The sequence below is a fragment of the Natranaeroarchaeum sulfidigenes genome, from assembly GCF_017094485.1.
Classification (GTDB): Archaea; Halobacteriota; Halobacteria; order Halobacteriales; family Natronoarchaeaceae; genus Natranaeroarchaeum; species Natranaeroarchaeum sulfidigenes.
In genome coordinates this window covers 843,826-897,224 of record NZ_CP064786.1, presented here as the reverse complement: position 1 = coordinate 897,224, position 53,399 = coordinate 843,826, and the positions used below count along the sequence as shown (strand labels likewise).

64 protein-coding genes, 1 tRNA gene and 1 pseudogene (2 of these 66 only partly in view) are annotated in these 53,399 nt (G+C 62.4%); 31 read left to right on the top strand and 35 right to left on the bottom strand.

Going from position 1 to position 53,399, the window contains the following annotated elements:
* Nucleotides 1–876 carry the 5' end (the start) of an N-6 DNA methylase gene (locus AArcS_RS04670; RefSeq protein WP_238479291.1) on the bottom strand. The gene continues 1,326 nt to the left of window position 1, outside the view, so only the first 876 of its 2,202 coding nucleotides appear in the window; it begins with the start codon at nt 874–876; its stop codon lies beyond the left edge, outside the window.
* A gap of 103 nt (nt 877–979) precedes the next feature.
* Between AArcS_RS04670 and AArcS_RS04665 the strand changes: the two genes are divergently transcribed.
* Complete coding sequence (locus AArcS_RS04665) at nt 980–1,126, top strand: DUF8555 family protein (RefSeq protein ID WP_238479290.1); 147 nt, start codon at nt 980–982, stop codon at nt 1,124–1,126.
* Nucleotides 1,127–1,348: 222 nt separating this feature from the next.
* Here AArcS_RS04665 and AArcS_RS04660 read toward each other — a convergent pair whose 3' ends face one another.
* A complete protein-coding gene (locus AArcS_RS04660) occupies nt 1,349–1,657 on the bottom strand; it encodes an urease accessory protein UreF (protein WP_238479289.1) in 309 nt (102 codons plus the stop codon).
* Between AArcS_RS04660 and AArcS_RS04655 the strand changes: the two are divergent.
* From AArcS_RS04655 to AArcS_RS04645, 3 genes and pseudogenes are all read left to right on the top strand, one after another.
* Nucleotides 1,607–1,945 (top strand): annotated as a pseudogene (locus AArcS_RS04655) (ATP-binding cassette domain-containing protein); the annotation flags it as partial. The gene AArcS_RS04660 and the pseudogene AArcS_RS04655 overlap by 51 nt on opposite strands.
* 52 nt (nt 1,946–1,997) lie before the next feature.
* Nucleotides 1,998–2,417, top strand: a complete 420-nt coding sequence (locus tag AArcS_RS04650) for a universal stress protein (protein WP_238479288.1) — start codon at nt 1,998–2,000, stop codon at nt 2,415–2,417.
* A 50-nt stretch (nt 2,418–2,467) separates the two neighbouring features.
* Complete coding sequence (locus tag AArcS_RS04645) at nt 2,468–2,725, top strand: glutaredoxin family protein (protein ID WP_238479287.1); 258 nt, start codon at nt 2,468–2,470, stop codon at nt 2,723–2,725.
* 26 nt (nt 2,726–2,751) lie between these two features.
* On the opposite strand, the gene AArcS_RS04640 is transcribed toward AArcS_RS04645, so the two are convergent.
* Genes AArcS_RS04640 through proC form a run of 3 tightly spaced genes read right to left on the bottom strand, consistent with a single transcriptional unit; the run spans nt 2,752 to nt 5,693 of the window.
* Nucleotides 2,752–4,080 carry a glutamate-5-semialdehyde dehydrogenase gene (locus AArcS_RS04640; protein WP_238479286.1) on the bottom strand — a complete coding sequence of 443 codons (1,329 nt, stop codon included), beginning with the start codon at nt 4,078–4,080 and terminating at the stop codon, nt 2,752–2,754.
* Complete coding sequence (gene proB, locus AArcS_RS04635) at nt 4,073–4,921, bottom strand: glutamate 5-kinase (RefSeq protein WP_238479285.1); 849 nt, start codon at nt 4,919–4,921, stop codon at nt 4,073–4,075. Before proB ends, AArcS_RS04640 begins: the two co-directional genes overlap by 8 nt.
* Nucleotides 4,914–5,693 carry a pyrroline-5-carboxylate reductase gene (proC, locus tag AArcS_RS04630; RefSeq protein WP_238479284.1) on the bottom strand — a complete coding sequence of 260 codons (780 nt, stop codon included), beginning with the start codon at nt 5,691–5,693 and terminating at the stop codon, nt 4,914–4,916. Before proC ends, proB begins: the two co-directional genes overlap by 8 nt.
* Nucleotides 5,694–5,864: 171 nt before the next feature.
* Between proC and purL the strand changes: the two genes are divergently transcribed.
* Nucleotides 5,865–8,039, top strand: a complete 2,175-nt coding sequence (gene purL, locus AArcS_RS04625; protein ID WP_238479283.1) for a phosphoribosylformylglycinamidine synthase subunit PurL — start codon at nt 5,865–5,867, stop codon at nt 8,037–8,039.
* Between the two features lie 108 nt (nt 8,040–8,147).
* A complete protein-coding gene (locus tag AArcS_RS04620) occupies nt 8,148–8,720 on the top strand; it encodes a HalX domain-containing protein (RefSeq protein WP_238479282.1) in 573 nt (190 codons plus the stop codon).
* A gap of 17 nt (nt 8,721–8,737) precedes the next feature.
* Here AArcS_RS04620 and AArcS_RS04615 read toward each other — a convergent pair whose 3' ends face one another.
* The 4 genes from AArcS_RS04615 to AArcS_RS04600 form a co-directional block, all read right to left on the bottom strand.
* Nucleotides 8,738–9,667, bottom strand: coding sequence for a thiamine-phosphate synthase family protein (locus AArcS_RS04615; protein WP_238479280.1), 930 nt, complete (start codon nt 9,665–9,667; stop codon nt 8,738–8,740).
* A gap of 163 nt (nt 9,668–9,830) precedes the next feature.
* Nucleotides 9,831–10,619 (bottom strand): SDR family oxidoreductase, encoded by a 789-nt coding sequence (locus tag AArcS_RS04610; RefSeq protein ID WP_238479279.1) that lies wholly within the window; start codon nt 10,617–10,619, stop codon nt 9,831–9,833.
* A 59-nt stretch (nt 10,620–10,678) separates the two neighbouring features.
* A complete protein-coding gene (locus AArcS_RS04605; RefSeq protein ID WP_238479278.1) occupies nt 10,679–11,815 on the bottom strand; it encodes a pyridoxal phosphate-dependent aminotransferase in 1,137 nt (378 codons plus the stop codon).
* Nucleotides 11,812–12,297, bottom strand: coding sequence for an Lrp/AsnC family transcriptional regulator (locus tag AArcS_RS04600; protein WP_238479277.1), 486 nt, complete (start codon nt 12,295–12,297; stop codon nt 11,812–11,814). The genes AArcS_RS04605 and AArcS_RS04600 overlap by 4 nt, the downstream gene beginning before the upstream one ends.
* Before the next feature lie 387 nt (nt 12,298–12,684).
* Between AArcS_RS04600 and AArcS_RS04595 the strand changes: the two genes are divergently transcribed.
* The 4 genes from AArcS_RS04595 to acs all read left to right on the top strand — a co-directional run bounded on the left by AArcS_RS04595 (nt 12,685) and on the right by acs (nt 17,278).
* Complete coding sequence (locus AArcS_RS04595; protein ID WP_238479276.1) at nt 12,685–13,227, top strand: tRNA (cytidine(56)-2'-O)-methyltransferase; 543 nt, start codon at nt 12,685–12,687, stop codon at nt 13,225–13,227.
* A gap of 31 nt (nt 13,228–13,258) precedes the next feature.
* Entirely contained in the window at nt 13,259–13,474 is a 216-nt protein-coding gene (locus AArcS_RS04590) for a hypothetical protein (RefSeq protein WP_238479275.1), read from the top strand.
* A 60-nt stretch (nt 13,475–13,534) separates the two neighbouring features.
* A complete protein-coding gene (locus AArcS_RS04585; protein ID WP_238479274.1) occupies nt 13,535–15,235 on the top strand; it encodes a methylmalonyl-CoA mutase family protein in 1,701 nt (566 codons plus the stop codon).
* Nucleotides 15,236–15,301: 66 nt separating this feature from the next.
* Nucleotides 15,302–17,278, top strand: coding sequence for an acetate--CoA ligase (gene acs / locus AArcS_RS04580; protein ID WP_238479273.1), 1,977 nt, complete (start codon nt 15,302–15,304; stop codon nt 17,276–17,278).
* A 5-nt stretch (nt 17,279–17,283) separates the two neighbouring features.
* On the opposite strand, the gene AArcS_RS04575 is transcribed toward acs, so the two are convergent.
* The 4 genes from AArcS_RS04575 to AArcS_RS04560 form a co-directional block, all read right to left on the bottom strand.
* On the bottom strand, nt 17,284–17,571 hold the full coding sequence (locus tag AArcS_RS04575) for a DUF7520 family protein (RefSeq protein WP_238479271.1): 288 nt from the start codon (nt 17,569–17,571) through the stop codon (nt 17,284–17,286).
* 218 nt (nt 17,572–17,789) lie between these two features.
* Complete coding sequence (locus tag AArcS_RS04570) at nt 17,790–19,631, bottom strand: cytochrome c oxidase subunit I (RefSeq protein ID WP_375139646.1); 1,842 nt, start codon at nt 19,629–19,631, stop codon at nt 17,790–17,792.
* Between the two features lie 122 nt (nt 19,632–19,753).
* Nucleotides 19,754–19,999, bottom strand: a complete 246-nt coding sequence (locus AArcS_RS04565; RefSeq protein ID WP_238479266.1) for a DUF6684 family protein — start codon at nt 19,997–19,999, stop codon at nt 19,754–19,756.
* Between the two features lie 57 nt (nt 20,000–20,056).
* Nucleotides 20,057–20,461 carry a DUF7541 family protein gene (locus AArcS_RS04560; protein WP_238479265.1) on the bottom strand — a complete coding sequence of 135 codons (405 nt, stop codon included), beginning with the start codon at nt 20,459–20,461 and terminating at the stop codon, nt 20,057–20,059.
* A 107-nt stretch (nt 20,462–20,568) separates the two neighbouring features.
* Here AArcS_RS04560 and AArcS_RS04555 point away from each other — a divergent pair, with 107 nt between their 5' ends.
* Both AArcS_RS04555 and AArcS_RS04550 read left to right on the top strand, forming a co-directional pair.
* Nucleotides 20,569–21,735 carry a thiolase domain-containing protein gene (locus tag AArcS_RS04555; protein WP_238479262.1) on the top strand — a complete coding sequence of 389 codons (1,167 nt, stop codon included), beginning with the start codon at nt 20,569–20,571 and terminating at the stop codon, nt 21,733–21,735.
* A complete protein-coding gene (locus tag AArcS_RS04550) occupies nt 21,732–22,127 on the top strand; it encodes a Zn-ribbon domain-containing OB-fold protein (protein ID WP_238479261.1) in 396 nt (131 codons plus the stop codon). Before AArcS_RS04555 ends, AArcS_RS04550 begins: the two co-directional genes overlap by 4 nt.
* Here AArcS_RS04550 and AArcS_RS04545 read toward each other — a convergent pair.
* From AArcS_RS04545 to AArcS_RS04535, 3 genes are read right to left on the bottom strand one after another with little or no spacing between them, the layout of a single operon-like run.
* Nucleotides 22,104–23,048: an alpha/beta fold hydrolase gene (locus AArcS_RS04545; protein WP_238479259.1), complete on the bottom strand. Its 945-nt coding sequence runs from the start codon at nt 23,046–23,048 to the stop codon at nt 22,104–22,106. The genes AArcS_RS04550 and AArcS_RS04545 overlap by 24 nt on opposite strands.
* Before the next feature lie 51 nt (nt 23,049–23,099).
* On the bottom strand, nt 23,100–24,164 hold the full coding sequence (gene meaB / locus AArcS_RS04540) for a methylmalonyl Co-A mutase-associated GTPase MeaB (protein WP_238479257.1): 1,065 nt from the start codon (nt 24,162–24,164) through the stop codon (nt 23,100–23,102).
* Nucleotides 24,161–24,574 (bottom strand): cobalamin B12-binding domain-containing protein, encoded by a 414-nt coding sequence (locus AArcS_RS04535; RefSeq protein WP_238479255.1) that lies wholly within the window; start codon nt 24,572–24,574, stop codon nt 24,161–24,163. The genes meaB and AArcS_RS04535 overlap by 4 nt, the downstream gene beginning before the upstream one ends.
* Nucleotides 24,575–24,685: 111 nt before the next feature.
* Here AArcS_RS04535 and AArcS_RS04530 point away from each other — a divergent pair, with 111 nt between their 5' ends.
* The 5 genes from AArcS_RS04530 (at nt 24,686) to AArcS_RS04510 (ending at nt 28,417) form a co-directional block, all read left to right on the top strand.
* Complete coding sequence (locus AArcS_RS04530; RefSeq protein ID WP_238479253.1) at nt 24,686–25,291, top strand: DUF420 domain-containing protein; 606 nt, start codon at nt 24,686–24,688, stop codon at nt 25,289–25,291.
* Between the two features lie 55 nt (nt 25,292–25,346).
* Entirely contained in the window at nt 25,347–26,030 is a 684-nt protein-coding gene (locus AArcS_RS04525; protein WP_238479251.1) for a PHP domain-containing protein, read from the top strand.
* A gap of 2 nt (nt 26,031–26,032) precedes the next feature.
* On the top strand, nt 26,033–27,130 hold the full coding sequence (locus AArcS_RS04520; protein ID WP_238479249.1) for an asparagine synthase C-terminal domain-containing protein: 1,098 nt from the start codon (nt 26,033–26,035) through the stop codon (nt 27,128–27,130).
* Nucleotides 27,131–27,628: a small multi-drug export protein gene (locus tag AArcS_RS04515; RefSeq protein WP_238479247.1), complete on the top strand. Its 498-nt coding sequence runs from the start codon at nt 27,131–27,133 to the stop codon at nt 27,626–27,628. It begins immediately after the preceding gene.
* 354 nt (nt 27,629–27,982) lie between these two features.
* On the top strand, nt 27,983–28,417 hold the full coding sequence (locus AArcS_RS04510) for a DUF7475 family protein (protein WP_445668772.1): 435 nt from the start codon (nt 27,983–27,985) through the stop codon (nt 28,415–28,417).
* A gap of 64 nt (nt 28,418–28,481) precedes the next feature.
* Here AArcS_RS04510 and AArcS_RS04505 read toward each other — a convergent pair whose 3' ends face one another.
* The gene (locus AArcS_RS04505; protein ID WP_238479244.1) at nt 28,482–29,702 is read right to left on the bottom strand and encodes an acyl-CoA dehydrogenase family protein; all 1,221 of its coding nucleotides are present in this window, start codon (nt 29,700–29,702) and stop codon (nt 28,482–28,484) included.
* Nucleotides 29,703–29,782: 80 nt separating this feature from the next.
* Nucleotides 29,783–30,325, bottom strand: coding sequence for a GNAT family N-acetyltransferase (locus AArcS_RS04500; RefSeq protein WP_238479243.1), 543 nt, complete (start codon nt 30,323–30,325; stop codon nt 29,783–29,785).
* 84 nt (nt 30,326–30,409) lie between these two features.
* Here AArcS_RS04500 and AArcS_RS04495 point away from each other — a divergent pair, with 84 nt between their 5' ends.
* Complete coding sequence (locus AArcS_RS04495) at nt 30,410–31,513, top strand: phosphotransferase family protein (protein WP_238479242.1); 1,104 nt, start codon at nt 30,410–30,412, stop codon at nt 31,511–31,513.
* Nucleotides 31,514–31,539: 26 nt separating this feature from the next.
* On the opposite strand, the gene AArcS_RS04490 is transcribed toward AArcS_RS04495, so the two are convergent.
* Nucleotides 31,540–32,010, bottom strand: a complete 471-nt coding sequence (locus AArcS_RS04490) for an NUDIX domain-containing protein (protein WP_238479241.1) — start codon at nt 32,008–32,010, stop codon at nt 31,540–31,542.
* A 66-nt stretch (nt 32,011–32,076) separates the two neighbouring features.
* Nucleotides 32,077–33,063: a transcription initiation factor IIB gene (locus AArcS_RS04485; RefSeq protein WP_238479240.1), complete on the bottom strand. Its 987-nt coding sequence runs from the start codon at nt 33,061–33,063 to the stop codon at nt 32,077–32,079.
* Nucleotides 33,064–33,228: 165 nt separating this feature from the next.
* Between AArcS_RS04485 and gatC the strand changes: the two genes are divergently transcribed.
* Complete coding sequence (gene gatC / locus AArcS_RS04480; RefSeq protein WP_238479239.1) at nt 33,229–33,507, top strand: Asp-tRNA(Asn)/Glu-tRNA(Gln) amidotransferase subunit GatC; 279 nt, start codon at nt 33,229–33,231, stop codon at nt 33,505–33,507.
* Entirely contained in the window at nt 33,504–34,769 is a 1,266-nt protein-coding gene (gene gatA / locus AArcS_RS04475) for an Asp-tRNA(Asn)/Glu-tRNA(Gln) amidotransferase subunit GatA (protein ID WP_238479238.1), read from the top strand. The genes gatC and gatA overlap by 4 nt, the downstream gene beginning before the upstream one ends.
* 2 nt (nt 34,770–34,771) lie before the next feature.
* Here gatA and AArcS_RS04470 read toward each other — a convergent pair whose 3' ends face one another.
* Nucleotides 34,772–34,978 (bottom strand): hypothetical protein, encoded by a 207-nt coding sequence (locus AArcS_RS04470; protein WP_238479237.1) that lies wholly within the window; start codon nt 34,976–34,978, stop codon nt 34,772–34,774.
* 106 nt (nt 34,979–35,084) lie between these two features.
* Here AArcS_RS04470 and AArcS_RS04465 point away from each other — a divergent pair, with 106 nt between their 5' ends.
* A complete protein-coding gene (locus AArcS_RS04465) occupies nt 35,085–35,987 on the top strand; it encodes an alpha/beta fold hydrolase (RefSeq protein WP_238479236.1) in 903 nt (300 codons plus the stop codon).
* 17 nt (nt 35,988–36,004) lie between these two features.
* On the opposite strand, the gene AArcS_RS04460 is transcribed toward AArcS_RS04465, so the two are convergent.
* The 4 genes from AArcS_RS04460 to AArcS_RS04445 all read right to left on the bottom strand — a co-directional run bounded on the left by AArcS_RS04460 (nt 36,005) and on the right by AArcS_RS04445 (nt 38,479).
* Nucleotides 36,005–36,214 carry a hypothetical protein gene (locus tag AArcS_RS04460; RefSeq protein ID WP_238479234.1) on the bottom strand — a complete coding sequence of 70 codons (210 nt, stop codon included), beginning with the start codon at nt 36,212–36,214 and terminating at the stop codon, nt 36,005–36,007.
* Nucleotides 36,215–36,257: 43 nt separating this feature from the next.
* Nucleotides 36,258–36,608 carry a helix-turn-helix transcriptional regulator gene (locus tag AArcS_RS04455; RefSeq protein WP_238479233.1) on the bottom strand — a complete coding sequence of 117 codons (351 nt, stop codon included), beginning with the start codon at nt 36,606–36,608 and terminating at the stop codon, nt 36,258–36,260.
* A 94-nt stretch (nt 36,609–36,702) separates the two neighbouring features.
* Nucleotides 36,703–37,998: a hypothetical protein gene (locus AArcS_RS04450; protein WP_238479232.1), complete on the bottom strand. Its 1,296-nt coding sequence runs from the start codon at nt 37,996–37,998 to the stop codon at nt 36,703–36,705.
* A gap of 46 nt (nt 37,999–38,044) precedes the next feature.
* Complete coding sequence (locus AArcS_RS04445) at nt 38,045–38,479, bottom strand: acyl-CoA thioesterase (RefSeq protein ID WP_238479231.1); 435 nt, start codon at nt 38,477–38,479, stop codon at nt 38,045–38,047.
* Nucleotides 38,480–38,571: 92 nt separating this feature from the next.
* Here AArcS_RS04445 and AArcS_RS04440 point away from each other — a divergent pair, with 92 nt between their 5' ends.
* The 4 genes from AArcS_RS04440 to AArcS_RS04425 all read left to right on the top strand — a co-directional run bounded on the left by AArcS_RS04440 (nt 38,572) and on the right by AArcS_RS04425 (nt 42,160).
* A complete protein-coding gene (locus tag AArcS_RS04440; RefSeq protein WP_238479230.1) occupies nt 38,572–39,147 on the top strand; it encodes a class I SAM-dependent methyltransferase in 576 nt (191 codons plus the stop codon).
* A 74-nt stretch (nt 39,148–39,221) separates the two neighbouring features.
* Nucleotides 39,222–40,616 (top strand): serine hydrolase domain-containing protein, encoded by a 1,395-nt coding sequence (locus AArcS_RS04435; protein ID WP_238479229.1) that lies wholly within the window; start codon nt 39,222–39,224, stop codon nt 40,614–40,616.
* Between the two features lie 69 nt (nt 40,617–40,685).
* Nucleotides 40,686–41,111, top strand: a complete 426-nt coding sequence (locus tag AArcS_RS04430) for a DUF3054 domain-containing protein (RefSeq protein WP_238479228.1) — start codon at nt 40,686–40,688, stop codon at nt 41,109–41,111.
* 50 nt (nt 41,112–41,161) lie between these two features.
* Complete coding sequence (locus AArcS_RS04425) at nt 41,162–42,160, top strand: ornithine cyclodeaminase family protein (RefSeq protein ID WP_238479227.1); 999 nt, start codon at nt 41,162–41,164, stop codon at nt 42,158–42,160.
* A 138-nt stretch (nt 42,161–42,298) separates the two neighbouring features.
* On the opposite strand, the gene AArcS_RS04420 is transcribed toward AArcS_RS04425, so the two are convergent.
* Nucleotides 42,299–42,373, bottom strand: a tRNA-Glu gene (locus AArcS_RS04420).
* A 180-nt stretch (nt 42,374–42,553) separates the two neighbouring features.
* On the opposite strand from AArcS_RS04420, the gene AArcS_RS04415 reads away from it, so the two are divergent.
* The 3 genes from AArcS_RS04415 to AArcS_RS04405 all read left to right on the top strand — a co-directional run bounded on the left by AArcS_RS04415 (nt 42,554) and on the right by AArcS_RS04405 (nt 44,386).
* Nucleotides 42,554–43,117, top strand: a complete 564-nt coding sequence (locus tag AArcS_RS04415; protein ID WP_238479226.1) for a YeeE/YedE family protein — start codon at nt 42,554–42,556, stop codon at nt 43,115–43,117.
* A gap of 1 nt (nt 43,118) precedes the next feature.
* Nucleotides 43,119–43,583: a DUF6691 family protein gene (locus AArcS_RS04410; RefSeq protein ID WP_238479224.1), complete on the top strand. Its 465-nt coding sequence runs from the start codon at nt 43,119–43,121 to the stop codon at nt 43,581–43,583.
* A gap of 68 nt (nt 43,584–43,651) precedes the next feature.
* Complete coding sequence (locus AArcS_RS04405; RefSeq protein ID WP_238479223.1) at nt 43,652–44,386, top strand: fumarylacetoacetate hydrolase family protein; 735 nt, start codon at nt 43,652–43,654, stop codon at nt 44,384–44,386.
* 21 nt (nt 44,387–44,407) lie between these two features.
* Here the strand turns inward: AArcS_RS04405 and AArcS_RS04400 are convergent, their stop codons facing one another.
* Both AArcS_RS04400 and AArcS_RS04395 read right to left on the bottom strand, forming a co-directional pair.
* Complete coding sequence (locus AArcS_RS04400; protein WP_238479221.1) at nt 44,408–45,160, bottom strand: ribonuclease H-like domain-containing protein; 753 nt, start codon at nt 45,158–45,160, stop codon at nt 44,408–44,410.
* A gap of 39 nt (nt 45,161–45,199) precedes the next feature.
* Complete coding sequence (locus AArcS_RS04395; protein WP_238479220.1) at nt 45,200–45,925, bottom strand: hypothetical protein; 726 nt, start codon at nt 45,923–45,925, stop codon at nt 45,200–45,202.
* A 119-nt stretch (nt 45,926–46,044) separates the two neighbouring features.
* On the opposite strand from AArcS_RS04395, the gene AArcS_RS04390 reads away from it, so the two are divergent.
* On the top strand, nt 46,045–46,311 hold the full coding sequence (locus AArcS_RS04390; protein WP_238479218.1) for a hypothetical protein: 267 nt from the start codon (nt 46,045–46,047) through the stop codon (nt 46,309–46,311).
* Here AArcS_RS04390 and AArcS_RS04385 read toward each other — a convergent pair.
* The gene (locus AArcS_RS04385) at nt 46,305–46,679 is read right to left on the bottom strand and encodes a thioredoxin family protein (protein ID WP_238479216.1); all 375 of its coding nucleotides are present in this window, start codon (nt 46,677–46,679) and stop codon (nt 46,305–46,307) included. The two genes, AArcS_RS04390 and AArcS_RS04385, sit on opposite strands and share 7 nt — an antisense overlap.
* A 94-nt stretch (nt 46,680–46,773) precedes the next feature.
* Here AArcS_RS04385 and AArcS_RS04380 point away from each other — a divergent pair, with 94 nt between their 5' ends.
* Nucleotides 46,774–47,676: a PLP-dependent cysteine synthase family protein gene (locus tag AArcS_RS04380; RefSeq protein ID WP_238479214.1), complete on the top strand. Its 903-nt coding sequence runs from the start codon at nt 46,774–46,776 to the stop codon at nt 47,674–47,676.
* Nucleotides 47,677–47,695: 19 nt separating this feature from the next.
* Here AArcS_RS04380 and AArcS_RS04375 read toward each other — a convergent pair whose 3' ends face one another.
* The 5 genes from AArcS_RS04375 to cyaB form a co-directional block, all read right to left on the bottom strand.
* Nucleotides 47,696–48,910, bottom strand: a complete 1,215-nt coding sequence (locus tag AArcS_RS04375; protein ID WP_238479213.1) for a PQQ-dependent sugar dehydrogenase — start codon at nt 48,908–48,910, stop codon at nt 47,696–47,698.
* 71 nt (nt 48,911–48,981) lie between these two features.
* Nucleotides 48,982–49,857: an alpha/beta fold hydrolase gene (locus AArcS_RS04370; RefSeq protein WP_238479211.1), complete on the bottom strand. Its 876-nt coding sequence runs from the start codon at nt 49,855–49,857 to the stop codon at nt 48,982–48,984.
* A 28-nt stretch (nt 49,858–49,885) separates the two neighbouring features.
* Nucleotides 49,886–50,401, bottom strand: a complete 516-nt coding sequence (locus tag AArcS_RS04365; RefSeq protein WP_238479209.1) for a DUF5804 family protein — start codon at nt 50,399–50,401, stop codon at nt 49,886–49,888.
* 39 nt (nt 50,402–50,440) lie between these two features.
* On the bottom strand, nt 50,441–51,646 hold the full coding sequence (locus AArcS_RS04360) for a methionine adenosyltransferase (RefSeq protein ID WP_238479207.1): 1,206 nt from the start codon (nt 51,644–51,646) through the stop codon (nt 50,441–50,443).
* Nucleotides 51,647–51,728: 82 nt separating this feature from the next.
* Nucleotides 51,729–52,274, bottom strand: coding sequence for a class IV adenylate cyclase (cyaB, locus tag AArcS_RS04355; RefSeq protein WP_238479976.1), 546 nt, complete (start codon nt 52,272–52,274; stop codon nt 51,729–51,731).
* Nucleotides 52,275–52,397: 123 nt separating this feature from the next.
* Between cyaB and AArcS_RS04350 the strand changes: the two genes are divergently transcribed.
* Nucleotides 52,398–53,330 carry an FKBP-type peptidyl-prolyl cis-trans isomerase gene (locus AArcS_RS04350; protein WP_238479205.1) on the top strand — a complete coding sequence of 311 codons (933 nt, stop codon included), beginning with the start codon at nt 52,398–52,400 and terminating at the stop codon, nt 53,328–53,330.
* 54 nt (nt 53,331–53,384) lie between these two features.
* Here the strand turns inward: AArcS_RS04350 and AArcS_RS04345 are convergent, their stop codons facing one another.
* Nucleotides 53,385–53,399 carry the 3' end of an RAD55 family ATPase gene (locus tag AArcS_RS04345; RefSeq protein ID WP_238479203.1) on the bottom strand. 612 nt of this gene lie beyond the right edge of the window, so only the last 15 of its 627 coding nucleotides appear in the window; its start codon lies off the right edge, out of view; it ends in the stop codon at nt 53,385–53,387.

Below are 53,399 nucleotides of genomic sequence, written 5' to 3'. Positions count from 1 at the left end.
ATGGTCGACGGTTGATGCTACCCTGGTACCGCCGTACTGGAGACTGTCCGAGCGCGTGAGCCCGAGTGCGTCGGTAAGGAACACCGGGATCTCGACGGCATCGATCGCTGCATCGTCGAGTAGAGGGGAAAGCGCGAGCAGATAGGCGAGCCGTGCGCTCCGGACCGCAATCGGGTTGAGGTCGATACCGAACACGGAGTTCGTGATTGCCTCGACCTGCTGGGCGGGCGCCGGGGCGTCCTCGGCCGCCGCGTAGCTCGCCCGCTTGTGTTCGATAACTGCCGCGCAAAAGACGCCGGAGCCACAGCCCGGATCCAGAACCGTCTCCGCCGCGAAGTCGTCGACAGACAGGGTTTCGACCGCCAGATCGGCGATGCCCCGCGGCGTGTAGTACTCGCCGAGCGAGAGCCTGACCTGCTGGCTGACGACCGACTCGAACAGGTTATGGAGGATGCTCTCATCGAGCGCCGTGATGTCGAGAGATTCGATCGTATCATCGACGCGTCGGAGGTCGGCTCCGACAATCGTGTTGTGAACGGCGGCGAGGTCGACATCGAACGCCCCTGTATTCGAGCCTGGTTCGCGGTTCATCACGGTAACGCCGACCGTCGCCTCGACATGAGCGAGTAGTCGCTCGACGAGAAAATCGTAGTAGAGGGCGTCCGCAAACGCCGACTCCACCGAGATGCCGTCTGGGAGGTCACCGAAGACGTCGCCGTGACTCTCCCTGAGGAACGACTGCCACATCTCGAACGCAGTGGTTACGGTCGGATCGTTGTCGAGCGCTTCTCTGGTGCGCCCTGTGTACTGTCGATAGGCTGTGCTACCGCGCTCGAATCGGTCGGAAAGCCGGTCAGCGTGAGTCTGGTTCCGCACGAGTTTTTCGTCCGTCTGATCGCTCCTTTAGCTACCAGCGGCTTAATCGCTGGGATCGCTGACCGTCACCGGATTCTTGGCGCTGCCGCCAGTACCGAACTGTATGCGTGAGGAATCCGAAATCCGGGAGCAGTACGAGTACCTTCAGGAACAGCTTGACAGCGAGGAGATGCGTCACGAAGGAGTCAGACAGCTATTCAGCCACTACAAGCGCGCGCTGGGCTGGGTACTCGAAGAGGAACATATGTGAAGATTGGTTGCGGGACCCGGGCGATTGGTAGCGGCTGGTTTGCCCCGTGTCGGTACATTTATGTTGCGTCAGCGATTTCGTCTACGTGACGCTTCGCTTTGGAGGGCCGAAGCGTCAGCGGGGACCAATTCAGGGCGGCAAGCGGCACGCCGCGCTTTTTACGCGCGTGCCGCTTTCCTGTTTCAAACTGCTGTGAGCGACAGCCACGTCTCTGGATAGTTGCTATGACATGAACAGCCGTCTGTCCGCGCGTTCGTGACCCATCCCCATCAGCTCGGTAGTCGGTGCAAAGGACCACATGGCATCGAGCGGCTGGTCCCGGTACTCCTCGACGACCTCACCTATTATCGGCCGTAATTCGTCGAGGACGCGCTGGATTTCGGTGTGGCTGAGCCGCCCGAGCCGCTGGGCAGCGCCGAGCAGATCCGTGATGAAGGAGTAGCCGTGAACGAGACACGCTTGTTCGTGTGTGAGCCCCTCGTGCTGGGCGACCGCGGCGATCAGGACGCTGGAACGATGAGCGGGGGCCAACAGCAGATGCTGGCGATCGGTCGCGCGCTGGTCGGCGATCCCGATCTCCTGCTCGTCGACGAACCGTCAGAGGGTGTCCAGCCCTCGATCGTACAGTCGATCACCGAGGACCTCGGACGGATCAATGAGGATCTGGGAACGACGATCCTCTTTGTCGAACAGATCCTCTCGGTCGTCCAGAATCTTGCCGAGCGGTGTTACGCGATGGACAAAGGGCAGATTGTAGACGAACTGGACGGGTCCGAACTCGACGACAGGGAGCATCTGGCGGACCATCTCGCAGTCTGATACGTTCGGAACCACCAGTACACTTTTTGGCGTATCACGTCGGAGTACCAGTATGGCATCACGCGTCCTCGTCGCGGTCGACGGCTCCGAACAATCCACGGCAGCGCTCGAACACGCAATCGTCGAGCATCCGGAGGCCGAGTTGATCGCAGTCCACGTCATCGACATCCTCGCGGGGATGTACGGCGAACACTACATCGACTACCAGGAGATCAGAACAGGGCAGGAACAGCGAGCGGAGGGCCTTCTGAACAACGCCGAAGAGGTTGCGGCAGAACACGACCGCGAGCTCACGACTGAGACGATTATCGGGAAACCGGCAACGGGAATCGTCGACGCCGCCGAGGAACACGATGTCGACCTGATCGTGATCGGCAGCCGGGGACGCTCGGGCGTCTCGCGTGTCCTGCTCGGCAGCGTCGCCGAAACTGTCGTGCGGCGCTCGCCCGTGCCAGTGACGGTCGTTCGATAGGAAGGCACACGAACCACAACCTATTGTTTCACGCAGTGAGTACGCCAGGTATGGCTAATCCCGTCCCGATCACCGTCTACACCCGCGAGGACTGTCATCTCTGTGACGAGGCCCTCGATACGCTCGAACGGATCGCCGACTCGGAAGGCGTCGAGATCGAGATCGACCTCGTCGACGTCGACGACGATCCGGAACTTCACGAGGAGTATAGCGACCGCGTCCCGTACGTGCTCGTCGACGGGACGCCGAAATTCAAGTATCGCGTCGATCCTGCAAAGGCTCGAATGGAGCTGAAACGGTACGCCTGAGAGGCCCTGTTTCTGGCGTCTGTGACCTACCGCGAGCGCCGGCCAGGTGACCACTCGCCGTCGAACTCCTCGTGGGTGAACGGAACGGCGTCCTCCCCGGCGTACGTCGCGACGAGGTGGCCGTCACCTTCGAGATGGTACTTGTAGGTCGTCAGCCCCTCCAGACCGACGGGACCGCGCGCGTGGATCTTGCCAGTGCTGATTCCGACCTCCGCGCCGAGGCCGTACCGGAAGCCATCGGCAAAGCGCGTCGAGGCGTTGTGGAAGACGCTCGCCGCGTCGAGGCTCCGCATGAACCGGCCCGCGCGGTCGGCGTCCTCGGTGACGATCGACTCGGTGTGTTTCGAGCCGTGGGCCGTGATGTGCTCGATGGCGTCGGCAAGGGAGTCGACGACCTTGATCGAGAGTTCGAGGTCACCGTACTCCGTGTCCCAGTCCTCGGCTGTCGTGGCGTCGACGTCGACGACCTCGCGGACGCGCTCGTCGCCGCGGAGTTCGACGTCGGCGTTCTCGTACTTGGCGACCATTCCCGGCAGGAACTCTGCGGCGACTGCTTCGTGGACCAGCAGCGTCTCGACGGCGTTACAGACCGCGGGGTACTGCACCTTGGCGTCGAAGGCGATCTCCTCCGCCATCTCCAGATCGGCCTCGGAATCGACGAAGACGTGGCAGATCCCCTCGGTGTGACCCAGAACAGGGATCTGTGTGTTGTCCTGAATGTAGCTCACGAACTCCGAGCTCCCGCGTGGCATCAGCAGGTCGATCTCGTCGTCCATCGCCAGCATTGTGTCGACCTCCTCGTGGGCCTCGATCTGCTGGGCCCATCCGGTAGGGATCTCCTCAGTTGCCTCGACGATCGTCTCGTAGAGGATGCGGTTCGAATGACTCGCCTCGCTCCCGCCTTTCAGGATGACGGCGTTGCCGGATTTGAGGCTCAGTGCGGCGATCTGAACCAGCGCGTCGGGGCGGGACTCAAAGACCGTTCCGATGACGCCGATCGGCACTGCGACCCGGTAGAGTTCGAGATCTTCATCGAGCTCGCGCGCCGAGAGCGTCTTTCCGAGGGGATCTTCCTGCTCTGCAACGCTGCGGACCATCTCGGCGATACTTTCGAGTTTCGACTCGGAGAGTTTCAGTCGATCGACCAGTGCCTGCGTGTACTCGCCCGCTTCGAGCATCTCCTCGCCCGCTCGGACGTCGTTCTCGTTCGCTTCGAGGATCGCCTCGCTATTTGCCTCGATAGCGTCCGCGATCGAGCGCAGCGCGTCGTTTCGCTGCTCCTCGGAGACGTTCGCCAGTTCGAGCGCGGCGGACTGTGCCTCGTGTACTTTTTCCGTGGCTTCCGTGTTACTCATCGTCGACACCGTTGATGGGCGTAAATATCGTGCCAACGCTCTTGGTTGCAGCGATCCCTTCGAGCACGTCCGGCTCGGTTGATTCGGCGATCACGGCGGGGATGCCGTGCTCGCTGACCCGCCGTGCACCCTCGACTTTCGTCATGATCCCGCCGAAGCCGTCGGTCGAGCTCTCCTCGACGAGCTGATGGACGTAGTCGTAGTTCTCGCCGACCGCCTCGATGCGCTCGGCGTCGTCGTCGTGCTTGGGGTTGCCGGTGTAGACGCCGGGAACGTCCGTGAGCGTGACCAGCAACTCGGCATCGACCGCAATGGCGATCGACGCAGAGAGCATGTCGTTGTCGCCGATCCGGATCTCTTCGGTGGCGACCGCATCGTTCTCGTTGACGATGGGGACGACGCCCCACTCCAGCAGCGTCTCGACAGTGTTCCGGAAGTTGGTGTACCGCTCGGGGTTGTCAAGATCTTTCTGTGTCAGGAGCAGCTGGGCGGTCTTCAGCCCGTACCGCTCGAAGCTCTCCGTATAGCGACGCATCAGGTGGCTCTGGCCGATCGTCGACAGTGCCTGTGACTCCTCGACGGTGTCACCGGTGTAGTCGATCCTGCCGATCCCGGCCCCGACCGCGCCCGAGGAGACCAGCAAGACGTCCTTGCCCCGCTCGCGAAGCCCCGCGATGTCGTCGACGAGCTTATCCAGTTTCGCATCGTCGAGGTTCGACTCCTCGTCGGTCAGCGAGTTCGTCCCCGCCTTGACGACGACCCGACCAGCCTCGGCTGCGAGTTCTCTCGTCCGTTCGATCGCCTCGCTATCGACCGAGTCGCCGTCGACGCTGTTATGCATTCTCGGTCGCCTCCTCGGAGAGTTCGGCGGACCGTTCTTCTGCCGCGGCGACGGCCCCGCCGAGTTCTCTGTGAACGTCGCTGTCCCAGAGCACCTCCATTCCCTCGATGGTCGTTCCGTTCGGTGAGCAGACGGCGTCGATCATCTCGTCGAGCGAGTCCTCGGACCGGAGTGCGGTTTCGGCCGCACCTTTGAACGTCTGTGCCGCGAGCGTCTCGGCCTGTTCCGGGTCGAGTCCGCCCTCGATACCGGCCTGTTTCATCCCCTGAATGAGATAGTAGACGAAGGCGGGGCCGCTGCCGTTGACCGCAGTGGCGATGTCCATCTGTGCCTCGTCGATTTCGGCGAACTCGCCGACCGTTCCGAGTATCTCGCGGACCTCGTCGGTGACGGTATCCCCGGTGACCGCGGCAGCCATATTCCGGGTCGCCGCGGCGAGGTTAGGCATCACACGAACGACGGTCGCGGGGGTTCGTCCCGCGACGAAATCCGTCGAGACGCCCGCGGCGAAGGTGACGAGCGTGTGATCCGGAGAGAGTTCGAGTTCGTCGAGAATCGCTCCCACGACGTCTGGCTTGACCGCGATGATTACGACGTCCGACTCGGCCGCCACGTCGATATCGTCGGTCGTCCAGTCACTGTACGCCTCGACCGCCGCCAGCGCGTCGGGGTCGACGTCGATGGCCGTCACGCGGTGGGCGTCGGAGTCGGCGAGCCCCTCAATGAGGGCGCTCCCCATGTTTCCACAGCCGATAATACTCACGTCAGTCATGCTACCTCCCCGTATCGTCCTGGTGGATTTACCAACTTTGATTCGAGCCGATGCGTGGACTGCGTGCGTGACGCTTCACCGGCGTCCATCCATCCTGATCGGTTACCACAGACCCTTCACGTTCGTGTACATGGAAAGCCATTTATCCGCTCTGAGTCAACACGGGGATGAATGAGTCTCTCCGATTCGGACAGGGAGGTCGTCGTCGACGAGCTGGGACGGGAGCCGACCCCGGCCGAGGCGGCGCTGTTCGAGAACCTCTGGAGCGAACACTGCGCGTATCGTTCGTCACGACCGCTACTGGGTGCGTTCGAAAGTGAAGGTGAGCAAGTCATCATCGGTCCCGGGGACGACGCTGCCGTCATTGCACTCCCCGAGCCGTCGGGCGAGGGAAACAGCGAGACCTACATCACGATGGGAATCGAGAGCCACAACCATCCCTCCTACGTCGATCCGTTCGACGGCGCGGCGACCGGCGTCGGCGGGATCGTTCGTGATACACTCTCGATGGGTGCATACCCGATCGCACTGCTGGACTCGCTGTACTTCGGCGACTTCGAGCGCGAGCACTCCAGGTACCTGTTGGAGGGCGTCGTCGAGGGGATCAGCCACTACGGTAACTGTATCGGCGTCCCGACGGTCGGTGGGAGCGTCGACTTCCACGAGCGCTACGAGGGCAATCCCCTCGTCAACGTGGCCTGTGTCGGCCTGACGAACGAGGACCGAATGATCACAGCGATCGCCCAGAAGCCGGGTAACAAACTCGTGCTCGTGGGGAATGCGACGGGCCGGGATGGACTCGGCGGAGCCTCCTTCGCCAGCGAGGACCTGAGCGAGGATGCAGAAACCGAGGACCGGCCGGCAGTGCAGGTCGGCGACCCCTACAGCGAGAAGCTGTTGATCGAGGCCAACGAACAATTGATCGAGGAGGAGCTGATCGAGTCCGCACGGGACCTCGGCGCGGCGGGCCTCGGCGGAGCGTCGAGCGAACTCGTCGCCAAGGGCGGGCTTGGCGCGGATATCGACCTCGAAGCAGTCCACCAGCGCGAGCCAAACATGAACGCCCTGGAGATCCTGCTCGCCGAATCACAGGAACGGATGTGCTACGAGGTCACGCCCGGAAACGTCGACCGCGTCGCCGAGATTGCCGACAGATTCGATCTGGGGTGTTCGGTCATCGGCGAGGTGACGGATACGGGTTGGTACGTCTGCCGATTCGACGGCGAGGTCGCGGTCGATGCACCCGCGGAGTTCCTCGGTGAGGGTGCGCCGATGAACGATCTCGATCACGTCGAGCCCGAGCAGCCAGAGACCGACCTGCCCGATGTCCCACTCGACGAAGCGTTCGAGACCATTATCGGTGCCCCATCGACCGCCAGCAAGCGCTGGGTCTACCGGCAGTACGACCACGAGGTCGGCGTCCGCACGAGCGTCCCGCCGGGCGATGACGCGGCGGTGCTGGCGATTCGTGAGACCGAGGGAGAGGACGGTGCTGGGACCGGACTGGCCCTCTCGTCGGGTGCCGCGCCGAACTGGACCGAGACCGCGCCGTACGATGGGGCACGCGCCGTTGCACTGGAGAACGCAACCAATATCGCTGCGAAAGGGGCGACGCCGCTCGCCGCTGTCGACTGTCTGAACGGTGGGAATCCCGAGAAGCCCGACGTCTACGGCGGGTTCAAGGGAATCGTCGACGGACTCGCGGACATGTGCGCCGAACTGTCGGTGCCCGTGGTCGGCGGGAACGTCTCGCTGTACAACGATTCACCCACCGGACCGATTCCGCCGACACCGACGCTCGCGATGGCTGGAACGAAGGCAGGCTACGATGCACCGGGACTCGCGGCTACTGCCGACACTGATCTCGTGCTCGTCGGGGATCGCGGACTCGACGAAGGGACGCCCCGACTTGGTGGCTCGGAGTATCTCGCTCGCTTCGGCGGGACCGATTCGTTCCCCGAGCTTCCCGAGAACCCTGCTGACGTCGTCGAAGCCCTCTCGCAGATCGCCCAGTTCGACTCGACTGTTGCGGTCCACGACGTGAGCCACGGCGGCCTCGCCGTCTCGCTCGCCGAAATGATCGACGAGGATGTCGGGCTCGACGTCTCCCTGCCCGGCGACGCACCCGCGGCCGAACTGTTCCACGAACAGCCGGGGCGTGCGCTCGTTGCGACGACCGATCTGGACGCCGTCGAGGCTGTCTTCAATGGGGTTGCTCCGGTCGAACGCGTCGGAACCGGAACTGATGACGGAACGCTGCGGATCGACACCGGCGAGGAAACGATTCGTGTAGATGCCATGACCGTTGCCGAACGCCGTGACGTGATCGAGCGCGAGCTCGATTGAGGAGGTCATCTCTTTCGATTTGCTGAGTATGTGTATCGTCTCCACCGTTATATTCAAGTCTCTCCCCGGAGATAGTTAAATCAATGATCTATACGGGGGTTGTAAATAATGGATCACGGGGATGATCCAACGGTTCTCATCGCGGAAGACGAGCCTGACCTCGCGGATCTGTATACGGCGTGGCTCGAAGAGGATTGTCGCGTACGGACCGCCTACAACGGTAGTCAGGCGCTCGACGCCATCGACGAGAGCGTCGACGTCGTCCTGCTGGATCGGCGAATGCCCGGACTGTCCGGAGACAAAGTGCTGAATACGATTCGGGACCGGAAGTTGGGCTGTCGTGTGGCAATGGTGACTGCAGTCGAGCCTGACTTCGATATTATCGAGATGGGGTTTGATGATTATCTCGTCAAACCCGTATCGAGGGAGAAACTTCGGTCACTGGTCGATCAACTGCTGTTACGCAGCGAGTACGACGGGATGTTACAGGAGTTCTACGCACTCGCCTCGAAGAAGGCGATCCTCGACAAACAAAAGCCCGAGTACGAACTCCGGGCCAGCGAGGAGTACCGTCGGCTAAAGGATCGGCTTGCCGTACTCCGGGCCGATATCGACGACACGATGGCGGAACTGTCCGACCGCGACGCCTACACCCAGGCGTCTCAGGATATCGCCCGGTGAGTTGGACAACTGACCGACTACTTCCCACCGGCCACGTCTTCGACGAGGTCGACCGCGAGCTCAGCGGCATCGACCGCCGTCTCGCCGAAAACATACGTTACTGGTTCGATGCCGAACTCGCCACGGTGATAGATCACTTCTGGGACTGTTTCCCTGTCTGCAAGACGCTCTCGAAGGCGATCGTCCCGCCCCTCGTACCCCGCATCGAACGCCAGCGGATCGATCCCCCGATCGCGAGCGGCGTCCAGTAACGCGTCGCTGGTTGCGAGGTTGAGCGCCGCCCCGATATCGTCGTCTTCCGAGTTCACGAGGAGAATCGTCCGGGCGACATGCTCGGACGCACCAAACTCGGGATTTGCCGCGCGCTCGGCCGTCCCGCGGATACGATATATCCGACCCGGAATCGCTGCCACGTCGGTTGGTCCATCGGCGTCGGGGAGTGCCATCCCGATGTTCGTGCCGACGTTCGGGATGTGCTCGACGGCCGCATCGGTACCAGTCAGCAGCCGGGCGGCCCGACGGACCGACTGCAGCACGTCCCGTTCGGCGAGCATCTGTGACTCCGGTCCGCGGACGCAGAGATCACAGCCCAGCCCTTCTAACTCAGGCATCAACTCCTCGTGGACGGCACAGATCGGCCCCCGATCCTCGAACTCTCTGATCAGCGCCAGCAGTTCCGCAAGTGCGTCGACTTCGTCCATCTCACCGGACTCGAAGCCATCGGCGATCCGTTCGGTTGTGGCCTGCATCCGCTCGTCCTCGCTGAATCGCGGTTCGACGTCGACGTTATCGTTGATCAGGTTGCTGATCGCCGCCTGCGTAACCCCGAGCCGGTCGGCGATCTCCTGCTGTGTGAATCCCCGCTCGTCGAGTTCGCCCGCGAGCATGACGCGGGCCGTCGGCATGAACCGCTCGATGACGATCTCGCTTGGGAGGACCAGCGACATACCGGCGGATACCGGTGGAGTCTACATAAGTCCCCCGACAGTTGGACCCAGCGGTTTATATCTGATCGGGAGGCCAGCACCGCCATGCACTGACGTTTGCCGTGTGGCGCAGGGGTTGTGTGACGTGTCGCCACACGGGCTGGCCAGCACGTCGCCTGCTCGCCTAGAGGTTCGACGCACCGGAGCCGCCATCGACCGGTACTGCGACGCCGTTGATATAACTCGATCGAGGAGAGCTGAGAAACGCGACTGTATCACCGAGCTCCTGCGGATCGCCGATACGCTCCATCGGGTTGCCGTCGCTCCAGTCGGCCAGCCCCTCCTCGTAGCTATCGTACTCGCCTCGGTCCATGGACTGCTCGATCAGCTCCTCGACGCGGGCGGTTTCGTGTGCACCGGGAAGGACAGCGTTGGCACGCACGTCCGGTGCAAGCTCCTTGGAGAGCGTCTTCTCCAGCCCGATGACGCTCATCCGAACGGAGTTCGAGAGCACGAGCTGGTCGATGGCCTCCTTGACGCTCCGGGAGGTGATGTTCACAATTGTCCCCTCGCCCTCACGGAGGTACGGCTCGCTCTCGCGGACGAGTCGAACGACGCCCATCACCAGCAGGTCGAAGGCCTCGTACCAGTCTTCGTCGGTCGTCTCAAGGAACGGACCGCTCGGCGGTCCACCGGCACTGGTCACGAGGTGGTCGAGACCGCCGAACTCCTCGACGGTTCGCTCGACCAGTCGCTTGATATCGTCTTTCTCGGTGAGATCGGCCTGCACGGCGACCACGTCCCCCGTCGCTGTGTCGCGGATCTCGTCGGCCGCCGCTTCGAGTCGGTCCTCGTCGCGTCCGTTGACGACGACGTTCGCACCATTCTCGGCCAGCGCCGCTGCCGACGCCTTTCCGAGGCCGCTGCTCGATGCCGTTACCAGTGCGGCGTTACCGTCGATCTCAAGGTCCATACTGGGACTGGGCACGAGCGGAGCGTTAAAAGCTTCGCGTCGATATCGTCGTCTCGATCTCAGTCGATATACGATTCGATCCGCTCCATTGCCTCTTTGAGGTCGTCGAGACCCGTTGCATAGGAGACGCGGAGGTGTCCCTTGCCGTCCTCACCGAAGACGTTCCCCGGAACTGCGGCGACCTGCTGTTCTTCGAGAAGTCCCTCGGCAAACGCCTCCGCATCGCCGCCGGGGACTTCTGGAAATACATAAAAGGCACCTTCGGCCTCGAAGCAGTCGATCCCCATCTCCTCGAATCGGGAGAGGACGAAGTTCCGGCGTCGATTGTACTGTGCGACCATCTCTTCGACCTCGTCGTCACAGCTCTCCAGTGCTTCCAGCGCGGCGTGCTGGGCGGTTGTCGGGGCGGACAACATTCCGTACTGGTGAATACGGTTCATGCCACCGATCGCTTCCGGCGGCCCCATCGCGTAGCCAAGTCGAAGGCCAGTCATTGCGTAGGCCTTCGAGAAGCCGTTGAACACGACGGTACGCTCGCGCATTCCCGGGAGTGTCGCGATCGAGGTGTGTTCACGGCCGTAGGTGAGCTCCGCGTAGATCTCGTCGCTCAGTACGGTCAGATCGTGCTCCCGGGCAAACTCGGCGATCGGCTCCAGATCAGACTTGGTCATGATCGCCCCGGTCGGGTTGTTGGGGTAACAGAAGAGGATCGCGTCGGCGTGCTGTGCACCGGCCCGCTGAAGCTCCTCAACAGTGAGTTTGAACTCGTGGGTGCTGGTCTTGATGGGAAGCGCTTCGCCACCAGCGAATGTGATCCCCGGCGCATAGGAGACGTAGGACGGATCGGGGACGGCCACGGTATCGCCCGGATCGACGAGCGCGCGGAGTGCAACGTCGACGCCCTCGCTGACGCCCGTAGTGACGATGATCTCCTCGTCGGGATCGTACGACAGATCGTAGCGGTCGTCGACGTGCTCGCTAATCGCCTCGCGGAGCTCTCGTTTTCCTCGATTCGCCGTGTAGGATGTCTTCCCACGTTCGAGCGATGCGATGGCAGCCTCGCGGGCTGCCCACGGTGCAGAGAAATCCGGCTCCCCGACGCCCAGCGAGATGACATCGTCCATCTCCTCGGCGAGTTCGAAGAATCGCCGAATGCCCGACGGTGAGACCTGTTGGACGCGTTCGCTGATCTTCATGGAGAGATCGACAGTCGATCGTCGTCGTCGTCTTCGCTCATACGGATCCCGCGGTCCTTGTAGGTATCCATCACGTAGTGGGTTACAGTCTGGGTGATCTCCGGAACCGGGGCGACTTTGTCGCTGATGAACTTCGAGACCTGCTGCATCGACTCGCCCTCGACGACCATCTCGAAATCGTAGTCGCCGCTGACCAGCCGCAGCGTCTTCACTTCGGGAAAGCGCGCCAGTCGCTCGGAAATGTCACTGTAGCTGGTCTCTCTGTCGAGTTTGACGTTCAGCTCCACGGACGCGCGAACTCGCTCCTCGTCGACTTCGTTCCAGTCGACTACTGCCTGATAGCCTTTGATGATGCCTTCGGCTTCGAGCGATTCGATCGTCGTGACGACCGTATCCTCGTCGAGGCCGGTCATCCTCGCCAGGTCCTCGGTGGAGTACCGTGCATTCTCCAGAAGGAGCTCCAGCAGTTCGCGCTTACTCATACCGTAACGACGCCGTGGCTGGCACAAAAGGGTTTCTCCGCGAGCCGTAGCTGTCACCTGATGAGAGCTACAGCCCGCTGGTTTGACACTGTTCACAGACCGCTACTCTGGCGCGTATTACCGATTCGTCGGACGACCCGATCTTGACAGGCGTTACGGGCACGTAGTTTCGACAGTACGCACATCGTTCGATGGCATCACTCTTCGACCCCATACCGATTATTCGTTGGTTATCACCGGGTTAGTTAAAATTCGTGTATAGTTTCTAACACAATATTACTCCGAACAACGCCGGACAGTAACCGACAGAAGACGTGTTCGATGCCAGAGAACTCACTGTCGAGTGGAAGCGAAACGCCCTAACAGCACTCATGCCATTACTGTAATATGCAAAACGAATCCGAGGTCGCCGTCCTTAGACTCGGCCATCGCCCCGGCCGGGATAACCGGATGACGACACACGTCGGCCTGACTGCCCGTGCGCTGGGTGCCGACCGCGTGATCCTCGACGGTGCGTCCGGACCAGCCGAGACCATCGAGGACATTACCGAGCGTTTCGGTGGTCCCTTCGAAGTCCAGGTGACTGAGAGCCCAAAGGGCGTACTCCGGAACTGGGATGGTGTCGTCGTCCATCTGACGATGTACGGCGAGCGCGTTCAGGATGTTGAAGGGACGATCAGGGAGTGCCACGCGTCGGGCGAGCCGGTGCTCATCGTCGTCGGCGCGGAGAAGGTTTCGTTCGATGTCTACGAAGCGGCCGACTGGAACGTCGGTGTGACGAACCAGCCACACTCGGAGGTTGCAGGGCTGGCCGTCTTCCTCGACCGGCTATTCGAGGGACGCGAACTCGACCGTGAATGGGACGACGCCGACCAGCACGTCGTACCGATGCCGACCGGCAAGAAGGTCGTCCCGGCCGAGGAAGAGTAGCACTTTTGCAGGCGGGCGAGACAGAGTCGATATGTCACTCGCACTCGCCATCGTCGGACTCGTACTGATGGTGATGGGGATCTCCGGATTTTACTCGCCAGAAGGGATGGTAAAAGCGCAGGAACGGTATCCGATCGGGCCGACCGACGCCATCGACTCCGAGATGCGATACCACGTTACCAGATTCGCAGCACTGGTGGTCACGGGGATCGGTATGCTGCTAGTCGCTATTGCATATTTTCGGTAGGAACCCGCCACCGCCGCGGGCACCCGAATCATTAATCATTTTCACTGATAATAGCTAGCTATGTACGACGAGGAGGATCTGGCGTCGATCCGCGAGTCCCGCGAGCAGTGGGAGCAAGAACGGCTTGATCCGGTACTGGACCGGTACGGTGAGCGCCAGAAGCGCTTTGCGACGGTCTCGAACCACGAGGTCGACCGGCTGTACACGCCAGAGGATGTCGCGGACCGCGATTACGAGGCCGATCTCGGCTTCCCCGGCGAGGAGCCGTTTACACGGGGCGTCTACCCGACGATGTACCGGGGGCGGACGTGGACGATGCGCCAGTTCGCTGGCTTTGGCACCGCCGAGGAGACCAACGAGCGCTTTCACTACCTGATCGATGAGGGCCAGACCGGCCTCTCGACGGCCTTCGACATGCCGACGCTGATGGGGAAGGATTCGGACGATGACCTCACCGACGGCGAAGTCGGCAAGGAGGGCGTCGCCGTCGATACCCTGCGGGACATGGAAATCCTGTTCGACGGTATCGACCTCGGAGACGTCTCGACGAGTTTCACGATCAACCCCTCCGCTCCGGTGATCTACGCGATGTACGTCGCGCTCGCGGACCAGCGTGGCGTGCCTCGCGAGAAGCTCCGGGGAACGCTCCAGAACGATATGCTCAAGGAGTTTATCGCACAGAAAGAATGGGTGATCCCGCCGGAGCCGTCGCTGGATCTCGTGACTGACGTCCTCGAGTTCGCCGTCGACGAGACGCCGAAGTTCAAGCCGATCTCGATCTCGGGCTACCACATCCGCGAGGCAGGCTCGACCGCGGTTCAGGAACTCGCGTTTACGCTCGCCAACGGCTTCGCCTACGTTGAGGACGGCCTCGACAGGGGGCTGGACGTCGACGAGTTCGGCCCGCAGCTATCCTTCTTCTTCAACTGTCACAACGCCTTCTTCGAAGAGGTCGCAAAGTTCCGGGCGTCCCGCCGGATCTACGCACGACTACTGGACGACTGGTATGACGCCGAGACCGCTGCGGCGAAACAGCTGAAGTTCCACACCCAGACTGCGGGGCAGTCACTGACCGCCCAGCAACCGCTGAACAACGTGGTGCGGGTGACGATTCAGGCGCTGGCTGGGGTGATGGGCGGGACCCAGAGTCTGCACACCAACAGCTACGACGAGGCGCTTGCACTGCCCAGCGAGGACGCCGTGCGAGTTGCCCTGCGAACCCAGCAGATCATCGCGGAGGAGTCCGGCGTGGCAGACATCGTCGACCCGCTCGGCGGAAGCTTTGCGGTCGAGGCGCTGACCGACGAGGTCGAGGCGGAGACGATGGCGTATCTCGAAGAGATACGGGAGATGGGCGACGGATCGATGCGCGCAGGTGTTCTAAACGGGATCGACCAGGGGTATTTCCACCGCGAGATTCAGGATGCCGCCTACGAGTATCAGGAACGTGTCGAGCGCGAGGCCGAGACAGTCGTCGGCGTCAACGCCTACGAGGTCGACGAGGAGCCCGAACCGGAGATCCTCTCGGTCGACGAGGGAGTTCAAACGCGCCAGCGTAACAGACTTGCGGACGTCAGAGATGAGCGCGACGATGGCGCAGTGGCGAGCGCGCTCGACGATCTACGATCCGCCATCGAGTCCGGCGAGAACACGATGCCAGCCATCCTCGATGCGGTGAAAGTCTATGCCACGATGGGCGAGATCATGACCGTCTTCGAGGATGAATACGGCTCCTACACCGAGCAGGTCGCCCCAACCTGATCGGGACTCTTTCACCGCTCTCGGGGGAATGTTTATTCCGGCGTGGACTGCATGTCATCATGAAACATGACGGATGAGCCAGACGTCGAACTGGAGGCCCGACTCGAAGAAAAGGAGCGGTTCGACCCGCCCGAAGCGTTCGTCGAGCAGGCGAACGTCTCCGATCCCGATATCTACGAGGAGTTCGAAGAGGAGTGGCCAGACTGCTGGGAACGGGCCGCAGATCTGCTTGACTGGGACGAAGAGTACGATGACGTGCTCGTTGACGACGAGGCACCGTTCTACGAGTGGTTCGTCGGCGGCGAACTCAATGCGGCCTACAACTGCGTCGACCGGCACGTCGAGTCGGGTCGGAAGAATCATGCCGCGATCAAGTGGGAGGGCGAAGGCGGCGAGACGCGCACCTACACCTATCAGGATCTCTACCGCGAGGTAAACGAGTTCGCCGCCGCTCTCCGCGACATGGGCGTCGAGGAAGACGACGTCGTTACGCTGTACATGCCGATGATCCCCGAGCTACCGATCGCGATGCTTGCCTGCGCGCGTATCGGCGCGCCACACTCCGTCGTCTTCGCAGGCTTTTCCGCGGACGCACTCGCAACGCGGATGAACTCGGCAGAGTCAGAGTATCTGGTCACGTGTGACGGTTACTACCGCCGGGGGGATGTACTGAACCACAAAGAGAAAGCCGACAAGGGACTCCGAAGCGTCGAGGCCGACGTCGAGACCGTGGTCGTGGACCGCCTCGGGGACGAGCTGACACATTTCCTCGGCAAGCGCCATCACGACTACGACGAACTGGTCGCCGAACAGTCGGGCGAACGGGTCGACCCTGTCTCCCGCGACGCCGAGGACATGCTCTTTCTCATGTACACCTCGGGGACGACCGGGAAGCCGAAGGGCGTCAAGCACACCACTGGCGGCTACCTCTCCTATGCGGCGTGGACATCCCACTCGGTCCTCGATATCAAGCCCGAGGACAGCTACTGGTGTGCGGCCGACATCGGCTGGATCACCGGCCATTCCTACATCGTCTACGGGCCGCTCGCGCTCGGAACGACGACCGTGATGTACGAGGGGACGCCCGACTACCCCGAGAAAGACCGGCTCTGGGAGCTCGTCGAGAAGTACGCCGTCGACATCTTCTACACAGCCCCAACGGCGATCCGTTCGTTCATGAAGTGGGGGAAAGAGTACCCCGACAGCAAAGACCTCTCCAGTCTACGATTGCTCGGGACTGTCGGCGAGCCGATCAACCCGCGTGCGTGGAAGTGGTACTACAAACACATCGGCGACGAGTCCTGCCCGGTGGTCGACACCTGGTGGCAAACCGAAACGGGAGGGATGATGATCACGACACTGCCGGGGATCGGAACGATGAAGCCCGGCTCTGCCGGTCCGGCGCTTCCCGGCATCGACGCCGAGATCGTCGATACGGCCGGCGAGGCAGTCAGTCCGGGTGACGCGGGCTACCTGACGATCAACAACCCCTGGCCGGGCATGCTCCGGACGCTTTACGATAACGACGACCGGTTCATCAACGAGTACTGGCGTGAGTACTCCGATTCCGAGGCCGACGAATGGGTCTACTTCCCGGAGGACGGCGCGACGATCGACGAGGACGAGTATATCACCGTACTCGGGCGCGTCGACGACGTGATCAACGTCTCCGGGCATCGCCTCGGCACTATGGAGATCGAAAGCGCCATCGTCGGCGTCCCCGGCGTCGCAGAGGCGGCAGTCGTCGGCGGCTCCCACGAGGTCAAAGGCGAAGCCGTCTACGCCTACGTCATCACCGAGGATGGCACCGAGGGCGGGGAGGAACTGTACGACAGTATCATCGAGAACGTCGAGCGGGCTATCGGTCCGTTCGCCCGCCCCGAGGAGATCATCTTTACGCCCGAACTCCCCAAGACCCGCTCTGGCAAGATCATGCGCCGGCTGCTCGAAGACATCGCCAACGGCGAGCAACTGGGGAATACGTCAACGCTCAGAAACCCCGAAATCGTCGAGGAAATTCAGGCACAGGTCAGCGCGGAGTAGCTCGGCTAGTCGTCGTTTCCGAGACCGTAATACCGGATTGCCAGCAGCGGAATGCCGAGTAGTGTACCGACCGTGACCGCCCCGTAGAGCCCCAATCCGAGCGCGGTCGGCGGCATCTCGATGAAGCCATACAGCGCAACCGTATCCAGATCCTCAGCGAGGATGACCGAAAGCACGACACCCATGAATGCGGCAATCCCGACGAGAATAACATACAGTATCAATACTGCTTGCCGGCCGGTGAGATCCGCGGAGGCGTCAGCGCCTTCGAACGTCGTTTCGTTGTCCGTCACGTTCGCTGATTGTAGTGGCGAACGATTAGGCTTTTGCACTTCCCCCGCTTATTGAGGGGTATGACACAAAAAGAACTGCTCGGGCTGATCCTGGCTACTATCGCCCTGATGATGTTTTCGACCGGTTTCGTCATTGCGATGGGTTAGGGCACCCATCTCGTTTTACAATCGGCTCCACGGATATTGTAGCGACGCCGTCAAAAACAGAGACAGGCTGGTTACTGGTCGTCGCCGGATCCGGCGTCACCGACATCCGCGCTCGCCATCTCGTCGCTGCTGACCTCGCCGCCGTCAGCGCGAGGCTCTGGCGGAGATCCGTCGTCGTTGACGGGCTCACCACCGTCGGTCATCGGGAGGATCTTGTTCTGCTCGAACCACTCCCACTCTTTGGTCTTCATACCGTGCTCGTCCAGATTCCACGGATCGCCGTCGCGGACCTTCGGGCCTTCGAGCCACGAGATGATGAAGTTGTAGACGAAGATGATCTGGCCGATCATGAGGATGATCGCACCGATCGTGGTTAGCTGATGGAGGTCGGTGAACAGCGCTTCGGGGCCGATCGTCAGGGTGTAGTTGGCGTATCGACGCGGCATGCCACCGTAGCCGAGGAAGATCATCGCAAAGAACGTGAGGTTCGTCCCGATCATCGAGAGCCAGAAGTGCCACTTACCGAGGCGTTGCTGGTACATCCGCCCGGTGTACAGCGGGAACCAGTAGTACAGCCCGGCGAAGACGGCAAAGCCGATCGCGCCCATCACGATGTAATGGAAGTGGCCGATGACGTAGTAGGTCTCGTGGAGCACCTGATTGACCGGCACCGCACCGAGGAAGACCCCGGTGACACCGCCGATAATGAAGTTCGAGACGAATCCGAGACAGAACAGCATCGGCGTGTTCAGCCGGATCGAGCCGTTCCATAGCGTCGTAATCCAGTTGAACACCTTCACAGCGCTCGGTATCGCGATCGAGAGGGTCACCGCCATGAACGCCGATTCGAGACGTGGGTCCATCCCGGAGGCGAACATGTGGTGGGCCCAGACACCGAACGAGAGGACCCCGATTGCGAGCGTCGAGTAGACGACGAACTTGAAGCCAAACAGTTTCCGGCCCGCAAAGCGGGGGAGGACGTAGCTAATGATCCCCATCGGTGGCAAAACGAGGATGTACACTTCGGGATGGCCGAAGAACCAGAACAGGTGTTGCCAGAGGATTGGCCCTCCACCTGCCGGATCGAAAAACAGCGTATCGAGGTTCCGGTCGGCCAGCAACATCAGCAGTGCGCTACCGAGCAGCGGGAACGCAAAGAGGATCAGCCCGGACTGGGTGAGCATCGTCCACGAGAAGATATCGAGGTTGTGCCAGCCGACGTCCTCACCGCGCTCGGTGAAGATCGTCGCGATGAAGTTGATCGCACCCATCGTTGCGGAGATTCCCGAGAGATGTAATCCGAGCATCATCAGGTCGGCGCCGGGGTTGAGCGCGCCCGCGTCACCGGCCGGTGTTCCGGCGACGGTCGAGTCGGCAGCAAGCGGAGGGTACATCGTCCACGATGTCTGCGCGCCCGCAATCCCGTCGACGAACGGGCCGAATATCAGGCCAGCCCAGACGAGAAACGCCGCCGGTGGGAGCAACCAGAACGCGATCGCGTTGATCCGCGGGAACGCCATGTCATCCGCACCGATCATCAACGGCAGGAGATAGTTCGCGAAGGCGGCGATGATCGGCGTCCCGAAAAGGAACAGCATCGTAATCCCGTGGGAAGTCAGCAGGGCGTTGTACGTGTCCGCGCTGATGATCGTCGTTCCGGGATAGGAGAGTTCCAGTCGCATCACCATCACAGACAACCCACCCCAGGCGAATGCGACGACAGCATACGCACCGTAGAGAAGTCCGATATCCTTGTGATCGACAGTCGTCAACCACCTGATCACGCCACTTGGCTTTTCTGAATGAACCGTCGCGGAGTCGTCACCGTAGCCGCCGCCTCCGGCTGGCGAGTACGTGCGCCAGCTATCAAGACGGGTCAGCCAGGCGACGACGGCCACGAGGAAAATCCCCATGAACGCCGTCAGCACCACTTGTCCGTTTACCATATGAATACCCTCTGCATTGCGGGGTAAAGAAAGGTTCGTTATTTCAGTTCAGTCTCGGGGACGGAAGGTGAAAGATAACGGAGAGAAAGTCAGTGTTCGCCGCCGCCGAAGCGTCGTTCGTCTCCTTCGATCGCTTTCCCCGAGAGATAGGTGAGAACGGCGAGTAACACGAACGTGATCGTAATGAGACCGAACTGGAGCGTGCTAAAGAGGGGATCCCAGCCCCACGGGTTAAACACTACGTACAGCGCGATAAACAGTGCCAGAATCCCGAGTGGGATGAAATTGACCGTAAGATCGAGGAGCGTGTCCCGATCGAAAATCTCTCGTGACATTGGCCTGTGGTAGTATTCGCTCTTTGAAATAGATTCTGCTTCGACGTGTTTTCTCTGTCAGATCGTCGGCTGTTCGGGCAACCGGGCCCGCAAGAGTGGCGTAAGTACGATACCGAGCAGTCCCGCCATCGCGATCGAGAGCCCGCGAACTGCGATCCCACTGTTGTCTGCCGAGATTGTAAGACTCTGGGTGATCGTCCCGCCCGCGAACGTAAACAGCCCGACTCCGATCGCCACCAGTACCGCCGAGAGACCGACAAACACCGTCCATGGACTGGCAACGTACTCCGTCTCGCGAAGGATACCCCCGACGCTCCCGAGCAGCAGCAGAAGGCCGCCGATAGCAACCGGGACCAGACCGAGGACAATCCCCACTTCGGAGAATACGACGCCGAGCGCGATCAACATGGGCCACGGGCTCGACTTCCGGTGTTGCTCGGGGAGTAGGGTCTCCTCACTCATAGTAGGTAGTTGGGCCGGAGGGTATAGAAACCACCGAAATATCACGGGTACTCGAGAAGATGACGGCCACCCAAGGGAATATATGCGGCTCGTGATCTAAATAACGTATGACTGGTCCACGAGTGGCGGGAGTGGGTGTCACTGCATTCGGTCGGGCACCCGAACGGACGGGACGAGACCTTTTCGGCGACGCTGCAAACGGAGCGATCCGCGACGCTGGGATCGATCACGACGACGTCGAGGGAGTCTACTACGGAAACTTCATGGGTGAACTCGCCGAGCAGCAGGGCCATCAGGGGCCGATAATGGCGGAAGCCGCTGGCGTGCAGGCACCGGCAACACGGTACGAAACTGCCTGTGCATCAAGCGGAGCCGCGGTCCGGCAAGCCGTCCGGGACGTTCGGAACGGCGAAGCAGACGTGTTGCTGGTTGGCGGAGCGGAACGGATGACGAACCTCGGAACTGCGGGAGCGACCGAAGCGCTGGCCATCGCGGCCGACGACCTCTGGGAGGTTCGACACGGGATGACCTTCCCCGGCGCATACGCGCTGATGGCGCAGGCTTACTTCGAGACGTTCGGCGGCTCGCGCGAAGATCTGGCCCACATTGCGGTCAAGAACCACGCCAACGCGATCGAAAACGAGCACGCGCAGTACCAGCGTGAGATCACGATCGACGACGTGCTGGACGCACCGATGGTATCCTCGCCGCTCGGTCTCTACGATTCCTGTCCGATCAGCGACGGAGCGAGCGCGGCGGTACTCGTCAGCGAGGCGTACGCCGAGGAACACGACCTCGATGCCGAGATTGCGATCACCGGTACCGGACAGGGTGGTGATCGGATAGCGCTACACGATCGGGAGCACCTTGCAACGTCGCCCGCCGCTGACGACGCCGCCGCAGAAGCCTACGCTGACGCCGGGATCGACCCGGACCGGATCGACCTCGCCGAGGTACACGACTGCTTTACTATCGCAGAGGTACTCGCCATCGAGTCGCTCGGCCTCTACGAACCGGGCGAGGGGATCGGTGCAGCGCGGCGTGGTGAGACCACGGCCGACGGTACAATCCCGGTAAACCTCTCGGGCGGACTGAAGGCGAAAGGACATCCCGTCGGTGCAACCGGCGTCGGCCAGATCGCTGACGTGGTCAAACTCCTGCGTGGCGATCACGTCAACAGCGACGCGGTCCCGCATGCAACTGTCGGCGTCACGCACAACGCGGGTGGTACCGTCGCCAGTGCGATCGTTCACGTCTTGGAGGTAGCCCAATGAGCGACGGTAACGGGAGCGCCCGCGACCGTGAATACGACGACGTCATCGATGCGATTGCGGAGGGGGAAGGCTACTACCTCGAATGCACCGAGGGGCACGGCTCGCTTCCACCGCGCCGGCTCTGTCCGGAGTGTGGCGATGACGATCTTCGGAAGAGTCCATTACCCGATACCGGATCAGTCGACACGTACACGGAGACCGAGGTGCCAGCCCCGGCCTTTGCGGATGATGCACCGTACATCCTCGCGATCGCCGATTTTGGGCCGGTCAGACTGACCGGGCAGGTACCGGGCGTCGATCCCGAGTCGATATCCGTCGGCGATCGCGTTACCGTCACGACCGCGAAAAGCAAGACGACCGGCGAGCGTCTACTCGCCTTCAGGAAGCGATAGCTCCTCGCGGAGCAGTTGAGCGAACGTTTCGGGGTGTTCGGCGTGCGGGAGCAATCGGGCGTAATCGACGACGACCAGCCGAGCGTCCGACTGTTCAGCGAGCGCCCGTCCCTCCGAGAGCGGCGTCGTCTCGGTTTCGCGACCCCAGACAAGCGTGGTCGGGACGTCAAGCTCGCCGAGTTGCTCGGCGAGGTCGAGTTCGGGATCGAGATACCCGCTGATGAACGAGGCGGGGGCGTACCGTGCGCCGGGCTGGTGGGCGCTTTGCCACTGGTACTCGACCTGTTCCTCGGTGACCTCGTTCGGATCGTAGTAGCCGTGATCGGCACTGAAATACCGGATCGCCGGTTTGCTCGTCACGAGGTTGTTGATCGCCGTCCCGACGAGTGGTGCACGCAACAGCGACCGAAGCCAGGTGCGCTGGCCCGGCATCGTCTCGGTCGTTGGCGAGATCAGGATCAGTCGTGCGACCTCGGTATCCTCTTTCCCTGCCGCCGCTGCGAGATACGCTCCCGTTAGCGACGAGCCGACGACTGTCGGATTCTCGGTGTTATCGTTGATGAAGTCTGCAACAAAGCCCTCGTACAACGTCGGCGAGTAGATCAGCGGGGGCCGGTCCGACCTGCCAAATCCGGGCAGATCGGGGACGAGTACGTGATGATCCTTCGCAAACTCGTCGACCACCTCGGCGAACTCGTGGCTCGATCCCGCCGCACTGACGCCGTGGAGCAAGAGGAGGTCGGGGTCGTCCGGATCCCCTCGTTCCGTATAGGCGACATCCATCCCCCGCCAGCGGTACGTCTGCTGCTCGCCCTCGATCGCTGGCGGTAGCTCGTCGGCTCGTCGAGTGAGTACAGCGTTTACCACTGCCGCAGTTCCGAGCGCGCCGACCGCTCCAGCGAGTACTGTTCGGAGCTTCATAGGCTCCTGTTCGACCGCTGGGAACTTATAAAGATCGACGAGATGACCTGTTCACTCGTCGCGACGGTTCGCAAGACACTCCTCGATCGGCGTGAGCAGTTCGTCCGCAAGCGAGTATGGATCTCGCCCGCCGTCGACGGTCTCGTTGACCAGCACCTCGATCCCACCACGCCGTTCGATCTCCGCTTCGACCATCCCGTTGAGATCGCTTCGCAGGAGACGCCGAAGCTCCTCGGCCGAGCGCGTTCGTTCGCGCTCCGCCCTGTGGCCGCTCTCGTCGAGGTGGCTCGCGTGAGCCTCGAACTCCGCTATAAGTTCGTCGACGCCGTCGCCCCGTGTCGCGACAGTCTCGACGATCGGCGGCGTCCAGCCATCACCCTCGCCGTCCGTGCTGGCCCCGTCGACGTCTGTGGTATCCGTCGTGCCATACCCGTGTTTCCCGCGGTGATCGAGAATTGGATTCACGTCGTTGCCCAGGCCGACCATCTCCCGGAGCTCCGTGACGGTTCGATCCGCACCGTCCAGATCCGCCTTGTTGACCACGAATACGTCCGCGATTTCGAGGATCCCAGCCTTGAGCGTCTGGACAGTATCACCGCTCCCTGGTGGGACGAGCACCGCAACGGTGTCGGCCGCCCGGACGACGTCGATCTCGTTCTGTCCCGCGCCGACCGTCTCGATGATCACTCTGTCCATCCCGAAGGCGTCGAAGGCGGTGACGGCGTCCGCGGTCGCCATCGAGAGGCCGCCGAGGCTTCCGCGCGCGCTCATCGAGCGGACGAAGACGTCCATGTCGCCGACCGAGGAGGCCATCCTGATCCGGTCGCCGAGGACCGCTCCACCGGAGTACGGCGAGGAGGGGTCGACGGCGACGATGCCAACCCGCTCGCCGCGTTCGCGGTAGGCGAGCGCGAGTTTGTCCACGAGCGTCGACTTGCCGGAGCCGGGACTGCCCGTAATGCCGATCACTTCGGCGTTTCCAGTGTGTTCGTACAGGGCAGCGACGAGATCCCTGTACCCGTCCTCGCGGTTCTCGATCGTGGTGATCGCCCTGGCGAGCGCGTGATACTCGCCGTCCAGAAGCGCCTCGGCCAGCTCTGATTCCCCACCGCTCATCGCTCGGGCACGTTCTCTCTCACGAACTCGATCGTCTCTTCGAGCTCCGTTCCGGGGCCGAACACCTCGGCGACGCCCTCCTCCTTGAGCGTCGCCCTGTCGTCATCCGGGATCACGCCGCCGACGAGCAGCAGGGTGTCCTCAAACGCTCCGTACTCTTTCAGGCCTTCGACGACCTTCGGGACGAGCGTGTTGTGCGCCCCCGAGAGGATCGAAATCCCGAGCACGTCGACGTCCTCCTGGACCGCGGCCCGTACGATCTCGTCGGGCGCTTTGTGGAGTCCGGAGTAGATCACCTCGAATCCGGCGTCACGGAAGGCGCGGGCGATCACGTGTGCACCCCGGTCGTGGCCGTCGAGACCGACCTTTGCGACGAGACACCGGATGGTACGTTGCTGTTCGGCGCTCATACACGATAGTTTGCTAGCGATTCGTTTATACTTTGATCACGATCCCACTGCCTCGATCGAATGCTCGCAAGAAACGACAGGAAAATACCGGGAGGCTCCTAACGGCCCACTATGTCAACAGCCACACCTGCCCGCCCGATCAAAGGCCGGGTGACCGAGTTGACGGTGGTTCTGACTGCTATCGGGTACTTTCTGGTAGCTGGGACCTTCGAGGGCTGGTTCCCGTATCCGAACATCACCGAATCCGGCGTCGATCTGCTGGGACACGCCATCGCAGTAGTGAACACGTTGGCGACGATCTGTCTGGTCGCCGGGTGGTACTGGATCCGCAAGGGAGCGGTCGATAAACACCGGAAGGCGATGGGCTCTGCCTTTGGCCTGATCCTCGTCTTCCTCGTGATGTATCTCCCGAAGGTCGGCGGCGGCGGCCAGAAAGCCATCGCTGACGCCGCACCGGACCTCGTCGCGCTCGGCTACTTCATCATGCTCGCGATTCACATTGTGCTGTCGGCGCTGGCGATGCCAGTCGTCGTGTACGCGCTCTTGCTCGGCCTCTCACACACGCCGAGCGAACTGCGCGAGACACGCCACGCACAGATCGGCCGGATCGCCGCTGCCTCGTGGATACTGAGCCTCGTTCTCGGCGTTGCAACTTACGTCATTCTCAATCACACTTACGGGAATACGTTCGAGCCAGCGTTCGTACTACTTTTTTGACGGCTGAATACGCCGTACCGAGGCGTTTTTGTCGGTACACCCGGAACGACAGGGTGTGCTGTCGGTCGAGCTACACACCCATTCGGAGCTGTCCCACGACGGTCGCGACCCGGTCGATCTGCTGCTCGAACAGGGAGCGGCCGTCGGGCTGGACGCGATCGCCGTCACCGATCACGACGAGATAGACGCCAGTCTGGAGGCTGTCCGCAAGGCGCCCGAGTACGGGCTGGTTGGTATTCCGGGCATCGAGATCACCAGCCGAGCGGGCCACGTCCTGGGACTCGGAATCGAAGAGGCCATCCCGCCCGGCCTCTCCTTCAGCGAGACGCTCGACCGGATTCACGAACTGGGCGGGATCGCGATCGTTCCGCATCCCTATCAGGAGTCACGCAGCGGCGTGATGGCCAACATCACGCCCGAGGCGCTCGCCGCGGCTGACGCGATCGAGGTGTACAACTCCCGCCTGCTCACGGGGCGTGGGAATCGACAGGCCCGTACCTTCGCCACGGAGTACGACAAACCGATGACAGCGGGCAGTGACGCCCACATCAGCGAGATGGTCGGACAGGCAATCACATTGATCGACGCTGACGACCGATCAGCTGATGCGATCCTCGACGCCGTCGCGGCAGGCCGAACGGAAATCGCCGGAAAACGCACCCCGTGGCGCATCAGCTTCCGACAGGCTGCAGGCGGAGCGAAGCGGCGCGTCAAGAGCCGACTCCGGGAGCTGTTCTGACGGTGCAGGGTGCCGATCCCCAGCTCGTCCGCCATGCGATCGAGACCAGTGATCCCCTGCCCGGAACCGCGGGCTTTGCCGGCCCCGTCGACGGCGCGCTCGTGCGCGATGTACTCGGCCGCTATCCGCTGTTTGTCGAGGATCGGGCGTCGATGGCTCTCCCCGACTGGTCGGCCGACCGAACTGATCTCTACGAGCCAGTATCTCTCCCTGCGGGACACGTCAAGCGCGACGGCGAGGAGCCACAACAGGTCTGGTCCTTGCCCGATCCCACACCGTACCAGCACGAGCGGGAGGCAATCAGTGACCTCGTCGGAGCCATCAGCGAGGGCATCGCGGCGACACGCCCAGACGACGCGGAGTCTGTCGCAATCGCCTTCTCCGGTGGTGTCGATTCGTCGGTCGTCGCTGCGGGCTTCGATGCCCCGCTGTACGTCGGCGGGTTCGACGGGAGCCACGACCTGGAGGCAGCGAGCACGGCGGCCGAGGCGATGGATCGCGAGCTACACGTCGTCGAGTTCACAGTCGCAGACGTCGAGCGTGCGGTGCCCGAGGTGGCGCGGGCGATCGGTCGCCCGGACGGGATGGCGGTCCAGATCGCGCTCCCGCTGTATCTCGTCGCCGAGCAGGCTCGTGCGGACGGCTACGAGTATCTCGCGGTCGGACAGGGCGCTGACGAACTGTTCGGTGGCTACGCGAAAGTCGCGCGCGCTCCCGAGGATCCGCGGGTTGATGCGGACACTGTCCGGGGCGCACAGCGCGAGATGATTCTCACTCTCCCCGACCAGCTCGAACGGGACGTCCTCGCGCTACGCGCGGCGGGCGTCGAGCCGGTCGCACCCCTGCTCCACGACGGCGTCGTCGAGACGGCCCTCAAACTACCCGCCGACTCGCTTGTCGACGACCGCGGCGAGCGAAAGCGCGCGTTCCGACGTGCTGCCCGCCAGTTCGTCCCCGACAGTATCGCTTTCCGCGAAAAGAAGGCCGTCCAGTACGGCAGCCTCGTGGGCCGTGAACTCGACCGGCTCGCCAGACAGGCCGGGTTCAAACGCCGGATGGACGACCACGTGAGCGAGTACATTCGCTCACGGATTGCATAGATGGATCTCATTGCCGGACTCGACGCGATTGACCGCGCAGATGGCCCCCTCGCGTATCTGCTGGTGTTCGTCTTCGCGGCGATCCCGGTCGTCGAGGTGCTCGTGGTCATCCCCTTTGGCGTCGCAGTTGGGCTCGACCCGCTTCTCGTCGGCCTCGCCGCGGCGACGGGGAATCTCTCGACGGTCTACCTCGTGGTCGTCGCCTCCGACTGGAGCCTCGAGTTCGTTCGACGACGATACGGCGATCCGACTGACGAATCGGACTCGAAGACGGTGCGTCGCGCCCGTCGGATCTGGGACAAATACGGCCTACCGGGCGTCGCGCTGGCCGCGCCGGTAACGACCGGCGCACATCTTGCCGCAGTGCTGGGGCTTGCCTTTGGATCCTCGCGCCAGCGAGTGTTTGCCTGGATGACGGGGAGTCTCGTCCTCTGGTCCGCCGCGATCGCCGCCGCATCGTGGTACGGAATGGAGAGTCTGCTGCGGATCGTCGGGTGAGTTGCTCTCTGGTTGTAGCGAGAAGAAGCGCCACACATCGAAAACTGTAGTGTAATACTTCATTTGTTGTAGTGTGGGCTACGGGCGGGAATATAGTGCACCGACAGAAACTGGGCGCAAGGAAGAGGCCGAGCATTCGGCGCTGCGCCAGTGAGATAAATAACGAGGTATAATTGATTAACACTGCAATACCGTGTATCACTACACCTCTCCATGGCTGTGGCTCAGAGTGTGGCTTTTATAACTACATGCCGTAGAATATGGGTAACACTCTATCAGCGAACCGGTGATCCCCCTTTGATTCGATGATCGAACCAAGAGTTTTTCCTATTGGTTATGCACAATATTGTGACTATGGGTACAACCCATTCAGCGAATCAAGAGTCAGTTTTCAATCGTCCGTCCAACCCGATCGGGTATGTTGCCATTCTGATGGCACTGATCACGGGTGTACTACATCTTGTAGCATCGACGAATGCCGTCGAAATGAGTCAGCTACTTGCTGTTCTGTTTATTCTCAATGGTCTCGGGTTTATGGGAGGGGCTGTACTGTACGTGACTCGGTTCTGGCGACGCTGGTTGTTTATTGTCGCAGCCATCTACGCGTTCGTAACGATTCTGGCACTGTTCCCGGTACAGGGCTGGGGTGTAGAAGCGTTCTACATGGATGGATCTCTCAATCCACTCGCGGTGATCACGAAAGCTACCGAGGCCGTGCTCGCAGTCTGTGCAGTCTATCTGTATGTAGCCAGTGGCGAGCAATCAGAGATCCGTGCACAAACCCCCTGATACGTTGTTCAACTAGCTCTCTTGTACTACCTTCTGTAACCGTACTAACTCCAGACCGGCTTCGTTATTTTGCGAACCGCGTAATCGTCTCTAGCTCCTCCATCGGTGGATCGGCGAAGGCCTCGCGGGCGATCGACCGTTTGTGGACCTCGTCCGCGCCGTCGATGATGCGGAACTGGCGGACGCTCTCGTAGAAGTCCGCGAGCGGGAGGTCACGGCTAATCCCGGTGCCGCCGCAGTACTGGAGTGCCGAGTCGACGGCCTGCTGGGTCGCATTCGCGGCGAACGTCTTGCACATCGCCACCTCGATCCGGGCGTCCTCGCCCTGCCTGATTTGCTCTGCGGCGTGGCGCACCATGGTCCGGGCGGCGTGTAACTGGATCCGATGCTCGGCGACGTCAAAGCGGATCGCCTGCTTTTCGGCGAGAGGTTCGCCGAAGGCCTCGCGGTCGCTTGCATAAGCCGTCGCGATGTCGAGCGCGCGGTCGGCCATCCCCAGAAAACGCATGCAGTGGGTCAGCCGTGCGGGGCCGAGCCGCTGCTGAGCGATGGCGAAGCCGGCGTTTTCCGCGCCCAGAAGGTTCTCCTCGGGGACCCGAACGTCGTGATACTTGACCTCGGCGTGGCCGATCTCCACGAGGTCGGGGCCGAGATGTGGGATATCGCGCACGATCTCGACGCCCTCGGCGTCGGTGGGGACGAGAAACATCGAGGTGCCCGAGTACGGGTGGGCGTCCTGGTCGGTTCGTGCCATCACGATCAGTACGTCGGCCTCGCTCCCGCCGGTGGTCCACCACTTGTGGCCGTCGATCACCCACTCGTCACCGTCTTTTTCGGCGGTCGTGGCAATCATCTTCGGGTCCGATCCCCCGCCCTGTGGCGGCTCTGTCATCGAGAACGCCGAGTGGGCGTCACCGGCGACGAGCGGGTCGAGCCAGCGCTCTTTCTGTTCGTCGGTCCCCACGAGTTCGATAGTGTGGATGTTCCCCTCGTCGGGCGCGGAACAGCGCAGTGCGGCCGGGCCGAGTAAACTGCGCCCCGCCTCCTCGAACACGGGTAGCATCTCGCGGAAATCCAGCCCGAGCCCGCCGTGTTCTTCGGGAACCTGCGGCGCGTAGAGGTCTCGATCGCGCGCCACCGCCCGAAGCCGCTCGATTTCCTCTCCCGGGACTGGCCCCCGACCGAGATACTCGCGTTCGACCGGCAGGACGACCTCGTCGACGAACTCGCGGGTGCGCTCGGCAACCGCATGGCCCCGCTCTGGATCGTCGTACGTGAATTTCATAATTGTTTATCGTTGTAATACGTGAAAAGTGTGTTCCCGAGTCACACAGTGACCGAACAGGGACCGCTTCTCCGTCTGACTCAGGTTCGCCAGTCCTCGCGCAACAGTACGTACTGGACGGTGTCGACGTACTCGCCGTCAATGAACCGATCCCGGCGAGTTCGGCCCTCTTCCACGAAGCCGAGCGATTCGAGGAGGCCACGTGAGGCCTCGTTGAACTCGTAGGCACAGGCACCCACTGCCGGGTGGTCGTGGGTCCGAAAGACGTAGTCGATGACGAGGCCCACTGCGCGTTTCCCGTAACCCTGACCGTGTACCTCGGGTTTTAGCCAGTACCCAAGATCCGGCCGTCGCCACTCGACGTCGTCGACTGACACTGCGCCGATGCGTTCTACCTCGTCTTCGTCGGGCGTCCCCGGTCCCGCATCGTCCAGACAGACAAGGAACTGGGGAGTCTCGCCGTCCTCGTGTCGCTGTTCCAGTTTCTTGCGACTGCCAAGTGGGTTCCCAAGCGGGTACCGGATCTCCGGGTTCGCAAACGAGCGCTGGAGAAAATCGAGGTCTTCGGCTTCGAGCGACCTGAGCGTCACGTCGCCGTCGGTCGTGATGCGTGCTCCGGGCATACACGGTGATAACGGACGGCCGATATATGTTTTCTCCCGGAGCGTCTCCAGCCCAAGCTATTTGATACCAGTCCACAATGATGAATGTATGAACGAACAACATGTGGAGCGTGGTTTGGCGTGAGCGAGGAGTATCTGGACCGTCTCGTCGACGAGGACGCTCTCTCGGCCTATCTCACTGCCGAACTCGGCTCCGCCGAGCGATTCGACGTGATGCGTCACGAGCAGGGCCACTCGAACGAGACGCTGTTCGTGGAGTGGGGCGACCGCGAACTCGTACTCCGCCGCCCGCCTGCGGGTGAGACGGCCGAGACGGCACACGAGGTGACCCGCGAGTATCGAGTGATGGACGCGTTACAGGAAACACCCGTTCCGGTTCCGACGACCGTGCTCGCCTGCGAGGACGAGGACGTTCTCGGTGCGGCATTTTACCTGATGGAGCGCCAGCACGGCGACGTACTGCGAACCTCGGAACCCGAACGCTTCAATAACCCGGCGGCTCGTAAAGGACTGAGCCAGGAAGTCATCGACACGCTGGCGGCGATTCATTCGGTCGATCCTGCGGCGGTCGGTCTCGACGACTTTGGCTATCCCGACGGGTTCACCGAGCGTCAGGTCCGGCGCTGGTCCGAGCAGTTCACCTGGGCGTTCGACGTCACCGGCGAGGAACGGGAAGTGCCGGAGGTGTACGAGTTGATGTCATGGCTTACCGAGCACGCCCCCGAGGAGCACCCGCACACACTGGTCCACGGAGATTTCAAGCTCGACAACCTCATGTTCGCACCGGGAACGTCGCCGGAACTGACCGCAGTCTTCGACTGGGAGCTCTCGACGCTCGGTGACCCACTGACTGATCTCGGCCTTCTGCTTCTGTTCTGGCAGGATCCCGGCGATCGCGACCCGCCGATCCCCGAACTGATGCCGACCTTTACCGCAAAGGAGGGGTATCTCTCGCGAGGCGATCTGATCGACCGATACGAGAAGCAAAGCGACATCGAAGCCGATCAGTTGCGGTTCTACCGGGTACTGGCCGCCTACAAGATGGCAGCGCTCGGTGAGATGTTCTTCCGCCGCCATCTGGAAGGTAACGCCGCCGACCCGCTCTACCCGAAGATGCGCGAGGGCGTCCCCCGGCTGGCGAAACGAACCCTGGAAATGGCTGAAGGATCGGGCGACGTATCGTTGTAAGGGATCGCCATCCTCAGCCGTTGTGATTACTCCTCGACAGTCTCTATAGCGTCGATCCCGGCCGCAACCACGTCCGCTTCGAGTTCGTCGCGACGGTTGCGAAGCTCAGCTTTCGTGAACCATTGCCATGCGTCGGGAGGGGCCTCGCCAGCTGCGGGATCGATTGATCGATCGGTGGCCCGGGCGTAGTAGACGAAGTCGATGTGCTGGTGGGCGACCTCACCGTCGATCCGGTCGATATCTTCGAGTTTGAACTGCTCGGGTTGTGGAAGTGGACGAGCAGTATCGGATTCCGTCCCCTCGGCTTCGCTGATCAGGTCAACATCAAGACCTGTTTCTTCTTCGAGTTCCCGGAGTGCCGCTTCGTGCGGTAGTTCGTCCCGGTCGATGTGCCCGCCCGGCGGGAGCCACATGTCCAGCTTTTCGTGCTCGTGTAACGCCGTTGCGCCGTCGTGGACAACGAACACGGTCGCGACGAAGTGTCGAGTGGTCTCCATACCTCTCGTCTGGGGGAGGTGTCGTTTGTAGCCGTCGTTTTCGACCCGGAGGAGAAGGGAACTCGATCAGTCTGGCGCGTGACCGTCTGCTTCGAGCAGTTCGTGATATCGATTGCGGATCGTCACCTCGGAGATGTTCGCAACCTCGCTGACCGTGTTCTGGGTCACTTTCTCGTTGACCAGCAGGGAGGCGGCGTAGACTGCGGCGGCGGCGAGACCGACTGGGCTCTTGCCGCTATGGATGCCCTGTTCCTTGGCCGTTTTGAGCAGGTCCCGGGCGCGGCGTTCCGCCTCCTCCGAGATGTCGAGATCCGACGCGAATCGGGGGACGTACTGTTCGGGATCGGCAGGCTGGATTTCCAGATTGAGTTCGCGGACGATATAGCGGTACGTCCTGGCGACTTCGGCACGGTCGACGCGACTCACCGCGTTTATTTCGTCGAGGCTGCGTGGCGTTCCGGCCTGTCGCGCTGCGGCGTACAACGACGCCGTTGCGACGCCCTCGATCGATCGTCCCGGAAGGAGGTCCTCGTCGAGCGCACGCCGATAGATGACACTTGCCGTCTCCCGGACGCTCTTTGGTAGTCCGAGAGCCGAGGCCATCCTGTCAATTTCGCCCAGCGCCTGCTTGAGATTGCGTTCCTTCGCATCTCGGGTTCGGAACCGTTCGTTCCACGTTCGAAGCCGCTGCATCTTCTCGCGCTGGCGGGAGGAAAGCGACCGTCCGTAGGCGTCCTTGTTCTGCCAGCCGATGTTCGTCGACAGTCCGTCGTCGTGCATCATCTTCGTCGTCGGTGCACCGACGCGGGACTTCTGGTCTTTCTCCTTGGAGTCGAACGCCCGCCACTCCGGGCCGCGGTCGATCTCGTCCGCGTCGACAACCAGACCACAATCGACACAGACGGTCTCACCGCGCTCTTCGTCGGAGACGAGCTGTCCGTCACACTCCGGACAGGCCAGTTGCTCCTCATCGTCCTGGCTGGTCTGCTTTCTTTTCTGTCTACGCGCGTGCTCGCGCGTGTTCGAGTGCTCTCGAATCGTTGTGTCAGTCATTGCTTTTGGGGGTAACTGCGGGCGGAAAACGCTTTGTTCCAACCTTCTGTTGCGACGGCAGCAACTTAAAGCCACCGCGGTATGGACACACCCGCGCACGACCGCTCCTCGCAATTGAATGCAGGGATCGAAACCCTTACTCCCGATCCACCAGTCACCTCGTGTATGAGCGACCATCCCGCCGGACCCGACACCGTCCGTCACGTCGCGGAGCTCGCGCGGGTCGATCTCGACGACGACGAGGTCGACCAGTTCGCCGAGCAGTTCGCCGACATCCTCGATTATTTCGAGACGATCGAGGAAGTGCCAGAGGTCGACCGCGAAGCCGAACTGGTCAACGTGATGCGACCGGACGAAGAGCACGAGAGTCTGACACAGGAAGAAGCGCTGTCGAACGCCGAATCGAGCGAGGACGGCTACTTCAAGGGTCCGAACGTCTCATGACGGAGAACGTCTACATCACCGAAGAACGGATCGACGGTGAGGGCGAGGGGGAACTTTCCGGAAAAACCGTCGCAGTCAAGGACAATATTTCCACAGAGGGCGTCCGGACGACCTGTGGCTCCGGGATGCTTGATGAGTACGTTCCACCCTACGATGCTACCGTCGTCGAACGCCTGAAAGACGCCGGTGCGACGATCAACGGGAAGACGAACATGGACGAGTTCGGAATGGGAACGACAACCGAAACGTCCGCGTTCGGCGCGACCGACAACCCTGCTGCACCGGGACACGTTCCCGGGGGGTCCTCGGGCGGCTCTGCGGCCGCCGTCGCCGCTGGTGAGGCCGACCTTGCGCTCGGAACCGACACCGGCGGTTCGGTCCGCTGTCCCGCCGCCTTCTGTGGTGTCGTCGGCATCAAGCCCACATACGGGCTGGTCTCACGGTACGGGCTGATCGCCTACGGCAACAGTCTGGAACAGGTCGGCCCGCTCGCCCCGAGCGTTGAGGAGGCCGCCGAACTACTCGATGTCATCGCGGGGGAGGATCCGAACGACGCGACGACACGCGAACGCCCCGAGGTCGACTACGCCGCCGCCGCTGATGGCGATGTCGACGGACTCCAGATTGGCGTCCCCACCGAACTCGTCGAGGGTGCCGACGAGGGCGTCGTCGAGCAGTTCTGGAGCGCCATCGACGAACTCGAAGCGCAGGGCGCGAGCTATCACGAGGTGAGCCTGCCCTCGGTCAAGCACGCCGTGGAAGCCTACTACGTAATCGCGATGTCAGAAGCCTCCTCGAACCTCGCTCGCTTCGACGGCGTCCGATACGGCCAGTCCGGCGGCTTCGAGGGCAACTGGAACGAAGCGTTCTCGGCGGCACGACGCGAGGGCTTTGGCGACGAGGTAAAACGACGTATCCTGCTCGGTACCTTCGCTCTGTCTGCAGGCTATCAAGATAAATACTACAAGAAAGCCCAGGACGCCCGGGCGTGGGTCAAACAGGACTTCGACGAGGCGCTCTCGGAAGCGGACGTTCTCGCCAGCCCGACGATGCCGATCACGCCCTTCGAGCTCGGCGAGAGTCTCGACGACCCATTGAAGATGTATCTCGCGGACGCGAACACGACGCCGGTCAACCTCGCCGACCTGCCCGCCATCTCCGTTCCGGCAGGCGAGGCCGACGGTCTGCCGGTCGGGATCCAGTTCGTCGGACCTGCCTTTGGTGAAGAAGCAATCATCCGCGCCGGATCGGCTCTCGACTGATCTCAGGCCGCTCGTTTTCGCCGTTGCTTTCGGATTCCCCGCACCGTCGCTTCCCCAAGCGCGGTCAGCACAACGAGAGCGAGAAACAGGCCGAGTTTCGATCGGAGCTTTGGAGCCGGTCGCTCTGCACCGTCATCCTCCCCGTCGGTTTCCGTCTCGTCGGTTTCAGCGCCCAGAACTCGCCTGAGAACGCCTGTATTCGATATCACGTCTACAGGTATGTGGTCCGATGGCTTAAGCCGCGCGACGGCTGAACACGCCTACCAGCACCGGTCCCATCCGAACGCATTTATTTTCATTCACAAACTATGGCCTATGCGAACTGACGCGAGCCTCCTCGACCTACCCGGCATCGAATCAACGATGCGAACTGTCAACGGTGTCGACCTGCACGTTGTCGCTGCTGGTGATCCGGAGGACCCGCTCGTCATTTTGCTCCACGGGTTTCCGGATTTCTGGTACGGCTGGCGCGAGCAGATCGAGCCGCTGGTCGCCGCCGGGTATCGAGTCGTCGTCCCGGACCAGCGGGGGTATAATCTGAGCGACTCGCCACGAAGTACCGATGCCTATCGAGTCGACGAACTCACCGCGGATATCCGGGCACTCATCGGATCGGAGGGCCGGGAGTCAGCTCACGTTGTCGGCCACGACTGGGGTGCGGTCATCGCCTGGCAACTGGGGATCACACACCCCGAATTCGTCGATCGACTCGGTATCATCAACGTCCCGCATCCCGCCGCGTTCCGTGAAGCACTACGGTCCAGCGCGGAACAACTCCGCCGTAGCTGGTACGTCTTCTTCTTTCAGCTCCCCGTACTTCCGGAATGGGCACTCGCCCGAGACGAGTACCGACTGTTGAGCGACGCCTTGCTGGAGAGCGGCTCTGCCGTAGCGTTCACCCCGGTCGATATCGAGCGGTACCGCGCGAGTTGGCGTACTGCAGGATCGCTGTCCGGCCTCATCAGCTGGTATCGGGCGGCCGGGCTGCACCCGACGGATCTGCTCTCGGGGAGCACGTCCGACGGCGAGCAGGTCGAGGCCCCGACGCTCATCGTCTGGGGTGAGCGGGACACCGCACTGGTTCCGGATCTCGCGCCGATGAGCCGCCAGTACTGCCCGAACGGTCGCGTCGAGCGCTTCCCGGAGGCCACCCACTGGGTCCATCAGGAGGAGTCGGAGGCAGTGACGGAGCTACTGGTGGGACATCTCGAAAAATGATTCGCAGGAGGTAACCGCTACTCGTCGCCGCCGCGATTCCGGAGTTTGCGGAACGTAACGACTGCGACGACGGCCGCGAGCGCCACGCCGAGCGTCTTTTTGAGTTTGCCAAAGCGTGAACTACTCGATTCCTGTTCGTCTTGCTCGTCGGATTCGGTTTGCGTTTCTTCGGCTTCTTCGGTTTCACTGCCCGACAGCGACGGAGTGCGTAATCGTTCTAGCGCCATACCTGTCAGTAGAGCGCGAGAGGATATAAAGCTACGAGCGGGATTACTCCTCGTAGGCCAGGTTCATCATCCACTGGGAAAAGGCGTCGCTCTGTGGATCGATCTCCTCCTCGCCGATAAACGGAGAGAGCATATCGCCCGCCATCAACAGCGCGAAGTCGAGATCCTTCGCAGTCGGTGACACATAGTAGGTGTTATGCCCTTCATACACGGTCTCTTCCCGGTTGACCAACTCCTTTTCTGCAAGCGAATCGACGATCCGGCTCCCCTGTCGGGAGGAGACGTCCAGTTCCTTCCAGAGATCACTCTGATGGATGCCTCCGGTCTCACGGACCAGTTCGAGCCCCGCTCGCTCCTCTTCGGATAACTCCGCCTCGGCAGTCGAGACGCTCATCGATATCGCCCCCACGAGTCGGAGAGATCTGACGGCATGTCCATACAATACGTACTGGGAGCGACGTGCTTAAAATTGGCCTTCCGACCGGGACCTAGATCCAGCCCATCAGCGTCGCGACGAGCAGGGCGACCCAGATGGTCACACCGACTACCAGCCAGTCATTTGGCAACGTTTCGTTGTCCTGTCTGTTCGCACGGTCCGTCGCACCGATCGCGATCAATCCGAGCGCGAGCACGACGCCAGCGCGCTGGATGACGATCCCGATGGGCATCATGTCGACCGACAGCGACAGAAGATCGAGCACGACGGCGGTTGCCAGTGCGCCTGCGGCGACGACCCCTGCGTCCATCCGTCTGGTCATCCGGCGGGCGGTCAGATACGTCACGGCGGGGATACCGATCGCGATGAAGGGGTACAGTACCATCGCGATGCCGTGCATCGAGAGCGCCGGGACGTACCACTCGAGCAGAATGCCGCTGACCCGGACCCCGAAATATAGCCCGACGATCGAACCAAACACCAGAAAGTGGTTCAGGGTCAACCGATCGTACGCCGCCCGGATGCGTTGTCGGTCGACCGAGTTCAGACGTCCCCACAGGGACAGTCCCGTGTCTCTGATCCGCTGGCGACCGAGCGCACCCATCAGCAGCAACGGCATCACCCACGCGAGTTCGACGACGGTCATCCACCCGTCGTTGTCGTACGGCTCGTCGTTCCCGACGTGCTTCCGCCAGACGTCGTCGACGAACTCCTGTTGCATGAAGTCCTGCTCTACTCGAGTCTGGGCCTCGTCATTGCCGTGGACCGCGTGGCGTAGCGTGAACCAGTCGAAGTGCTCGTCGTGGGCCTGCATGATCACCCACTCGTCGTCCTGATGGGGGGCTTCGTACATCCGGATGTGGTACCGGTGGCCGTAGTAATCGCCGAAGTGGACCTGTGCCGACTCGGTGACGAACTCGGCGTCATTGCCCCGGGCCGTATCGTCGATAAACGCGTACCGGGTCGCTCCACCGGCTTCGTCCCATTCCATCGACGTCCCGTCGGTGGTGTTGATCTGGATCTGATCGGCGGAGAGCTCTTCGGGACCGAGTTCGTGTTCGTGTCCGTCGGTCACGTTCCAGTCCCCGTCGTCCGCCATTATCCGGAGCGTCGTGTCCAGATCCGCACGGACGACCACGTTGATTGAGCTTCCCTTTCGATGTTCTTCGGCCGCACTCAGGTAGGGGTAGAAACTGCTCTCGCTGCCTTCAAGCTGGACGAGTTCCGGTTCTTCGTCCTCTTGTGGCGCGATCAGATCGGCTGTCGGCGGTGCGATAAACGACATCGCCGCCGAGATGCTAACCGCTATTACGATCACTGCCAGGGCGATACTGACTGTTCGTTTCACTACCCCCGGATTACCATCAGGAAATCATATATCTATTGGCTTTCTGTCAGGGGTCGTATTCGAGCGCACGCTGACGAAACTCCTCGCCACGCTCCGATTCGACGGTCAACTCCGGTACTTCAGTCGGGGAACCGTTCTCCAGTGCGACGAACACGAAATTGGATTCGGTCGTCTGTTCGCACTCACCCGTCCGGGGATCTTCGCGATAGGTACGCAGATGTACCCGAACGCTCGTGCGCCCGGCCTCGTACACGTACGCCTCGACGAGCACGTTGTCACCGATCGGGATCGACCGCTGAAAGTCGAGTTCGTCGACGTTCGCCGTGACACAGGAATGACCCGCGAACCGCATCGCCGACATCGCGCCAACCTCGTCCATCCACTTCATTACGTTCCCCCCGTGTGCGGTCTCGTAGTTGTTCGCGTGGTTGGGCTGGACGCGATACCGGTTCTCGATGTAGGTGTCCATCAGCGTTGGCATACAGCGGCATCGTAGGTCGGGTGAACTCAATAATTCCCGGATTCGGCGCGATCGTGCCGACCTTTTTGTTCATTCGAGGGCAATCACCACTCATGGCCGGACACGGCGACGTGAGACACTTCGATCTGTTTGCCGGGGTCTACGACCTGTTCATGCCCGAAGCGGCCCCCGACGTGCTCCGCCGTGGCCTCGATCTCGCGGAGCGGGAGACGGCTACTGGCCTCGACGTCGGTGGCGGTACCGGGCGGGCCGCCCGTGCGATCCCGGACGTTGACTGGACAGTCGTCGATGCCTCCGGGGCGATGCTCGCCGAAGCAGCTGCGTCCGGAGTACCGGGCGTCCGTGGCGACGCCGCACGATTACCGATCACCGACGAATCAGTCGACGCTGTCACGATCGTCGATGCGCTCCATCACATCGGCCGACCACGCGAGGCGATCGCGGAGGCGGTTCGTGTACTTGCGCCCGGTGGCGTGCTGGTGATCCGCGAGTTCGATCCGAACACGATCCGCGGTCGAGCGCTCGTGGCGGGCGAACACCTGGTCGGATTCGACTCGACGTTTTTCGGCCCCGACGAACTGGCGGCGATGGTCGACGATACCGGACTTGACGCGAGCGTCCCCGAGCGTGGGTTTGGCTACACAGTAGTCGGGGTAAAGCCAGTCTGAGCGTCGGCACGTTCTCACGACAAGAACCGTCGACCGCGCATAACGCTTTTTGTGCTGCCTCCGACAGCCGACGTATGGTCACGACAGCGCAAACCGATGCGATCGACGACCTCGTGTACGACTGGCTCGCTGAGACCGGCGCGCCGGGGGCGAGTCTGGTGGTGACCGACGATACTACCGAACAGTATGCTGCCGGCTTCGGGTCGCGGGATATCGACTCGAACACCCCAGCTACACCCGATACGCTGTACGGCGTTGCCTCCGTCACAAAGTCGTTCGCGACGCTCGCCGTCCTCCAGCAGGTAGAACGCGGTAAGCTCGCACTCGACGACCCGATCACCCGGCACACCCGGGTCGCGTTCGAGGGCGCGGACGAGATCACGATCGAAGAACTGCTCACACACAGCTCCGGCTTGCCGAATCTGGGCACCTCCGAAGTGCTCCTCGCCAGACTCGCGGATCTCGGCGAGATCGGTATTCCGCTGAGCGATCGTGACGACCTGTATCAGTTTCTGGGCGATGCCGGAGCCGAGCGGGACCAGCACTCACAGGATCGGTTTCAGTACAGCAACACGGCCTATATACTCCTGTCTCACGCTCTCGAATCCGTCGCTGATCGTCCGTTCGACGAATACGTCGAGGCGGAGATCCTCGACCCGCTTGGGATGGAACGGTCGACGTTCGATGCCGAGGCCTTCGCGGCCGACGATGACCACGCCACGCCACACCGATCCGTTGAAAACGGATTCGAGCCGACCCGGTTTCCGGCCCGCCAACTCTCCCGGGCAGCTGGTGGACTCATCTCGTCACCTCGTGAGTTAGGCAAGTACCTCAGATGTAACTTACAGGGCGGGGAGCTCGACGGTGTGACGCTGGTCGACAGCGCACTCCTCGGCCGCGCCCACGATAGCCACGTCGATCCACTCCCTCGGTATGGCGATGCGTACGGCTACGGCTGGTCAAGACGAACGGTCGCCGAGACTGTAGTCGTCGGCCACGGTGGATCACTGCTCACCTCCTCGTCCGCTATCGGGTTGCTGCCGGAACGGGACCTGGGGATCGCACTCTGTTGTGCCTCACAGCCGGAGCTCCACCCGACGGTAGTGCTTGACGGTATCGTCGCGATACTGGAAGACGATTCACCGGAACAGGTCGTCCCGGAGTTGGGGTATCGCAGCCGTGTCGACGCCCTCACTGGCAGATACGAATCCTATCGTGGCATCATCTCCGCGACAGTGACTGACGAAGGTGGGTACCTGTCAGTAGACATCGCAGCAGGACCTATCGAAGAGGAGCATGTCCTCGTGCCCGACGACCCGACACTTACAGGTGATGCTGGCACCGCCGATCGCGTCTGGACGTTCACCGCCCCACGGTCCGGTCGGCCGATGCCCGTGGAGTTCGTTGATACCGGAGACGGTGTGGATCTGTTCTTCGATCGGTATCGACTGCATCGGCAGTCAGCGTAACACAGATCGCGATCCGGTGTCCCGGCCGCTTCCAGCAGAGCCATATCTGTTGAGTCGTAACGAACCGCTATGTCCACGCTCTCTTCCCGCCTCGACGGCGCAACCGACGATACTCGACAGTTCGCTGTGCTCGCAGGCGATCTACTGGTCGTCTCGCTGGTCGTTGCGGCCGGTATCGTGGAACACCACGGGCTCGCTGGGCTCACGGACCCCTTCACCACCCTCGAAACGGTCATCCCGTTTGCGGTCGGCTGGCTACTCTGTGCTGGCCTCGCGGGACTCTACCGTCCAGGCGTACTGACGGTCCCACGAGTCGCCGCGCGGCTCACTACTCTTACCGCACTCGCCGCAGTCAACGTTGGACTCCTCTTGCGCGCCTCACCGTACTTCGCGGGCGGCACGGCCTGGCCGTTCCCACTCGTAATCACCGGTACTGTAATCGTTGTCGTCGTTCCGTGGCGACTCGCCCTCGTCCAGCTGCTTGGCGGCGAGTAGCGACCTGACCTGGCAGAGCACTCTTTTCGGATGCGCCCCTACTGGGTCTCATGACGACTGCACTGTTTCTCTCCAGTAACGACGTCGACGGACTGGCCACGTCCCGCGCGTTCGTCGAGACCGTCCACGAGGGGTACCGACAGCATGGCGAGGGCGCGCCTGCACGCCCACGAACCAAGCTGCTCCAGCGTGATCCGCCGGGAATGCTTACCGACTACGCCGCCGTGCTCCCCGATACCGGCGTGATGGGCGGGTACATGTACGCCGCAGGCTTTGGCGAGCGCGACGCGTGGTTCATGACGCCGCTGTTCGACGCCGAAACCGGGGAACCCCTCGCGGTTCTCGATGGCGCGAGCATGAACCCGTTCAAGACCGGCGCGGCGGGCGCGGTCGGCGTCGACGCGTTGGCCCGGGACGACGTCGAGACGCTCGCAGTTATCGGAAGCGGGCCGCAGGCACGCGGTCAGCTCCGGGCAACGGTGACAGTCCGGGAGTTCGAGCGTGTGGACGTGTTCTCACCGACCCGCGAACACCGCGAGTCGTTCGCCGAGGAGCTGGACGAGCTGCTCGATCCCGCCGTGCGAGCAGTCGACTCCAGCGCGGCCGCGGTCGAAAGTGCTGACGTGGTGATCACCGCGACAAACGCCAGCCAGCCTGTCTTTGACGGCGACCTGTTAGAGCCAGGAACACACGTCACCGCGATGGGCCAGTATAGCGCCGACAAACGCGAACTCGACGCCACGACGATCGAGCGCGCGACCTACGTGCCCGACCTCCGCGAGCGGACCGAGATCGACGCCGGGTCGTTCCTCCACGCGGCCGAGTCGGGAGCCGTCGACGAAGATCACGTCCACGCAGAACTGGGTGAGATCATCGCCGGGAAAGCGAAAGGACGTACCTCTTCGGACGAGATCACGGTCTTCGACAGCGGCGGAACCGGTATCGAGACCGTCGCTGGTGGCGCGCTGGTGTACGAACGCGCTCGCGAGGCGGGACTGGGGACCGAGATCGAGTTTGCCCCGGCGAGCGAGGCGCTCACAGGGTGGTGATCGATCCCGGTATTACTCGCGTATCGGCAAGAAGTGCTCCGTCTGGGATTTGAACTCGAATGCAAACGCTCGCTTCGCTCGCGTTTGCGTAGTTCAAATCCCAGAACGTGCGCGCTTCGCTCACTGCGTTCGCTGTAGTGCTCCGTCTGGGATTTGAACCCAGGTCATCGGCTCGAAAGGCCGAAATGATTGGCCGGACTACACCAACGGAGCGCACTTCGCTCGTACGAAGCGTATCTTCGAGTTGCTGGCTATTTCGCTTAAACCTGTCGTTCCGGGGTCGCCATGTGAACCTCTTTCGCGGGTCCGTCTCCCGATCCTGACGCTTCCCAGCGGATCGGAACCGACATACGGAACGCGCACATTGTACCCCTCACTACCGAATATTCACGCATGATCGACCCACTCCTTGCGACCCTCACGTTTGAGGCACTGTTTCCGAACCACATCTGGCACTACCTGATCGGCGGCGTCTTCATCGGGCTCGGCGTCTCGGTGATCTATCTCGGTACAGGGATCACCGCGGGAGCGAGCACGTTTCTGGAGTCGACGCTGTCGTACGGCTCAAAGCTCCCCCGGTTACAACAGCACCGGTTCGTCACGTCACGCGACTGGCGCGTCGTGTTTACGCTGGGCATCGTTCTCGGCGCGGGTATCTACGCGCTCACCTTCCAGTCCGGGCTCGTATCGAGTTCGCTCCATCAGCCAGCAACGGCGGGTCAGCTGCAGGACGTCGGCGGCGTGACGATCTGGACGACCGAGGTTAGCTGGTGGCGGCTCCTCGGTGGCGGCGTCCTGATCGGGATCGGAACGCGGCTCGGAAAGGGCTGTACCTCCGGCCACGGCGTCTGTGGCGTCGGATCCCTCTCACAGACGTCGATCGCCAACGTTGCGACGTTCATGATCGTGGCGATCGGGACTGCACTGCTCGTGCAGGCCGCAGGGGTGAGTCCGTAGAATGACCGACGACGAACAGAGTGGCGTGTTCATGGCGCTGATATTCGCTGGCGGCATTCTCTTTGGCTTCGGGCTTGGCTTCAGCCACATGGCTCAGCCCGAGGTCGTTCTCTCCTTCCTCCAGCTAGTCGATCTCGGCCTCGTCTTCGTGATGGGCGGTGCGGCGACGGTGACGGCGGGGACCATCTTCCTCGCGATGCGGTTCCGCGAGAACGCCCCGCTGACCGGTCGGCCGTACGAACGCCGCCTCAAATCGATGGACGGCAACGTCCTCTCGGGTGGGTCGATCTTCGGCGTCGGCTGGGGGCTCTCGGGGATCTGTCCCGGCGCGGCCTACGCCAGCCTCGGAGTCGGTAACTACCCGATCCTGATCGGCGTCGCGGGGATGTTTATCGGCGCGTACCTGCAGGCGTACTGGCGCTCGATGCGCGCCGAATCGGGAACTGCTGCGGTCGGCGCAGACTGACGGCGTGGACGTTTCGGTCGACCTGATGGTTTCTGAAGATTTAACGCCCACCACGACAAGAGACCGGTATGAGAACGATCCGCTTTCGCGACCCTGCCGGGTCGATCCGCCGTGGCGAGCTCACGGACGAGGGTATCGTTGCGTTCGGCGACAGCCGGTACGATACGTCAGCCGTCGATATACTCCCGCCGTCGACACCGGACAAAGTAGTCTGTATCGGTCGGAACTACGCCGACCACGCTGCCGAGCGTGGCGAGGACGTTCCGGACCGACCGCTGCTCTTCCTGAAGCCCCCGAATACGCTGGCCGGGCACGGCGATACGGTGACGCTCCCGGCCGGGAAAGACAAGATCGAGCACGAGGCCGAACTCGGCGTCGTGATCGGCGAGCAGTGCCGGGACGTCGATGCCGCGGACGCGATGGATATCGTCGAGGGCTTTACGATCGTCAACGACATCTCGAACCGCGATGACCAGCGTCGCGAGACCAACTGGGTAAGGGGCAAGGCGTTTGACGGCGCGGCACCGATCGGTCCGGTCGTTGCCGATCCCGAACACGTATCCGAAGACGCCCGGATTCGGCTCTGGGTCGACGGCGAACTCAGGCAGGACTCGACGCGGGATCGGCTGATCTTCTCGATTCCCGATCTGATCGAAGAGATCACGACCTACATGACCCTCGAACCCGGAGACGTGATCTCGACCGGGACGCCCGAGGGCGTGGGACCGCTCACGGACGGGGATCGTGTCGAGATAGAGATCGAGGGGATCGGACGGCTCGAACACGGCGTCCAGCAGGAGTGAACGGGCTGATAGGCGCCCGAATCAGGACTGCTGGCAGGCCGTCTCGAAGACATCCCGGTGAAGCTCGTCGGACACCGTCTCCATCAGCGACTGAAGGTTCACCGCGTCATCACGGTTGTACGAGACCAGCGTCTCCAGTGCGTTCTCGTTGCCGCGCTCGTACTCGTGCCAGAGGCGGACCGCATCCTTGCCAGTGATATCCGGCTCGTCTCGCTCGACACCCACGTCCCCTTCGATCTGTTTGAGCCCGCCGGAGTAGCCCAGCTGTCGACACGGGTACATCAGGTCGACGTGGGGAACGTCCAGATCGACGCCGAAGGAGGTTTCGAGGAAGGGTACGTCGAACCGTTTGCCGTTGAACGTCACCATCAGTTTGGCGTCCTCGAACTGGCGCGCGATCCGTTCGGCGGTGAGGTCTTCACCCTGCACGAGCGTCGTCGTCTCGCCGTCCCGGTGGAAGCTCACGGTCGTCACGCGGTCGCGATGGTGGTCGAGTCCGGTGGTCTCGATGTCGAAAAAGCAGGTGTCCTCGCGAAAGTTCTCGTAGAGCCGCCAGCGCTCGCCTGCGGGCAGGCACCGATCGAAGAAGGTCACGTCACCGTCGTCGAGATGCGTCCACGCCTCGCTGATGAACGTCTCGATGCGATCCGCGCGCGTCGGACCGACGACCGAGCCGTCGAACTCGTCCCAGTGTGTGATCCCGTTGGCCCAGAGCTTTCGTTCGGTCGACTCGCCGATACCCTGGACCGGGATGAAACTATTCTCGATTCGCACGACAGGAGGATGGGGATGAACGGTTGTAAACCCTTCCAGTCACGTCCAGTCGTCGGCGTCTGTCGGACTGACCGCCCAATCGCTGGTTCGTATCCGGGCCTCTTTCGCGTGATCGGTCAGCGAGAGACGGTGGCGACGCCGGACGACAGCGACCGGGTGGTCGTACCCGTTCTCGTCTGCGAGCCGCTTGATCTCCGAAAACAGTCGTTCGGACTGGCGTTCGAGTCTGGATCCGAGATACGCCAGAATGTACGCGCCCGCCAGCCCGAGCGCAGCGACGGCAAAGAGGACTCCACCCATGCCGGGTGAGAGTAGCCCGTACACCGCGGCGACGAACAGAATTAGCGTCACGATCCAGCCCCCCACGTGCCAGAGGTGTGGCACCGAACCGACGGCTGCGAGCGGCGACTGCCCCACGAAATGGACCGGGATCGACCGACCCGCCGAGAGATCCGTCACTGCTTGCTGGTCGAACGACCGATCCGTCGTCCCGTAGCTCAGGTAGTCACTGGCCAGGGCGATTGCCGAAGCGATACCGAGCAGTGCCAACGCGGGGTTGCGTGCGTATGCACTCCATCGTGCTCGCCGGGAGAGCGCCCCCGCCGGGCGGTCGATGATGATCGCGTCCGCATCCTCCGGGACGGCATCGGGAAGCTCCTCGGGTAACCCGCTGTCGCCGCGGTCCACGCCGAGAACCGTCAGCGTCACGGGATGATCGACGGTCTCGGCACGGTCAGGCCACGGGCCATCGGAGCGAGTGGACATTCAGTTGGTCGAGTGTGGGTTGTGCCCGTAATTAAATGCTCCCGTCCGGTGTGACAGAGAAACGCTACGCTTACCCGTGCTCTTTGCATGTACTTCGACAATGATTCGAGTGTGGAACGATGAGTGATGGTTCTGACTCGTGGTGGTCCATCACGGGCGACACGCCCGGCGAGCGCATGCGCAACGGATGGCTCCAGATCCTGCTGCTCGCTGGGGTCGTCTGGTTCGGCGCACTCGTCGTCTACAACGTCGTCTCCGTCCTCATCGATCCGATCACCGCCACAGCGGTGTTACTCGTCGGCGGTCTGTTCGTCGGGTTCAAACTCAAAGACTGGCTGGTCAATCCCGGCGAGGACACCTCCGAGACCGACGCTGACAATCAGTGAGCCAGTTCTGACTCCCGTAGTTGGTCGGCGAGATAGATTGCTGCGGGCACTGGCTCTTCTTCTTCGAACCGGGCGATCTCCCCGCCGTCGCGCTCGACGACGATCGTCGCGATCAGTTCGACCTCGTACTCCTCGGTGAGCGGACCGTTCTTGTCCCGGTCGACCTCGTACTGCTCGATCCGATCCTCATCCACGCCTGCAGCGTCGAGCGCGGCCGCGAAGTCAGGGAGTTCGGCCCGACAGTCCTTGCACCAGTCCGCGCCCCAGATCTTGAACGTCAGATCGTCTAACTGTTCGAGGACGTCGACCGTCTCGGCGTGTGCCTCGGCATCCCACGTCGGCGTGGGCTCCATGGTTTCGAGACTCATACCCCGGCGTTCGTGCCGGATCGATATAACCACCACGCTCGGCGAGCGGCCGATCCGCGTACTCTTTAGGCCTCGCCCGTCAACGGGTCGGTAAATGAAGACGAGCATCCTCGAGACGATCGGGTCGCCGCTCGTGGAGGTCAACGCGCCGGAGGGCGCGACGCTTGCGGCGAAGATCGAGTCGTTCAACCCCGGCGGGTCGGCAAAGGACAGGCCCGCACTGGCGATGGTTCGGGCCGCCGAGGACGCCGGTGCGATCGAACCGGGCGACACTCTCGTCGAGCCGACCAGTGGGAACACGGGGATCGGTCTCGCACTGGTCGCCGCCGCGAGGGGCTACGACCTGACGCTCGTGATGCCGGAGGGCAAATCCGAGGAGCGTCGACAGATTATGCGAGCCTACGGCGCTGACATCGAACTCGTCGACGGAGACATCTCCGCGGCGCGCGAGCGTGCCGACGAACTCGAAGCGGCCGGTGCCACCCAGCTAGGACAGTTCGAGAACCCGGCCAATCCCAACTCACACTACGAAACGACCGGCGTGGAGATCCTCGAACAGGTCGGCGACCGTGAGATCGACGCCTTCGTCGCGGGCGTCGGCACCGGCGGGACAATCAGCGGCACGGGACGACGGCTCCGCGAGGCGTTCCCCGACCTGGAGATCGTCGCCGTCGAACCCGAGGAAAACGCCGTGCTTTCCACAGGGGAGTCGGGGGACGACGACTTCCAGGGAATGGGTCCGGGCTTTGTCAGCGAGAACCTCGATACTGACCTGCTCGACGACGTGGAAACAGTCTCGATCGACGCCGCCGAAGCCGAGTGTCGCCGTCTCGCACGTGAGGAAGGGATCTTCGTCGGCCAGTCCAGCGGCGGGACGAACCTCGTGGCGAAACGGGTCGCCAGGCGACTCGTCGAGGACGGCGTCGAGGATCCGCTGGTCGTTACCGTCTACTGGGACAGCGGCGAGCGGTATATGTCGACGGGGATGTTCGATTGATCCGATCAGAGACGTTCGATCAGTCCGGCACCAGCCGAACGACCGGTGCGTCACCGTCGTCGACGAGCACGTACAGGTAGCCGGTTTCGGGATGCACGTCGACATCCCGAATTCGCCAGCCGTGATCCGCCAGCAGCGGGTCGCGTTCCCGCACATCACGGCCGTCGACAGTGAACCGGCCGAGATACTGTCCGGCGAGGTTACCGACGAACAGGTCACCCTGCCAGTCCGGGAACGCTTCGCCATCATAAAACGTCATTCCCGCGGGCGGGAAGCCGCCGGAGCCACACTCCCAGTAATAGACGGGCTCTACCACGTCGTCGCGCTCGTCGGGCCGGTCCCCCACCGGCTCGTCGGACCCGTACTCGCACCCGTAGCTCGCGATCGGCCAGCCGTAGTTTTCGCCGCCCTCGACGATGTTCAGTTCGTCGCCGTCCTCCTCACCGTGTTCGCTCTGCCAGATATCGCCAGTGTCGGGATGGATCGTCATGCCCTGTGCGTTCCGGTGGCCGTAGCTGAAGATCGCATCCCGAACGTCGGGGTCGTCGACGAATGGGTTGTCCTCCGGAATCGATCCATCCGGATCGAGCCGGAGCGTCGCGCCGAGTTCGTTCGTCGTATCCTGTGACACGTGCTCCGGGCCGAAATCCTTGAACTGTCGATCGCCGGTGGTGACGTATACCGCGCCGTCCTCGCCGAACACGACCCGCGAGCCGTAGTGGTTACTCCTATCGAGGAACGGCTCGGCGGCGTGGAGGCGCTCGAACTCGGCAAGTGCTACCGCGTCGGGATCGAGGCGGCCACGACCGACCATCGTCGCTGTGTCGCCGTTCTCGTCGCTCCCTGCATAGGTAAGATAGAGCCAGTTAGAATCCGGATAGTCCGGGTGAAGGGCGATATCGAGCAGCCCGCCCTGTCCCGCCGTCGAGACCTCCGGAGCGCCGTCGATCGGGTCGGCCGATTCGGCCTCAATGTCGACAAGCATCAGCGCGCCGTCGCGCTCCGTGACGACGGCACGGTCTCCGGGCAGGAACTCCATCCCCCAGGGATGGACGAGGCCATCGACGACAGTCTCGACCGATGCTCCCTCGATTGCCGGGGATTCGGCAGGGCCGTAACAGCCCGCGAGACCGACTACGCCGCCGGCCCCACACGCTTGGAGTAGCGTCCTGCGGTCGATCGAACCGTACCGATCGGGGATGGGGTCATTTCGACAGGATATGTCATCCGACATCTGTGCTGGCCGTTGGTAGGGGCGGCAATCGCATGAACCCCTCGCCGGGCTGGCCGTGGTGATTCTGTCGGCTATATGAACTCGGCCAGCACGTCCTGGAACGCGTCAGGACGCTCCCGCGGCGGCCAGTGTCCGCATCGATCGATCACCGCGAGTCTTGCGTCGGGGATCGACACAGCGGCCGTCTCCGACCACTCGACCGGGACGAGCGGATCCTCCGCACCGTGTACGAGCAGCGTTGGAATCCGAAGTTCCGAGAGTCGATCCGAGTAGTCCGTGCGGACGCCGTCGGGTCGGAACTCCTCGCGCATGAACGAGAAGAAGGCACTTCCTGCACCCGGCTGGCGGAGTCGTTCGGTGACCTCTTGGACGAACCCATCGTCGAGCGCCGCGGGATCGTGGACGAACGCACCGATCGCGAGTCGAGTCCCCGCTTCGGTGGCCGCGGCGAACTGCCGCCCGAACAGGTTCGCGAAGGGCGTGTTTGCCAGCAGGTACGAACCTGTTCCGCCGGGGACTGCATTACGGAGTCCATAGCTGTCGACGATCACGAGCCGTGAGACCCGTTCCGGGCTGTCGAGCGCGTAGCCCAGCGCGGCGCTCCCACCCATCGAGATACCCACGAGTATCGCGGTGTCGAGGCTCAGCGAGTCCAGGAAGTCCGAGAGCACGCCGACGTAGTATTCAGTCGTCGTCTCTTTCGGGTCGTCGCTCTCGCCGTACCCCGGCCAGTCGGGTGCATAGACCCGCCGTCCGCAGTCGTTCGCGAGGAACTCGATTGTGTGTTTCCACGAGAGTGCGGCGTCGTCGATCCCGCTCCCGTGGAGCAGCACGATCGGCGGCTCCTCCGGGTCGTTCCCAACTCCTGCTTCCAGATAGTGGACGCGAGACTCGTCGATGGTGGCGTATCGGGCGTTCGCTGCGGGGACGCGCTCGCTCGCGATCATCCTGACTCCCTTCGCCTGGCCTCCGGGATCACAACTCGAACTCCGACTCCGACACTCTGACGACGACGGTCTCCTCGACATCGCGCAGGTCGTACTCGGGGTGGTCACCGTCGGTTCGCCGGACGTAGAGCGGTTCGACGAGCTGTGGCTTCCGCTCGGTCTGGACCGCGCCGCCGTCGCTTGCCGTCTCGTCAGCCTCTGTGCCGTCCGCTGTTTCGACGCCGTAGAGCTTGAGATACGTACCCGTCTCCTCGGGGGAGATTCGATTCGACCGGACGGCCTCGGCGAGATCGCGGGAGAGCCATTCGTCCTCGCTGATCGACGGCTCCCTGACGAGGACGGTATCGACGAAGCGGACGAGATACCAGTTGAGGTCGTTCAGCAGCGAGACCGCAGCGCCGACGCTGACGGTGTCGAGCGCGACGGTGTTCTCGAACGGTTCCGAGAGGTCGTACGTCGAGAGGGCTTCCCGGGACGTCTCACGCGAGAGCAGTTCGTACTTGAGGACGACGTCCGGGGAGCCGACGAGACAGACGCGGGTCACTATCGGGGTCTGGGAGTCGGGGAGTATTGGGAATTTCGGCTAGAAGGTGGTCAACTCGCCGTCGATAACCCGCTGGGTGATCGCGGTGACGTCTGCAAGCTGCTCGTCGACGATCTCCGTGATCTCGTCCTCGACGTCGTCGAGCTCCACGCCGTCCGCTGCGACGACGTGCACGTCGGCCACGTGGGGCTCGTCGATCGGACGACCGATCTGGCTGAGCAGTCGCACGCGCAGATCGCGGATGCCGTCGACGTCGTCGACGACGCTTTCTGCAATCTCTGTCGACAGCAGGTTGTAGATCTTCCCGATGTGGTTGACCGGGTTCTTGCCACTGGTCGCTTCCATCGACATCGAACGGTTCGGCGTAATCAGGCCGTTTGCGCGGTTCCCGCGACCCACGGAGCCGTCGTCACCCTGCTCCGCGCTCGTGCCGGTCGTGGTGAGGTAGATGGAGCCGTCCTCGTAGTTGTCCGCCGTGTTGACGTCGACCGTCACGTCGCGGTCGGTGTACTCGGTCGCCAGATCGACGACGTGATCGTGAATTCTCGTGACGGCGTCGTCGTACTCGTCGAGGTCCTCGATATGCTCGTCGATGATCGCTGCGGCGACTGTAATGTTGATCTCGTCGCCCTCGCGTTTGCCCATGATCTTCACGTCCGGACCGACCTCGGGATTGTCGGCGGCGTAGGGACCATTGAGGCTCCGCTCGGCGTTCAGGACGATCTCCTCTGTTTCGGTGAGGGGAGCGTGGCCGACGCCGAAGCTCGTGTCGTTGGCCATCGGAACGGTCGCACCCTCCTCGCCGAAGACCTCCTGCAGGTCGCCGCTTCCCTCGCCGAGTTTGACGTCGACGATAATGTCCGTGCCGACGTCTAGCTGGGGGATGTTCTCGTTGAGATACTCGCGGGCGGCTTCGAGCGCGATCCGCTCGGCCGGGATCTTCGTCCCCTCGTACTCCTTGGTCGCACGGCCGACGATCAGTAGATAGATGGGCTCGAGAACTTCGCCGCCGCCGAACGCGGGCGCGGCGTTACCGGCGACCAGCTGGGTCTCGTCTGTGTTGTAGTGCAGGACTTTGCCTACCCGATCGATATACTCGCGTGCAAGCGCCTGCGCGACGTGCTCGGCGATCCCATCACAGATCGAGTCAGGGTGTCCGATCCCCTTTCGTTCCACGATCTCGACGTCCTGATCCTCGACTGCACGGCGGTCGATCGGCTCGACCCGAATGTTCCGTTCTGTCATTATACGGACCTTCGACGCCGGTCGTTCTATAACTTGCGGAAACCACCGAGCATCGTATGATGTTTATCAGTTATACTCCTGCCTATTCATCGGCAAGCAATAATCCGAGATATGATGTCCGGATCTGTTCGTCGGAATCGAGGCCCAGTCGGTCGAGGACCGCCCGCGCGCCCTCACGCGCCGTCTCGATGTCTGCCGACTCGGTCTCCGTTTCGACCTCGACGAACTCGCCGAGCCCCTCGACGGCGTCCAGCGTTACCGTGTACCCGTCGAACGCGAACTCGGTTCGTTCCTTTGTGACTGTCGCCGCAGGCGAAAAGCCGAGTCGGTGCAGTATCTCGTTCATCGTCTCCCCGTCCTCAACGCGGGTCTCGAACTCCTCTCGTGACTTGGATTCGGCTTCGAGAAGCGGTCCTTTGTAGGTCACGCGCTCGGCCGAAGAATCGTCTCCCGGCCTACTGACACACCGAATCCGGAGTGCCTCGTCGGTCTGAGCGAAATTACGGTGGGGTGCATCGTAGTAGGTGTCTTCCTGTTGGATGTGATTCTCACGATCCGCGTCCAGTTCGTCGAGCCGCTGTAGGACCGTCTCGTGATCAGCACGGACTTTCAGTTCGACCTCGTACATGACCTGCCGAACGACTTCAGGGCGAAAAGGGGCGTCGGTTGCCATCCGGAACTGCGCTGCACGACGTACCGCTGACGGGACCGAAACGTGGTGTTTAAATGCCGAACGGGAAACGTTTAGGGTATGAGCGACGATCAAGAGGCAGAACCGGAATCGAACGACGACCAGTCAGAAGGACTTGCGGACGGCGACTTCGTCCGCATCGCCTACACCGCGCGCACCGTCGAGAACGGACAGCTCGTCGACACGACCTCTCAGGAAGTCGCAGAGGAGGAAGGCGTCGACGACCAGCAACAGAGCTTCGAGCCGCGCGTGATCGTTCTGGGCGAGGGCCATATCTTCGAGAGCGTCGAGGACGCGATCAAGGGCGGCGAGGTCGGCGACGAGGGCGAGGTCGTCGTCCCCGCAGAGGAAGCGTTCGGCGAACGCGACCCCGACGAGGTCCGCACGGTCAGCGCCGACAAGATCCCCGAAGACGATCGGTACCCCGGCGCTCACGTCGATCTCGATGGCGAGCACGGCCACGTCGAAGCGATCATCGGCGGTCGTGCTCGCGTCGACTTCAATCACCCACTCGCGGGTCAGGACGTCGAGTACGAGTACGAGATCCTCGAACTCGTCGAGGACCGCGTCGAGAAGGCCAAAGGCCTGATCGGCATGTACGTCGACACCGACCTCGAGATGTGGATCGAGACGGACGAAGAAGAGGAAGAGGTCCTCGTCGAGAACGAGGACGAGGAAGACGACGAGGACGCCGAGCCGGAAACGGAGCTCCAGACTGTCGAAAAGGAGACGCTGTACATCGAGGCGACGCCACAGCTCTCGATGAACCAGCAGTGGATGTTCTCGAAACAGCAGATCGCGGGCGATGTCACCCAGAAACTCGACCTCGATCGTATCATCATCCAAGAGACCCTCGGTGAGGGAGCCGGTATGATGGGCGGTATGGGCGGTATGATGGGCGGTATGGGCGGCGGCGACATCGAGGATGCGCTCGAAGACGCCGACGTCGACGCCGACGAGATCGTCGAAGAGCTCGAAAACGCAGAAGAGTAACGTCGCAGGCAGTCGTTTTCCCGAGTCGATCGAGTGGTGAGCGCCTGCTGTAGCTCAGGCGATATCCCG

What these genes read in the sequence shown, in the direction of transcription:
- AArcS_RS04550 (WP_238479261.1), top strand. Translation starts at nt 21,732, where the DNA reads ATGAGCGACGGTAACGGGAGCGCCCGCGACCGTGAATACGACGACGTC.
- AArcS_RS04380 (WP_238479214.1), top strand. Translation starts at nt 46,774, where the DNA reads ATGAAGACGAGCATCCTCGAGACGATCGGGTCGCCGCTCGTGGAGGTC.
- AArcS_RS04390 (WP_238479218.1), top strand. Translation starts at nt 46,045, where the DNA reads ATGAGTGATGGTTCTGACTCGTGGTGGTCCATCACGGGCGACACGCCC.
- AArcS_RS04555 (WP_238479262.1), top strand. Translation starts at nt 20,569, where the DNA reads ATGACTGGTCCACGAGTGGCGGGAGTGGGTGTCACTGCATTCGGTCGG.
- AArcS_RS04375 (WP_238479213.1), bottom strand. Translation starts at nt 48,910, where the DNA reads ATGTCGGATGACATATCCTGTCGAAATGACCCCATCCCCGATCGGTAC.
- AArcS_RS04460 (WP_238479234.1), bottom strand. Translation starts at nt 36,214, where the DNA reads ATGGCGCTAGAACGATTACGCACTCCGTCGCTGTCGGGCAGTGAAACC.
- meaB (WP_238479257.1), bottom strand. Translation starts at nt 24,164, where the DNA reads ATGAGCGGTGGGGAATCAGAGCTGGCCGAGGCGCTTCTGGACGGCGAG.
- AArcS_RS04360 (WP_238479207.1), bottom strand. Translation starts at nt 51,646, where the DNA reads ATGACAGAACGGAACATTCGGGTCGAGCCGATCGACCGCCGTGCAGTC.
- AArcS_RS04425 (WP_238479227.1), top strand. Translation starts at nt 41,162, where the DNA reads ATGACGACTGCACTGTTTCTCTCCAGTAACGACGTCGACGGACTGGCC.
- AArcS_RS04495 (WP_238479242.1), top strand. Translation starts at nt 30,410, where the DNA reads ATGTATGAACGAACAACATGTGGAGCGTGGTTTGGCGTGAGCGAGGAG.
- AArcS_RS04585 (WP_238479274.1), top strand. Translation starts at nt 13,535, where the DNA reads ATGTACGACGAGGAGGATCTGGCGTCGATCCGCGAGTCCCGCGAGCAG.
- AArcS_RS04440 (WP_238479230.1), top strand. Translation starts at nt 38,572, where the DNA reads ATGGCCGGACACGGCGACGTGAGACACTTCGATCTGTTTGCCGGGGTC.
- AArcS_RS04410 (WP_238479224.1), top strand. Translation starts at nt 43,119, where the DNA reads ATGACCGACGACGAACAGAGTGGCGTGTTCATGGCGCTGATATTCGCT.
- AArcS_RS04350 (WP_238479205.1), top strand. Translation starts at nt 52,398, where the DNA reads ATGAGCGACGATCAAGAGGCAGAACCGGAATCGAACGACGACCAGTCA.
- AArcS_RS04405 (WP_238479223.1), top strand. Translation starts at nt 43,652, where the DNA reads ATGAGAACGATCCGCTTTCGCGACCCTGCCGGGTCGATCCGCCGTGGC.
- AArcS_RS04565 (WP_238479266.1), bottom strand. Translation starts at nt 19,999, where the DNA reads ATGTCACGAGAGATTTTCGATCGGGACACGCTCCTCGATCTTACGGTC.
- AArcS_RS04650 (WP_238479288.1), top strand. Translation starts at nt 1,998, where the DNA reads ATGGCATCACGCGTCCTCGTCGCGGTCGACGGCTCCGAACAATCCACG.
- AArcS_RS04510 (WP_445668772.1), top strand. Translation starts at nt 27,983, where the DNA reads ATGGGTACAACCCATTCAGCGAATCAAGAGTCAGTTTTCAATCGTCCG.
- gatA (WP_238479238.1), top strand. Translation starts at nt 33,504, where the DNA reads ATGACGGAGAACGTCTACATCACCGAAGAACGGATCGACGGTGAGGGC.
- AArcS_RS04415 (WP_238479226.1), top strand. Translation starts at nt 42,554, where the DNA reads ATGATCGACCCACTCCTTGCGACCCTCACGTTTGAGGCACTGTTTCCG.
- acs (WP_238479273.1), top strand. Translation starts at nt 15,302, where the DNA reads ATGACGGATGAGCCAGACGTCGAACTGGAGGCCCGACTCGAAGAAAAG.
- AArcS_RS04615 (WP_238479280.1), bottom strand. Translation starts at nt 9,667, where the DNA reads ATGTCGCTGGTCCTCCCAAGCGAGATCGTCATCGAGCGGTTCATGCCG.
- AArcS_RS04535 (WP_238479255.1), bottom strand. Translation starts at nt 24,574, where the DNA reads ATGAGCGCCGAACAGCAACGTACCATCCGGTGTCTCGTCGCAAAGGTC.
- AArcS_RS04645 (WP_238479287.1), top strand. Translation starts at nt 2,468, where the DNA reads ATGGCTAATCCCGTCCCGATCACCGTCTACACCCGCGAGGACTGTCAT.
- gatC (WP_238479239.1), top strand. Translation starts at nt 33,229, where the DNA reads ATGAGCGACCATCCCGCCGGACCCGACACCGTCCGTCACGTCGCGGAG.
- AArcS_RS04490 (WP_238479241.1), bottom strand. Translation starts at nt 32,010, where the DNA reads ATGGAGACCACTCGACACTTCGTCGCGACCGTGTTCGTTGTCCACGAC.
- AArcS_RS04505 (WP_238479244.1), bottom strand. Translation starts at nt 29,702, where the DNA reads ATGAAATTCACGTACGACGATCCAGAGCGGGGCCATGCGGTTGCCGAG.
- AArcS_RS04600 (WP_238479277.1), bottom strand. Translation starts at nt 12,297, where the DNA reads ATGAGTAAGCGCGAACTGCTGGAGCTCCTTCTGGAGAATGCACGGTAC.
- AArcS_RS04595 (WP_238479276.1), top strand. Translation starts at nt 12,685, where the DNA reads ATGCAAAACGAATCCGAGGTCGCCGTCCTTAGACTCGGCCATCGCCCC.
- AArcS_RS04435 (WP_238479229.1), top strand. Translation starts at nt 39,222, where the DNA reads ATGGTCACGACAGCGCAAACCGATGCGATCGACGACCTCGTGTACGAC.
- AArcS_RS04515 (WP_238479247.1), top strand. Translation starts at nt 27,131, where the DNA reads ATGGATCTCATTGCCGGACTCGACGCGATTGACCGCGCAGATGGCCCC.
- AArcS_RS04385 (WP_238479216.1), bottom strand. Translation starts at nt 46,679, where the DNA reads ATGAGTCTCGAAACCATGGAGCCCACGCCGACGTGGGATGCCGAGGCA.
- AArcS_RS04370 (WP_238479211.1), bottom strand. Translation starts at nt 49,857, where the DNA reads ATGATCGCGAGCGAGCGCGTCCCCGCAGCGAACGCCCGATACGCCACC.
- AArcS_RS04500 (WP_238479243.1), bottom strand. Translation starts at nt 30,325, where the DNA reads ATGCCCGGAGCACGCATCACGACCGACGGCGACGTGACGCTCAGGTCG.
- AArcS_RS04465 (WP_238479236.1), top strand. Translation starts at nt 35,085, where the DNA reads ATGCGAACTGACGCGAGCCTCCTCGACCTACCCGGCATCGAATCAACG.
- AArcS_RS04610 (WP_238479279.1), bottom strand. Translation starts at nt 10,619, where the DNA reads ATGGACCTTGAGATCGACGGTAACGCCGCACTGGTAACGGCATCGAGC.
- cyaB (WP_238479976.1), bottom strand. Translation starts at nt 52,274, where the DNA reads ATGTACGAGGTCGAACTGAAAGTCCGTGCTGATCACGAGACGGTCCTA.
- AArcS_RS04590 (WP_238479275.1), top strand. Translation starts at nt 13,259, where the DNA reads ATGTCACTCGCACTCGCCATCGTCGGACTCGTACTGATGGTGATGGGG.
- AArcS_RS04395 (WP_238479220.1), bottom strand. Translation starts at nt 45,925, where the DNA reads ATGTCCACTCGCTCCGATGGCCCGTGGCCTGACCGTGCCGAGACCGTC.
- AArcS_RS04640 (WP_238479286.1), bottom strand. Translation starts at nt 4,080, where the DNA reads ATGAGTAACACGGAAGCCACGGAAAAAGTACACGAGGCACAGTCCGCC.
- AArcS_RS04455 (WP_238479233.1), bottom strand. Translation starts at nt 36,608, where the DNA reads ATGAGCGTCTCGACTGCCGAGGCGGAGTTATCCGAAGAGGAGCGAGCG.
- AArcS_RS04445 (WP_238479231.1), bottom strand. Translation starts at nt 38,479, where the DNA reads ATGCCAACGCTGATGGACACCTACATCGAGAACCGGTATCGCGTCCAG.
- AArcS_RS04545 (WP_238479259.1), bottom strand. Translation starts at nt 23,048, where the DNA reads ATGAAGCTCCGAACAGTACTCGCTGGAGCGGTCGGCGCGCTCGGAACT.
- AArcS_RS04485 (WP_238479240.1), bottom strand. Translation starts at nt 33,063, where the DNA reads ATGACTGACACAACGATTCGAGAGCACTCGAACACGCGCGAGCACGCG.
- AArcS_RS04570 (WP_375139646.1), bottom strand. Translation starts at nt 19,631, where the DNA reads ATGGGGATTTTCCTCGTGGCCGTCGTCGCCTGGCTGACCCGTCTTGAT.
- AArcS_RS04665 (WP_238479290.1), top strand. Translation starts at nt 980, where the DNA reads ATGCGTGAGGAATCCGAAATCCGGGAGCAGTACGAGTACCTTCAGGAA.
- AArcS_RS04605 (WP_238479278.1), bottom strand. Translation starts at nt 11,815, where the DNA reads ATGAAGATCAGCGAACGCGTCCAACAGGTCTCACCGTCGGGCATTCGG.
- AArcS_RS04620 (WP_238479282.1), top strand. Translation starts at nt 8,148, where the DNA reads ATGGATCACGGGGATGATCCAACGGTTCTCATCGCGGAAGACGAGCCT.
- AArcS_RS04430 (WP_238479228.1), top strand. Translation starts at nt 40,686, where the DNA reads ATGTCCACGCTCTCTTCCCGCCTCGACGGCGCAACCGACGATACTCGA.
- purL (WP_238479283.1), top strand. Translation starts at nt 5,865, where the DNA reads ATGAGTCTCTCCGATTCGGACAGGGAGGTCGTCGTCGACGAGCTGGGA.
- AArcS_RS04530 (WP_238479253.1), top strand. Translation starts at nt 24,686, where the DNA reads ATGTCAACAGCCACACCTGCCCGCCCGATCAAAGGCCGGGTGACCGAG.
- proC (WP_238479284.1), bottom strand. Translation starts at nt 5,693, where the DNA reads ATGACTGACGTGAGTATTATCGGCTGTGGAAACATGGGGAGCGCCCTC.
- AArcS_RS04560 (WP_238479265.1), bottom strand. Translation starts at nt 20,461, where the DNA reads ATGAGTGAGGAGACCCTACTCCCCGAGCAACACCGGAAGTCGAGCCCG.
- proB (WP_238479285.1), bottom strand. Translation starts at nt 4,921, where the DNA reads ATGCATAACAGCGTCGACGGCGACTCGGTCGATAGCGAGGCGATCGAA.